The sequence below is a fragment of the Isoptericola sp. NPDC055063 genome (assembly GCF_053608125.1).
Genome location: NZ_JBSGUW010000009.1, coordinates 104,640 through 160,141 on the forward strand (window position 1 = coordinate 104,640; position 55,502 = coordinate 160,141).

The window sequence follows — 55,502 nt, forward strand, 5'->3', positions numbered from 1 at the left end:
CTAACGACTTTCTTGGCCCCCTCCGCCCCTCTTCCTTTTGTGGGTGGGCGTTTGTGCTCGTCTCTTGCCCGACGGGGACCCCACACCCCCGCTCACAGCGTCAGGCGGCGGTCGTCGAGGCGGCGTCCTCCCCGAGCTCCTCGTCGCACTTGCGCGTCACGACGAGCACCGGGCAGGCGGAGTGGTGCAGCACCGCCTGGCTGGTCGAGCCGAGCAGCAGGCCGCGGAAGCCTCCACGGCCCCGCGAGCCGACCACGACGAGGTCGGCGCCGGTCGAGAACTCGGTGAGGAGCTCCGCTCCCGTGCCGTCGAGCACGTGCCGCTTGATCGTGACGCCGGGGTTGGCGTCCTGCGCCCGGTCGACCGTGACGTCGAGGCCGGCCTTGACGTCGGCGAGGACCGTCTCGTGGTCGATCTGCGACGGAAGCCAGGCGAGGATGCCTGCGCCGCCACCGAGCGGCACCCCGGCCACCGCCACCAGCTCGGCGTCCCACGCCTTCGCCTGCGCGACCGCGTGCTTGAGGGCCACCTCGGCGGAGGGCGACCCGTCGACCCCGACCACGATGCGCCGCACCTCGTGGACGACGTCACCGTCGCGCCGCTCGGCGGCTTCGGCACCGTCGTCGCCGCCGCGGTACGGCACGACGACCGTCGGGCAGTGCGCGTGCGCGGGCAGCGCCGACGAGACGGTACCGAGCAGCCGCTCCGTGAACCCGCCCTTGCCCCGCGTGCCCACGACGGCGAGCGCGTGCTCCCGGGACATCTCGACGAGCACGCCCGCCGCGTCGCCGGTCGCGACGGTGCCCTGCACGGGCACCCCGGCGGCAGCCACCCGCGCCTCGGCCTCGGCGAGGACCGCCTTGGCGCCCTCCTGGATCGCGGTGTCGTCCAGCGCCGCGTACCCGCCGTCGAGCGACGCAGCCGTGAACGACGGCAACGAGTAGGAACAGACGACGTGCAGCCCCCACCCCACGCGCCGCGCGTACGCGGCGGCCCAGTCGAGGGCGTGCAGGCTTGCTGCAGACCCGTCAACACCTACCAGGACGACCTCAGGCCGTGTCATCTTGCGCCTCCTGTCCGCTGGCGAGGAGCCCGCCCTCGTCATCGAGGGCGCCTGGTTCAAGCGTAGCGAAAGGTTGGCGCAAGGCACAGCAAAGCGCCCCGGTACCGAGGTACCGGGGCGCTCTTGCGGCGCGGGTCAGGCCTGGACGCGCAGGAACGTCGGGCTGGACTGCCAGATGTCCCGGATGCGGGTGTCCCAGCCGTCGGGGCGGGAGGCGTCGATCTGCTGGCCGTTGCCGATGTAGATCGAGATGTGACCCGGGGACCAGATGAGGTCGCCCGGCTGCGCCTCGGAGGCCGAGACCACGGAGACGTTCGAGGCGTAGCGGATCGCGCTCGACTGGTGCGGGAGGCTGACGCCGACCTGCGCGTACACGTAGGTGACGAGGCCCGAGCAGTCGAAGCCGGCCGGGGTGGAGCCACCCACGACGTACGGCGTGCCGATGTAGCGGTGCGCGATGGAGACGACCTGGGCGCCGATCGACGAGCCCGACACCGTGGTGGAGGCCGCCGGGGCCTCCGTGCGCTCCACGGAGCGGGAGACGGTCTCGGTGCGCGTCTCGACGACGGGCTCCGGCTCCGGCTCCGGCTCAGGGGCCGGGGTGATCTTGGCACCGGAGACGACCTTCTTGCTCAGCGTCTCGACGTCGACCTTCGCCTTGGCCTGGACGGTGACGACCGGAGCCGCCTCCAGGGCCTCGCGGGCCTGGTCGCTCAGAGCGCCCAGGTCGACGGTGCTGAGCTTCTTCGACGCGTCGTGGTCGACCGGGGCCGCCTGCGCGGCACCCGCGCTGGCGAAGGTCGAGACGATCAGTCCGCCGGCAGCGGCGACGACGGCGGCGCGGCGGCCGGTCGCGGTCTGGACCAGCCCGCCGAGCGGACGGCGCGCGGCGCGATGCCGGGCGCGCGTGGTACGTGCGTTCACGTGTTCCCTCTCCTGTCGCCTACGAAGTCAGCTGTCGGGTTCGGGTGGGAGAAATCACCCGGCCGCGCGGACCGAAGTCCGTGTGGCTTCACCCCAAGGACACCGTGGTTCTGGTGCCCGGAAGTGGGTCCCCCGCCCCTGCCAGGAGGTTGCGGTTCTCGACCGGCGGCAGGGCTCGGCGTTCCGGTCGAGAATCGGCGGGTCACCGCCGAATGGATGACACCGTAGCGGACCGGCGCGGCAATGTCACGTTTCGATCACAGGTCCTGTGGACAGCCCGTCGCGAGGCGCGTCGGCCCAGGTCGAACCGGTTCCCGGGGCATGACGAAGCCCCGCCACGCGGAGGCGTGGCGGGGCGTCGTCAGGACGCATCGGACGGACTCAGCCGACGCGGATGAACGTGGGGCTCGACTGCCAGATCGCGCGGTACTTCACGACGTCGCCCGGCTTCGGGGCGTCGATCTGCATGCCGTTGCCGGCGTAGATCGCGACGTGGCCCGGCGTCCAGATGAGGTCGCCCGGCTTCGCGGCCGAGGCGGAGACGACGGTGCCGGCGTAGCGCTGCGCCGACGAGGTGCGCGGGAGGTTGATGCCGACCTGCGCGTAGACGTACTGGGTCAGACCCGAGCAGTCGAAGCCCGACGGGCTGCTGCCGCCGGAGACGTACGGGACGCCCACGTAGCGCATCGCGATGGACACGATGGCCGAGCCGTTGGCCGAGGCCGGGACAGCGGTCTCGACGGCGGTGCGGTCCTCCGAGCGCGAGGCCGAGTCCGTGGACCGGGAGTCCGTGCCGGCGGAGTCGGCGGTCGTCGTGCTCGAGACCTGCTCGACGACGGGCTCCGGCTCGGGGGCCGGGGTGATCTTGGCGCCCGCCGCGATCTTGGCGGTGAGCTTCTCGACGTCGACCTTCGCCTTGGCGTCGACGGTGACGACCGGGGCGGCCTCGAGGGCCTCGCGCGCCTGGTCGGTCAGCGCGCCGAGGTCGACGGTGCTGAGCTTCTGGGCGGCGTCGGTGTCGACCGGGGCGGCCTGCGCGGCACCCGCGCTGGCGAAGGTCGAGACCAGGAGGCCACCGGCGGCGGCGACGACGGCCGCGCGGCGACCGGCGGCACCCGTCGGGGCGATGGCGATCGGGCGACGGGCGGCGCGATGCCGGCCCTGGCTCGTGCGTGCGGTCACGTGTCTACCTCTCCTGTCGCCTGCGAGGTCAGCTGTCGGGTTCGGGTGGGAGAAACACCCGGCCTTCCGGGCCCGAGTCCAGGCCCTTTCGGCTTCACCCCGAGGACGTCGTCACCGACGCCCGAAGTGGGTCCCCCGCTCCTGCCGTGCGGATGTCCGTGGAGCTCGGCCGGTGGCAGGGTTCGGCGTCCGGTCGAGCGCCCACCGGCTGTGCACCGGCGAGCGCCCCCGACCGTACCGGAAGACCCGGGGCGATGTCACGCTGCGGTCACGATCTGGCGCGCCGGCGCTGCCGGGGCGTCCCCGCGCTGGTCAGCGGCTCGCGACGAAGAGGTGCCGCGCCAGCTCCTCGGGCAGGTCAAGCACGACGCCCGACCCCTCGACCTCGACCGTGACGTCGTCGCCGGCGGCCCGCGCCGTGATCTGCGCCCCCGGGACGAGCCCGGACTCGGCCAGGCGGGCCAGCAGCTCGATGTCCACCTGGAGGGGCTCGGCGATGCGCTGCAGCACCAGGTCCTTGCCCTCGCCGTCGACCTCGCCCGCGACGCGCGCCGCGGCCAGCACCGCCGGCAGCGACTGCACGCCCTCGAGGAAGGGCACGTCCTTGTACTGCTCGCCCAGCTCCGACAGCCCGGGGATCGGGTTGCCGTACGGGTCGGCGTGCGGGTGGTCGAGCAGGGTCACGAGGCGCTTCTCGACGAGGTCGCTCATCACGTGCTCCCAGCGGCACGCCTCGGTGTGCACGTGCTCCCAGTCGAGCTTGATGACGTCCGTGAGGAGCCGCTCGGCGAGGCGGTGCTTGCGCATCACGCGGGTCGCCTTGGCCTGCCCGGCCTCGGTGAGCTCCAGGTGCCGGTCCCCCGTGACGACGACGAGCCCGTCACGCTCCATGCGCGCCACCGTCTGCGACACCGTGGGGCCGGAGTGCCCCAGGCGCTCCGCGATCCGGGCGCGGAGCGGCGGGATGCCCTCCTCACCGAGCTCGTAGATCGTCTTGAGGTACATCTCCGTGGTGTCGATCAGGTCGGTCACGTCCACTCCCGTCTTTCGGCGCGGCCTAGTCTATTCGCACGCGTGGGCGCAGGCGGGGTCGCGCGGCGCCGTCGTGCGTGCTCCCCGCGCCATCCTGCCCTGCGCCACCGACGACCCGCTCCCCCGCCCGGAACCGGAGACACCATGCCCGCCGCGCCGACCGTGCCTGCCCAGCCGACCCTCGTCATCCCGCCGTCGCTCCTGCCGGGCGACGGACGGTTCGGCTCCGGCCCGTCCAAGGTCCGCTCCGCGCAGGTCGCCGCGCTCGCCGCCGCGGGCGACCCCGCGGCGCCCGTCCTCGGCACCTCGCACCGCCAGCCGCCGGTCAAGGACCTGGTGCGCCGCGTGCGCGCCGGGCTGGCCGACCTGTTCGCCCTCCCCGACGGCTACGAGGTGGCCCTCGGCAACGGCGGGTCCTCCGCCTTCTGGGACGTCGCGACGGCGTGCCTGGTCGAGCGGCGCGCGCAGCACGCCGTGTTCGGCGAGTTCGGCGGCAAGTTCGCGGCCGCGACCACCCGCGCCCCGTTCCTCGCCGACCCGGACGTCGTCCGGGCCGAGCCCGGCACGGTCGCCCGGCTGCGGCGCGAGGACGGCGTCGACGTCTACGCGACCCCCCACAACGAGACCTCCACCGGCGCGATGGCGCCCGTGCGCCAGGTGCAGGACGCGCGGGCCGACGGCGCGCTGCTGCTCGTGGACGCGACGTCGGGCGCGGGCGCGCTGCCCGTCGACCTCGCCGACACCGACGTCTACTACTTCGGCCCGCAGAAGGTGTTCGCCGCGGACGGCGGCCTGTGGCTGGCCGCGCTCTCGCCCGCCGCCGTCGAGCGGGCCGAGCGGGTCGAGGCGACCGCCGGGACGGCCACCGGCCGGTGGGTGCCGGAGTTCCTCTCCCTGACGACGGCGCTCGCGAACTCGCGGCTCGACCAGACCCTCAACACGCCCGCCGTCGCGACCCTCGTGCTCCTGGCCGAGCAGGTCGAGTGGCTCGTGGAGCAGGGCGGGCTCGCCTGGTCGAGCGCGCGGTGCGCGGAGTCGGCGGGCGTGCTCTACGACTGGGCCACGGCCCGCGACTGGGCGACGCCGTTCGTCGCCGACCCGGCGGAGCGTTCCACCGTCGTCGCGACGATCGACCTCGACGACGCGATCGACGCGACGGCCGTCGTGCGCACCCTGCGCGAGAACGGCGTCGTCGACGTCTTCCCGTACCGCAAGCTCGGCCGCAACCAGCTCCGCGTGGGCGTCTTCCCCGCCGTCGAGCCCGACGACGTGCGCGCCCTCACCGCCTGCGTCGACCACGTCGTGGAGCACCTCGGCTGACGGCGGCGGCCGGCCCGGCCTCGCGGGAGCCGGCAGACCTGCAGATCAGGAGCCATTTTTCACCCGCTAGGTCACGGGCTGATAACGTGCCGCCTCGTCCTGTTCGGGCGAGGATGCCGGGAGGCCCCCCATGCCGGAGATGCACCATTTCACCTACGGGTTGATCACGCCCGTGCTCGCGTACGTCGCGTCCTGCCTCGGTGCGGCCACCGGCCTGTCGGCCACCTCCCGCGCCCGCGCGGCCACCGACACCAAGACCCGCGCGGTCTGGCTGCTCGTGGGCGCCCTCGCCATCGGCGGCACGGGCGTCTGGGTGATGCACTTCATCGCCATGCTCGGCTTCACGGTGACGGACATGCCGATCAACTACGACATCCCGCAGACGGTGCTCAGCGCCCTGGTCGCGGTGGTGGTCGTCGCGATCGGGCTCTTCATCGTGGGGTTCGCCGGCGACCGGCCGGTCTGGCTCGTCTCCGGCGGCATCGTCGCGGGGCTCGGCGTCGCGACGATGCACTACATGGGCATCGCTGCCATGCGGATGTCCGGCGGCATGGAGTTCTCGATGCCGGTGGTCGGGCTGTCCGTGCTCATCGCGATCGTCGCGGCGACGGCGGCCCTGTGGCTCAGCGTCAACGTGCGTGGCAGGGGCGCGACGCTGGGCGCGGCCCTCATCATGGGCGTGGCCGTCAGCGGCATGCACTACACCGGCATGGCCGCCCTGACCATCACCGGCACCCCGGGCGTCCCCACCAGCGGCACGACCGCCATCGACCTGCTCGGCCCGCTCATCCTCGGGATCGCGGCACTCACGGTGGCGCTGGTCTTCGTGGTCCTCATGTGGCCCACCGAGGACGAGATGCGCGACCAGCAGGAGTTCGAGGCCCGGATGCGGCGGCGGGCGGGCACGTCCGGGCACGCCACCCGGCACGCCGCGCGGCGCGAGCCGACGCCGCGCCACTGACGGTCGGCCACCGAGGCCGGCCGACGACTGCTCAGGCCGAGGTCGGCACCCGCTCGGCGTCGGCCCGGCTGAGCTCGCGGCGCACGCCGTCGCGGGTCGTTGCGCCCTGCAACGCTTCGCGGTCGAGGTAGACGACCTCGAGGTGCGGACGGCTCAGCACGCGGTAGCGGACCCGCAGGTGCCAGCGGCGCACGGCCCACACCGTCGCCGCGGCGGCGACGAGGAAGGTCGCGATCGACCCGACGAGGATCGACCAGCGGGGCCCCCAGGCCTCGCCGATCCAGCCGACGATCGGCGACCCGATCGGCGTCGCACCCTGGAAGATCATCACGTAGAGCGCGATGACGCGGCCGCGCATCGCGGGGTCGGTGGAGACCTGCAGCGCGCTGTTCGCGGCCGTCATCATCGTGAGCGACGACAGCCCCACGGGGATGCACGCCACCACGAACGACGCGTAGGTGGGCATGAGGCCGAGCACCGCCGTCGAGATCGCGAAGGCGAACGCGGACCCGATGACGAGGCGCACGCGCGGGCGGTCGCGACGCGCGGCCAGGAGGGCGCCGGCGAGGGAGCCGATCGCCAGGACCGAGCCGAGGATGCCGTACTCCCCCGCGCCGCGCCCGAACTCGACGCGCGCCATGAGCGCCGAGGTGAGCTGGAAGTTCAGGCCGAAGGTCGACACCACGAACATCACGACCATGATCACGACGATGTCGGAGCGCCGGCGCACGTACTGCACGCCCTCGCGGATCTGCCCCTTGGCCCGCCGCGGGGCGGGCTGCGGCCGCAGCTCGCGCACGCGCATGAGCGCCAGGGCCGCGATCGTCGCGCCGAAGGTGACGCCGTTGATGACGAACACCCAGCCGGCGCCGACGGCCGCGATGAGCAGGCCCGCGACGCCCGGGCCGATGAGCCGCGCGGCGTTGAACGACGCGCTGTTCAGCCCGACCGCGTTGGGCAGCTTGTCGGCGGGCACCATGTCGGCGACGAAGGTCTGGCGGGCGGGGTTGTCCAGCGCGGACACGACGCCGAGCAGCAGGGCGAACACGTAGACGTGCCACAGCTCGGCCCGGCCGGAGAGCACGAGCGCGCCGAGCCCGAGCGCGAGCACGCCCATGCCGCCCTGCGTGGCCATGAGGAGGCGGCGGCGCGGCAGCCGGTCGGCCAGCACGCCCGCCCACGGGGAGAGCAGGAGGAACGGGAGGAACTGGAGCGCCGTGGTGAGGCCGACGGCGATGCCGGAGTCGTCGCTGAGGTCGGTGAGGACGATCCAGTCCTGCGCGATGCGCTGCATCCACGTGCCGACGTTGGCGACGAGGGCGGCCGAGAACCAGATGCGGTAGTTCGTGTACTTGAGGGAGGAGAAGGTGGCGCTCATCGATCGAGCTCCCCGGTCGGTTCGTCGCTCGCGGGGGCCACGGATCTCCTTCTCCTCGGGTGGGTCGTCTCCCTGAGCAACAGGGTATCGAATCGTTCTATTCCTTGCCCTGCGGTGACCCGTGCCACGTCGTCGCCGGGGTCGAGTACGGTATGCGCCGTGCGCACCGAGATGTCCCTCGCGGAGACCCTGAACGAGCTCGGCCTCCTCGGAGGTCGAACCCTGCCCCGCTTCGTCACGTCCGTGGGCGGGGCCGGCGACCAGCTGGAGGTCGTCGCCGACGCCCGCGCGGTGAAGAACCTGCCCGGGCCTCTCAAGCTCGCCACCCGCCTGGTCCCCGCGGTGCGCTCGCGCCTGCGGGTCGAGAGCTTCGACGGCGGCGTCGCGGTGCTCACGGTGGACGCGAGCGCGGGCGGCCTCCCCGCGCACAAGCTCCTGGGGCTGGCGGCGAACCGCATCGAGTCCGTCCTCGCGGCCAAGGGCCTGCCCGCCGGCTCCGTGCAGCTGCGCAGCGACGCGCGGATCGCCCTCGACGTGCAGCGGCTGCTCGCCGCGCGCTACCCCGGCACCGTGGTGCAGGGCATGACGTTCGCCGACGGCCGCGTCGCCGTCGACACCGCCGCCTGACTCTCGTCCCTCGTTGTGGGTGCTCAGCCGCGGGCGGCGATCTCGGCGGCGAGGCCGGAGGCGTCGAGGTAGTCGTCCCACCGGTAGGCGACGACCTTCGCGACACGGGGCCGCGCCAGCGCGACCTGCCGGTCGAGGGTCGCGAGGTCGGTCGACGCCCGGTCGCCCACCCGCCCCGTCGGCCGGAATGCCTCGACGTTCGCCCACAGGGTGACGCCGCGCACCGCCGCCGCCTCCGCGTAGAGCGTCGCGGTCGAGCCGGCGTACGCCTCCTCGTAGGTGGTGTCGCCGACGATGCCGCGCAGGTCCGCCCGCACCGGCTCGTCCCGCTCGGCGGGGGTGAAGACGCCCACCCGGCCGGTGCCCCCGCCGTCCTGCGGCGCGAGGACCATCGTGACGCCCGCGCGGGTGTCCGCGATCCGCTGCAGCGCCGGGCGGACGGCGGCGACCGGCACGGCGCCGCGTCGCAGGTCCGCGTACGGGCTGACCACCACCCGCTGCTTGTCCCGCGGGAGCCGGAAGCCGACGATGCGGTGCTGCATCTCGTACACCCGCAGGTTGGGGGCCCACGTCGCGGCGTCGGTGAAGACGGCCGTCTCCAGGGTCTGGTAGGCGCCGGCGAAGCCCGGGCTGCGGCCGAACTTCCTGTTCCAGTCCGCCAGGACGCGGGACGTGAACCCGCCGAGGGTCTGCGTGTACGAGTCGTCGGCGACGTAGGGCACGTCCGGGTCCGGCGCGGGCTTCGGCATCCCCAGGTAGACGGACATCCCGAACAGCGCGGCGTCCGCGACCAGGAGCGCGTCCGGGTCCGCCCCGGAATCGTCGAAGGCCACCACGAGGTCGTAGGTGCGGCTCGGCGAGTCGCAGTCGCTGTACCCGCCTTCTACCGGCAGCAGCCACCAGGTGAAGACGCCGGCCGCCGTCGTCGAGCGCCCGTCGCGGCCGGGGCAGAACAGCGCGGCGTCGCCGAACGTCGTCCGGCCGCCGTAGGTGTAGACGTGCCGCACGGAGCCGCCGCCCGTGCGCGAGACCGCGTGCCGGTAGCCGTCCGCGCCGTCCACCGTGAACCCGTCGAACGGGGCGTCGGCCCCCGGGCGCAGGTCCGCCGGAGCGGCCGGCGTGAGCTGGGCGCCGAACGTGACGAGCGTGTCCGCGCCGATCGCGTGCGCCCCCTGCACGGTGGCGCGCGTCGCGCAGCGGGACGGGGAGGTGAAGGCGAAGTAGCCCGTGACGGCGGAGGCCGCGCGCACCGTGCGGTCGGGGCGGTCCAGCCGCTCGCCACCGGGGCACGTGGGCGCAGGGCTCGACGTCGGGTCCGGTGACCCGGGCGGCGTCGCGCCGGACGCCAGGGGCGATGCCTCGGCCGACGACGCCGACGACGGGTCGGGCCCCGACGACGGCGGCGCCGGCCGGGAGCACGCGAGGAGCGTGAGCGCCATCGTCGCGGCCAGCAGCGTCGCGGCCGCCCGCCGCGCCGGGGAGGTCGTCCGTGCCGGGGACGTCATCCGCGGCCCCGCCGCTACTTGACGGTGGCGGGGAGCACCTCGAGGTCGTCGGCGTGCTTGTCGACGTACTTCGCGGCCTTGTCCTTCGCGATCGACGCCATCAGCGGGTCGAACCGGTCGCGGTCGAGCACGACGATCGACTGCCCGTCGTCGCTGCGGCCCGTGCCCGAGTAGGGCGCCGTCATGAAGGTGACGTCGTTGGTGCTGAGCCCGCGCGCGCTCATGTAGAGGTTGCGCATCCGGTCGATCGTGAAGCCGTCGTCCGCCGCCACCGACTTGCTCACCGTGGTGAAGAAGGACGTCATCATGCTGACGTCGTTCCGGTTGTTGTTCACCTTCGCGAGGATGGCGCGCATCCAGTTCTGCTGGCGCTGCACGCGGCCGAAGTCGCCGTTGACGAGGCCGTGGCGCTGCCGGGTGTACGCCAGCGCCTCCTCGCCGGACATCATGTGCAGGCCCTTGGAGAAGAAGACCTGCTTGCCGTCGCCGATGTCCTCCGGCACGCGGATGCGCACGCCGTCGAGGGCGTCGGTCATGGCGGTGAACGAGTCGAAGTCCGTCACGACGAAGTGGTCGATCTTCACGCCCGTGAGGTCCTGCACGGTCTGGATCATCAACGACGGGCCGCCGTAGGAGAACGCCGCGTTGATCTTCGCCTGGCCGTGCCCGGGGATGTCCACCCACGAGTCGCGCGGGATGGAGACGACCTGCGCGCTCTCGCGGTCGGCCGGCAGGTGCACCAGCATGATCGCGTCGGTGCGCTGCGCGCCGGCCTTCCACTGCGACGGGTCGCCGGCGGAGATGCGGCTGTCCGAGCCGAGCACCAGCAGGTTCACGGCCTTGTCGTTCGCCTTGTCGGCCGGCTCCGGGGTGTTCTCGATCCCGGCGAACGGGTCGCCCAGGCGCTCGATGTTGTTATCGAGCTGGTGCTGGAACCACCAGGCGGCGCCGAACCCGCCGGCCGCGAGGACGAGGACGAGGACCCCGACGACGGCGAGGGCGCGGCGCGTGCTGCGACCCTCGGGGCGCGCGTGGCGACGGGGGGACGGGTCACCCACGGCTGCGGGCTTCGGGTCGGCGGTCACTCGGCTCACAGGGCGGGATCCTACGGGCACGGCCGCGGAGGACCTGTGTTCCGTTCGTGACGGTTCCCGCCGTACCATTCGGCCGGTGCGCCCCCGGGCAAGGGACGCACGGTCGGCGACACGGGGAGGCACGGACGATGCGCGGCAGCAGGAGGTCGCCGGCGCGCCGTCCGCGGATGCTGCTCGTCACGCACCACTACCCGCCCGAGCACGGCGCCCCGCAGCGCCGCTGGGACACCCTCACGCCGCGCCTCATGGCGGCGGGCGTGGACGTCGCCGTCCTCACCCCGCCACCGCACTACCCCACCGGGCAGCTCCAGGACCCGCAGGGCGCGCACCGGCCCGGCACGGTCTCGCGCGGTCCGCACGGCGAGCGCGTCGTGCGCACCCGGTTCCGGCCGCACGGCCCCGACCTGCTGTCGCGCACCCGCGACCAGGCCGTCGCCGCCGCGAGCGCCGTGACGCTCGGCCTCAAGCACTTCCGGCAGGCGGGCGAGCGGCCCGACGTCGTGGTCGGCACGGTGCCCGGCATCCCGTCGATGTTCGCGGCGTGGGTGCTGGCCCGGGTGCTCCGCGCACGCCTCGTCATCGAGATGCGCGACGCCTGGCCCGACCTCATCGAGCCGAGCGGGGTGCTCGACACCCGCCGCTCGGTGACGTCGCGGCTGCTCGCGGGCACGCGCGCCCTCGTGCACCGGGCGGTGACGCGCCTGCAGGCGCGCGCCGACGCCGTCGTCACCACCACGGAGACGTTCGCCCAGGTGCTCCTCGAGCGCGGGGTGCGGCGCGTGGCCGTCGTGCGCAACGGCACGTCGTTCCAGCCGCTCACGTCGGACGACGCCCCCGAGGACGACGGCACGGCCGTCCCCCCGACGCGGCCACTGCGCGCCGTGTACGCCGGGACGGTGGGCCGCGCCCAGGACCTGCAGTCCGTGGTGCGGGCGGCCGCGCTCGTGGCCCGGCGTGGGCTGCCGCTGGACGTCCGGATCGTCGGCGCGGGGGCCCGCGTGCCGTTCCTGGTGGACCTCGCGGCCGAGCTCGACGCCCCCGTGACGTTCGTCGGCCACGTCCCCCCGGGCGAGGTACGCCGCTACTACGCGTGGGCGGACACCGTCGTCGTGTCCCTGCGCGACTGGAAGCCCCTGGAGTGGACCGTGCCGTCCAAGCTGTACGAGGTGATGGCCTCCGGCGCGCACGCCACCGCGTGCGTCGCCGGCGAGGCCGCGGCGCTGGTGCAGCGCTCCGGCGCGGGCTCGGTCGTGCCGCCCGGCGACGTCGACGCGCTCACCGAGCTGTGGTCCGGCTGGGCCGCCGCCGGGGAGGTGCCCGGCGTCGACCCCCGCGCCGCGCGCTGGGTGGCCGAGAACGCCGACGACGACGTCCTCGCCGACCGGTACCTCGACCTCCTGCGCGAGCTCACCCACGCCCCGGACGCCCGATGACGCGGCTGCGGGAGCTGGCCCGCAACGCGCGCCTGGCCGCATCGTTCGTGGCGGGCGCGCTGACGACCGACCCGGCATGGCTGGCGCTGCAGGCCGCGCGCCGCACGCCGCCGAGGGTGAGCGCCGTCGTGGTGCCGCGGGTGGAGCGGCTGCTGGGCGACGGGACCTCGAGCGAGGCCGGCCGGCTGCGCGCGGCGTGGCAGGCCGGCGACGTCGCCGACCTGCGCGCCGCCACACCCACGACCCGGGCCGGGCGGCGGGTGCGCGCGTCGCTGCTCGGTCAGGTCGGGCTGCTCGAGACGCCCGTCCCCCCCGGGAGGTCCCACGATGTGGACGGTTCGCGGGGTCCGGCGGGTGAAAAGGCCGCGGACTCCCGGGCGGGTGAGCTTCCCGTCCCCGTCCACCACCACCTCACCAACTCGCTGCCGCACACGCAGAGCGGCTACACCCTGCGCACGCACGCGATCCTCACGGCGCAGCGCGCCGCCGGGCACCGGGTCACCGCGACCACGCGCGCCGGCTACCCCCTGACGATCGGCGTGCTGACCGCGCGCGGGACCGACGTCGTCGACGGCGTCCCCTACGGCCGCCTCGTGCCGCGCCGGATGCCCGCGGACCACGGCCGGCGGGCGCGCGACGGCGTCGACCTCCTCGTGCGCGCGCTCGAGGAGGCGCGGCCCGCCGTCGTGCACGCCACCACCCCCTGGACCACCGGCGACGCCGTGCGCGCCGCCGCCGCCCGGGTCGGCCTGCCCTGGGTGTACGAGGTGCGCGGCCTGCCCGAGGAGACCTGGGCCGCCTCGCACCCCACTCCCGAGGCCCGCGAGCGGGCGGCCGCGTCCGAGCGGTTCGCGCTGCTGCGCGCCAAGGAGACGGGGCTGGCGCTCGCCGCCGACCACGTCGTCACCCTCAGCGGCACGATGCGCGACGAGCTCGTGTCCCGCGGCGTGCCCGGCGGGCGCATCACGGTGGTGCCGAACGCCGTCGACGCGGCGCTGCTCGGCCCCGCGCCGTCGCCCGCCGAGGCGCGCGCCGCGCTCGCGCTGCGCACCGCGCCGCTCGTCGTCGGGACGGTGAGCAGCGTCGTCGGGTACGAGGGCCTGGACACCGTACTGCGCACCGTCGCGCTGCTGCGCGAGCGCGGCCTGGACGTGTCCGCGCTGATCGTGGGCGACGGCGTCGACCGGCCGCGGCTGCTGCGCCTCGCCGACGAGCTCGGGCTGGGCGAGCACGCACTCCTGCCCGGGCGCGTGCCCCGCGACGTCGCCCGCACGTACCTCGCCGCCCTCGACGCCGTGCTCGTGCCCCGCCGGCCCGACCGCGTCACCCGGCTGGTCACCCCGCTCAAGCCCGTCGAGGCGATGGCCCTCGGCCGCCCCGTCGTCGCCAGCGACCTGCCCGCCCTCGCCGAGGTGCTCTCCCCGCTCGACCCCGCCGGGCCGGGCGCCTCCCCCGCCGGCGCCCTCGTCGACCCCGACGACGCCGAGGCGTGGGCCGACGCCGTCGGCCGCGTGCTCACCGACGACGCGCACCGCGCCGCCCTCGTCGACGCCGGCCGCCGCGTGGCCGCCGAGCGCACGTGGGAGCGGCTCGTGGGTCGGTACGCCGACGTGTACGCGGCCGTCGCCCGGGCCTGAGCGGGCCGGCGGCAGGTCGGCAAGAGGTCAGCGCCGCCCGAGGGCGCGGTACTGCCAGCCCGCGTCCGTCCACGCCGTCCGGCTCAGGGCGTTGCGCCCGTCCAGCACGGTCCGCTGCGCGACGAGCGTGCCCACCCGTTCCGGGTCGAGGTCGCGGTACTGCTTCCACTCCGTGAGCAGCAGGACGGCGTCCGCGCCGGCGAGCGCCGCCTCGAGGTCCCGCTCGTAGCGCAGGTGCGGCTGCTTGGCGCGGGCGTTGTCGATGGCCTGCGGGTCGTGCACCGTGACGACGGCACCCAGCTCCGCCAGGCGGGCCGCGACGTCGAGGGCGGGCGAGTCGCGCACGTCGTCGCTGTCGGGCTTGAACGCGGCGCCCAGCACGGTGACCTCGGCGCTCTCGACCATCCCGCCGAGCACCTCGACCGCCAGGTCCACCATCCGCGCGCGGCGGCGCGTGTTGATCGCGTCGACCTCGCCGAGGAATGCGACCGCGTCGCCCGCGCCCAGCTCGTCCGCCCGGGCCCGGAAGGCGCGGATGTCCTTCGGCAGGCAGCCGCCGCCGAAGCCGAGCCCGGCGTTGAGGAAGCGGCGGCCGATGCGCGCGTCGTACCCGATCGCGTCCGCGAGGCGCGCGACGTCGCCGCCCGCCACCTCGCACAGCTCCGCCATCGCGTTGATGAACGAGATCTTCGTGGCGAGGAAGGAGTTCGCCGCGACCTTGACGAGCTCCGCCGTCGGGTAGTCGGTGACGATGCGCGGCACGTCGTCGGCCAGCAGGGGCGCGTACACGGCGTCGAGGACGGCCGTGGCCCGCTCCCCCGCCGCGCCCTCGACGACGCCGTAGACGAGGCGGTCCGGACGCAACGTGTCCTGCACGGCGAACCCCTCGCGCAGGAACTCGGGGTTCCACGCGAGCAGCGCGTCGGGTCGCGCGGCCGCGACCTGGTCCGCCAGGCGCTGTGCGGTGCCCACCGGGACAGTGGACTTCCCCACGATCACGGCGCCCGGCGCGAGGTGCTCGACCAGCGCCGAGAACGCGGCGTCGACGGCGGCGAGGTCGGCCGCCTGACCGTCCGTCCGCTGCGGCGTCCCGACGCACACGAAGTGCACCCGCGCCCCCGCCGCCGCGGCCATGTCCGTGGACACCGTGAGCCGGCCCGTGCCCGTGACCTCGGTCAACAGCTCGTCCAGCCCCGGCTCGAAGAACGGCGCCTTGCCGGCGGCGAGCGCGTCCACCCGGTCGACATCGACGTCCACGCCCACGACGTCGTGCCCCAGCTTCGCCATGCTCGCGGCGTGCACCGCTCCCAGGTACCCGAGCCCGATGACCGAGATCTGCACGTTCGTCGCCCTTCGTCGAGGCGTCCCAGGGACGGCGGCGCGCAGGAGCACGCCGCGGCTCACTCTAAGATGCGGGGGCGATGACGTACGAGGCTGAAGTTCGACAGGGCGCGACGCGCCCCGTCGACCTGTACGCGGAACTCTTCGGCAAGCAGGCGTCCACCCTCGAGGTCGTGTCCACCGGGCGGCTGTCCCAGGTGGGCGCGCGGCCCCCGATCCGCACCTACCTCGCGCAGCTGTGGAAGCGGCGGCACTTCCTGTGGGCCGAAGCGCGCGCCAAGGTCACCAGCGGCACGCGCGAGACGCTGCTCGGTCAGGCGTGGCTGGTGCTCAAGCCGATGCTCGACGGGTTGGCGTACTACCTGATCTTTGGCAAGGTCCTTGGGGCGGACACGGGGATCCCCAACTTTCTGGGCTATCTCGTGATCGGCGTCTTCCTGTTCCAGTTCACGACGCAGTGCGTGACTGGCGGAGCGAAGGCGATCCCCAGTGGACGGAATCTGATCCGCGCCTTCAGCTTCCCCCGTGCCTCGCTCCCGATCTCCGTGGTGCTGCGAGGAGTCCTCAACCTCCTCCCGACGCTCGCCGCTATGTTCGTGCTGCTACTCGTTCTCCCGACGCAGGAGGTCTGGAGCCCGGCCGCGTTCCTGTTTCCCGCCGTTGTGGCGCTACAGGTGGTCTTCGTGACCGGCCTGTCGCTCCTGCTGGCCCGAGCAGCGGCCGTGCTGCCCGATTTGAACCAGCTCATCGGCGTCGCCATGCGCTTCTGGCTCTACGGGTCGGCGGTCTTCTTCTCGATCGACCGGTTCTCGAACTACCCGTGGATCGTGGGCGTGATGGAGGCCAACCCCATGTACATGGTGCTCCACTCCGCGCGCGACACGCTGCTCTACGGCGTCGTGCCGAGCCTGTCGACATGGCTCGGGCTGGGCGCCTGGGCCGTCGGGACGCTCGTCGTCGGCTTCGTCGTCTTCTGGCGGGCGGAGGAGTCGTATGGTCGCGTCTGACCTCGTCGACCCCTTCGCCCAGGCGACGGTGGCCGTGCAGGACGTCAGCGTGCGTTACCGCGTGCCGTCCACGGACGCCGCCGAGCGCCGTCGCCGGACGAACCCGATCGTCAAGGCCGCGCGCACCGTGCTCGGCAACGACCCCAAGGTGCTGGTGCGCGCCCTGTCCGGGATCTCCTTCGTCGCCCGGTCCGGGGAGCAGATCGGCCTCGTGGGCCAGAACGGCTCCGGCAAGAGCACCCTGCTGCGCATCATCGCCGGGCTCGAGAACCCCGCCAAGGGCCGCGTGCTCGCCGAGAGCACGCCGGTCCTCATCGGCGTCAACGCGGCCCTCGTGCCGGACCTGTCCGGCGAGGAGAACATCCGCCTCGGCTGCCTCGCGATGGGGCTCACCCCCGCGCAGGCAGACGCTGCCGTCCCGGAGGTCAAGGAGCTCGCCGGCCTCGGCAAGTCCATCTACCTGCCGATGAAGACGTACTCGTCCGGCATGGGTGCCCGCCTGCGATTCGCCATCGCGACGGCGTCCAACCCGCACATCCTCCTCATCGACGAGGCCCTCGCCACCGGCGACGCTGCCTTCAAGGAGCGCAGCGAGGCCCGCATGCAGGGCCTGCGCAAGAGCGCCGGCACCGTGTTCCTCGTGTCCCACGCCGCGCAGACCATCGAGGAGAGCTGCACACGGGCCATCTGGCTCAACCACGGTCGACTCGTCCTCGACGGCCCCGCCGAGGACGTCGCCCTGCGCTACCGCAAGTGGGCCTGGGCCGTGGCGAAGGACAAGCCGGGCGAGGCCAAGCAGATCATCGAGACCGCCTTTGCCGAGCGGGAACAGACCACCGTCCGTGTGGACGAGGTGAGGTCGTCCCGTCTGTACACTGCCCGTCACGTGAGGCCGCCGAAGACGTCGCGGCGTCGCAACCAAGGAGACAAGACGAAGTGACAACCTCGCGCCCGCGCATCATGACGGTGTACGGCACCCGACCCGAGGCCATTAAGGTCGCGCCGGTCATCAAGGCCATCGAGGCGAGCGAAGTGCTCGACTCGATCACCGTGGTTACCGGACAGCACCGAGAGATGCTCGACCAGGTCAACGAGATCTTCGAGATCACGCCCGATCACGACCTCGACATCTTCGAGCACGGGGCGTCGCTGTCGACCATCGTCGCTCGGGTGCTCGAGAGGCTCGATCCCGTGCTGGTCGCGGAGCAGCCCGCTGCGGTTATCGTCCAGGGGGACACCTCCACTTCGACGGCTGCCGCCCTCGCCGCGTTCCACCGCGGCATCCCGGTGGTACATGTCGAAGCCGGTCTCCGGTCGGGCGACATCCTGTCTCCGTTCCCAGAGGAGGCGAACCGCAAGATCACCTCGCAAATCGCGGCGCTGCATCTCGCCCCGACCTCGACCAGCAAGGCCAACCTGCAGCGGGAGTCCGTCGCCGACGACGACATCGTCGTCACGGGCAACACCGTGATCGACGCCCTGCTCATGACGGTCGAGAAGAAGACTCCGTTCAGTGACCCGGCGCTGGAAGACCTTGCAGACTCTGGCAGCCGCATCCTCCTGGTCACCACCCACCGCCGCGAGAACTGGGGCGGCGCGATGGAGGGCGTCGGCAGAGCCCTGGCCCGCATTGCGGTGGCCTTCCCCGACGTCCAGATCGTCCTGCCCGCGCACCGCAACCCGATCGTCCGCGAAGCGGTGTTGCCGCATCTCAAGTGCCTCGACAACGTCACCGTGACCGAGCCGCTGGCCTACGGGGAGTTCACCCGCATGCTCGCGCTCGCAAGCGTGGTGCTGACCGACTCCGGGGGTGTCCAGGAGGAGGCGCCGAGCCTCGGCAAGCCCGTGCTGGTCATGCGCGAGAACACGGAGCGCCCGGAGGCGGTCGACGCTGGCACCGTGAGGCTCATCGGGACGGACGAGGAGCGCATCGCCAGCGAAGTCACCACGCTCTTGACGGATCGTGACGCGTACGAGGCGATGGCGCAAGCGGCGAACCCGTACGGCGACGGCCACGCCACCGGCCGAATCCTGGCAGCCATCGCACACCGTCTCAGAGGCGGGCCGGCCCCGGACGAGTTCGACTGGGTGGAGTCCCGATCATGAGCCCGACGCGAGTCCTCCTCTATGGGTCGTGCGTCTCCCGGGATACCTTCGAACACCTCGCGCAGGACGAATTTACCCTGACGGGGTACATCGCCCGGCAGTCGATCATCAGCGCGTACTACCCACCGCTGGCATACGAGCTCGACCTGTCGGCGATCTCATCGCCGTTCCAAGTCCGGGTCACCCAAGAGGCGCTTCGTGGAAGCCTTAGGGCGACGACGTACCACGAGGCCGGGAGTATTGATCTCGTTCTGTGGGACCTGACGGACGAACGAACCGGTGGCTTCGTCCTCCCTGACGGGACCTTCGTAACTCGCAGCGTCGAACTGGACGCTGCAAGCATCACCGAATCCGTCTCCGCCGACGCCGACCGTTATCTCCCGTTCGGCTCCGACGAACACTTCCAGCTCTTCACCAGTGCAGCCGGGGCGTGGTGGGATGAGTTGTCGTCCCTGGGGTTGGCCTCGCGGGTGCTCGTCCTCGCGCCCGAGTGGGCACCCCATACGACGTCTGGCATTGTGACGCCCCCGAGCTATGGCCTGACGGCCGAGAGCGCAAACTTCCACTTCCAGCGGTACTTCGAGTTCGTGGAGCAGCTCGGCGCACCGGTCGTCCGCATCACGAGGACGACGGCCGATCCAGAACATCAATGGGGAAGCGCTCCGTTCCACTTTGCGAAGCCTGTTTACGACCTGCTTAGTGAGATCATCGGCGAATTCGTCGACGAAATCGTCCACCGGAAGCCCGCCACGCCGGCCATAGGGACTGCTGCACACGGAGTCGGGACTGATCGTCCGCCGCAGCCAGTGCAGGAGCGCGTAGCCGACCCTCGCGCGATGGTGGTCCAGGAGGGCGACGCGCACGCCCCGGCGATCATTTGTTGCGTCCCCCGAGGAATCGGCGCCGCATCGATCAAGGAGATGCTGCCGCAGAGCCTCCAGACCCGCGCGAGGCTCGTCGTTGTCGAGGCCCCTGCCGACGAGGCTGGACACATCGAGCACACCAGCGCGTACGTGCGGACAATTCACGGAACAGTCGGCCAGACGGACCACCCCATCCTCATCGGCGTCGGCTGGGGGGCACCCCTCGCGATGGCAGCGGCGGCTCATATCCATCCGGTCGCCACAGTCCTCTCCGACCCGCGGGGGCTGACAGAAGACGCGCGCCCTGCAGTGCCCACGATCGTCATAGCAACGAAGGACGGACCCTGGTTCGAATCGGACGAGGATCCCTCGCGTGCGCTGGCCGCCATGGCCGCAGCCTCCAAGACAGGCGTCCTTCACCTTGTGTCGACATCCGCTGCACACGCCACGACGGTGCGAGACGAACTCGACCAGATCTCGACCAGCCTCGCTGACGACAAGGAGCCTCTGTCCCGATGAGAGTTCTCATGCCAGTCAGCTTCAACGCCGAACACGGGGGGTTGCACGACCATGTCGAGGAGATCGCTGTCTCCGCGCGTGACCGCGATGTCCAGGTCGTCGTGGCCTGTCGTCCGGGGCCCTTCGCCTCCCGGCTCATCGCCCAGGACATCCCCGTCATCCATGTCGACCTGACCGATGTCGAGGCGGCATGCAATGCGGCACGAGAGGCCGGCCCTTGGGACCTAGTGCACTCGCACCCGTTCGCTGCGCGAGAGTTCGCCGTCGAGTTCACACGCCGTGAAGAAGTCCCCCTGATCGTCACGATGCATGGCTGGTACCTCGACGACATCGCTGAGTGGCACGAATCGGCGGACGCGATCATCGGCGTCACGGGGGCCATCGCCGATCGGCTCAAGTCGGTCCCCGGCGTCGCAAAGGAACGCATACACGTCATCGAGAACCGGATCGGAGCGGCGAAGGTCGGGAGGCAAGCGCCGGGAGGTGCGTCGGGCCCCCTTGTGCTTTCCGTCGTCAGCCGCCTCGACAACGACTTCGGTCAGACACAGGCCGTCATCGAGGAATTCATCCAGCGATCCACAGAGGTCGCAACGGACCGCCCGTGGCACATTCGGATCGCCGGCGATGGGTCAGCTCGAAACCGCGTGGCCGCGGAGCTTGGTGCCCTGGCCCTCGCGCCGGGGGCTCCGGACATCAGCTTTCTCGGCTGGGTGGATGCCCTCGGCCTGCGCAGACTCTACGAGGACTCGTTCGCCACGATCAGCCCTGGCCGGGCAGCGATCGACGCCATCGCCTCCGGCATTCCGACCGTCCTCACGCGCCAGATCGGCACCTACGCGCTATCGCCGATCGGTGACACCGCCACCCTTATCTACGGGACCGAGAACTCCCATGTTTCCGGGGGTTCATTCTTTGATTTCTGCCGCGAACTCGCCGAAGAACCTCAGCGGAGACGAGATTTTCTCGCCTACAGCAGCCGTACCGTAGGAATGAGGCTCAATCCTCAGATGCTGGAATTCCTACTCCTTTCCGTATATGAGAGCGTGATAGGTTTCGGGCGTCGCCCCCAGGCCACGGCGACGCTCCCGGAATCGGCGCCCGAGTTCCAGGTCACGCCGGGCCCTACGAATGTTCTAGTTCAATATACTGGGGATCCCGACGGTCGCGAGTTCGCGTTCTACGTTCTCCATGAGTCGACGCGCATTCGCACAGAATGGTACTCGCCTCAATCCACGATCGAGATTCGCCCCGACGAACTCGCGCAGGTCACGGCCGTACAATGCTTCGTGAAGCACCCCAGTGGGGCCATCGGCCAGACGCATGTGAAGATCTAGGAGCTCACGTGCACGCACACGCAGCGGCCGATCACGCTCAGTGGAAGGCTCCCGTCCAACGGTGGCGGAGCCTTCGCCACTTCCTCACCCCCGATTCGCACGAGGCATCGTTGCACTCCGTGTCCTTTCCCGACGGCGTCGTGGATATGTCGTTCTACGGTCGCCCCCTCGGGGCCGAACACCCGGGAATCGTGCCCATCATCCTGAGCGGCGCGACCAAGGATCGCAACGGGAAGCCAGGGCCGTACTTCTCCGGGCAGGGCATCAGCACCGAGATTGGCAAGCCATCGATCGGCATCGCCGATCCCACCATCACCGACCACGACGACCTCAAGCTGGCGTGGTACACCGGATGCCACGAGTTTCACGCACTCGACGCCATCAGCGCGCTCTTGCGAGGCATCGCTGATCGCTACGATCTCCACCTCCTCCTCGTCGGCGGCAGCGGCGGCGGATATGCAGCACTGCGGTTGGTGGAGGATCTTCGTGACCGCGCCACAGCCTTCGTGTGGAATCCGCAGACGGACATACTCATGTACGAAGCTTCAGCCGTCGCGTCCTATGTGCGCTCAGCCTTCCCTGAACTGGAACTCGGCCCTGACCTCGCCGCTGGCCCGGAAGAGCGCGAAGCGACCCGAAGCATGCTGCGGCGCTCAGGCGTCGACACCATTGTCGGGTCGGTAAGTTCCGCCGGATCGCGAACGCTAGTCCTCCAGAACGTCGATGACTGGCAGCACACCGAGTCTCATGTTCGGCCCTACGCCTCGCGCCGAGGGATGGCTGACGAAGGCGCACACCTCCAAGATGCGCGCGGACAGGTAGCGTTCGGCAATTGGGGGGTGGGCCATATCGCACCACCCAGAGATGTGCTCGTCCTCGCGACGAAGTCGCTCCTGGCCGGGCACACGGTTGACGAGACCTACGCGCAACTCCTCACAGCGTTTCCGGCGATCTTCGACCTTCACCCCATCGACATGGGGTCGGTGAAAAGTCATCACTTCGCCTTGAGTCTGGGCGGCGGAGAACTCCGCGTTTCGTACAACGGGCCGGTCGACGGCTTCGAGTTCGCTTACTACTTCAACGGACCGCATGGCCGCCTCGACCAACGCTGGTACACCGATCAGCCGGACGTCGTCGTGCCGCCTGCCGTAGCAGACCGCACGACCTCGATCTCGTGCTTCGTCCGGAACACTGTTCAGGCTAAGGTCCGCTTCGAGATTCCCGTCCCGGTCCCCGTGGGCTGATCAGGGGCCCACCTCCCGCAAGAGGTATCGGCGCAGCGCGGCATCGTAATGTCGACCGTAGTGAAACGGAGAGATTCCCCACTGGTGCTCGGTGGCGGCCCGTGTCTCGGTCTCGCTATAGCTCCACACAGGCCACCCCGAGCTCGCTTGGGCCTGGCCCACAAGTCGGTCCTGGTAAAGGTTCGATCGTGCGATGTACTCGAGATTCGCCGACGGGAGAGGGGTTCCGTCCTCCAGGACCGTCGCCCATCTGGGCGCATTGATCCTCACGTCTGCCGACCTCGAGGACGCTTCCACGATCTCGACGAACCTCTGGAAGCCCGCAGTCCATCTTTCGAAATGCTCCGCCGATCCAGACTGCACGATTCTATCTTCGGACGACGCCGTGTACCCCGTGAGGAGTTCGTTCGACCGAGTCGCCACACCGCCCGAGCCGTCCACGATGAGATCGAATCTCTCGTCGATCAGGTCAACTACAAGGAGGTCCCACGCTACATCCGTCAACCCGGTGGATAGAACCTTGGTGAGATCCGCCTCGACCATTCGCCGCCTGAAGGGCGACGACTCTCGGGCGGGGTCATATCGTGCGTTCGACCGCTCCGCGAACGCCGAGGCCAATGACGTCCGGGCGAAATAGCCCGCCAGATCGACCCCGTCGTCGGCCCCGAACGTCGCGAAGACGTCTCGGGTCACGCAGCTCCCGACGACCAGCACACGAAGGGTCATCGCATGCTCCGCATCGCCAGCAGACGCGACGCGTCCTCATGGAGGCCATCAACGAACCGGCGGATACCGTAGCGGACCGACACATAGTCCCGCGCCGGTGCGACGAGGGCGTAATACGAGTCCTCGTCCTGGGTCTTCACGATCTGAGCGACCATCGACTCGACGTCCGGGTGCACGACATATTCGGGGTAGATGAACTCTGCGCCCGGCCAAGCCAGAACTAGACCACAGGATCCCGCGGCGAACCCTTCGGCGGGGGCAAGATGAAAGCTCTCGTCGTCACTGACCGAAAGCACCCATCCGGCCTTTCCGATCTCGGAACGCATGTCCGACCAACCGCGGTACGTCACCGAATCCGCGAGTTGGTTCACCTCGATGAACTGATCGCATCGCCTGAAGTAGTCGCGCTGCTCTCCGTCGCGCCAGATCCAGTCCACCTCGTGCGCCGACTTGCCGAAGACATCGAGCGTGTACCGCTCGTCGACCTCTTTGAGTCGTGCCAGGATCTCCAGCGCGCGAAGAAGTCCCTTACGGTCAGGGACTGCACCAACGATCGCCAGCCTGTTCCATTTCTCCTCCCACGGGTACTGGGCGTACGCGTCGACGTCAACCCAGTTCGGGAGCAGTCTCGCCTTGGAGCGAGGGATAGAAAACACGCGCAAGAAATCTTCGAGAGTCTTGACGGACACCGAGATGAAGCGATCGACACGATCCATTGCAGGGTCAAAACCGAAATCGCGTTCCAGTTCGAACCGATGACCCCGCACGATCAGAGGCTGATCTTGCCGGACATGCCGGGCGTACCAGACCACGTTACCCAGGAGCCAGTCGCAGAATACAATGTCTGCCCATGCGACGAGTCGTTTGGAGCGCGCAAGCTCGTGCCTTTCATGGCCGGTCCACTCGTCGATCGCCACGTCGAAGTGGTCGGAAAGGGCCGGCAGTGCACCCTTGATGAACTTGAGGTCATAACCGGCGATGAGCAGGCGAGGCTTGATCGCACGGAGGAACTTGTCGTAGGTCCCATCTCGGCACACCTCGTAGAGCTCGCGCAGCCTCGCCTTGAAGCCCTCGTGGCGGATCAATGCGTCGTGAGTGAGGAGGAACGACTGCAGGTCGCAGAACGTCTTCTGGGAGATCTCTCCGCGACGCCGACTGTAGAGGCCCAGCAGCGCTTCCCGCACCCCGATCGTGCCGCGGGCGGCGAGGTAGTCGATGCCCAGCGCGCTCAGAATCCTCTGCACCTCGGACCAGACTGTGAGGTGGTCGCGCAAGGCACTGTCGGTATACGTCTGGGTAGACGAACGGTCTCCCGCCACTCGCCGGTTATAGACGAACGTTGGGACATCGACATAACGAACCACGTCGGCGACGCTCAGCACCTGCGCGAGATAGATGGTGTCCTCACCCATCCGCACGTCCTCGCGCCACCGCACGTCGTTCGACCGGAGGATCGAGGTACGCACGAGCGAGGGGCAGGTCGTGCTCTGCCCTCCGATGATCCGTGCTGCGAGGTCGTCCCTGCTCGTCAGGTCCTGGGCATCTGCAAGCCTGTTGGCGGGGATCCGTGCGCCGAGGTCGTCCTCCACCTCCAGCCAGCCTCGCACGAGGTCGGCGCTCTCGCGTAGTGCCACCTCTAGGAGGGCCTCCACCCCGTCGGGCAGCATTTCGTCGTCGGCGTCGTGGAAGTAGACGAACTCCCCGCGAGCGGCATCGACTCCCATGTTCCTCGGGCGCGACGGCGACCCGCTGTTGGTCGACGAGGTGAGCAGGCGCCAGTCCGGTCGGCGGCCCACCCACCTGGCGACCACCTCACGAGTCCTGTCGGTCGAGCAGTCGTCGATGATGAGGACCTCGACATCAGACCGATGCGCTGCGAGCCGCGCGACTGACTCCAGCGAACGCTCGATCTTCGACTCGGCGTTGTAGGCAGGGATAACAACCGTGAGTACCGGTCGTGAATCGCTCATGTGTTCCCTCAAACCCGGTAGACGTTCTCGTGGACCTTGCCGTGGACGATCCCCTCGATAGGCAACGCGCCCTCACTGAAGACGAGTGGTACGTCCGTGCCGGCGGTCCCATATCGAAAGCCCCGGTCGCCGACGATCGCGGTTCCGCGGCGCGCGTACTGGGCGTGCAGAAGCCCGGCATCCAGGTCTTCGGGGCTCGGCATGGTGTCGCCGAGCAGGAGCGACGGTCGCGCACTCGCGCACCCCGCAGTCGCCAACGCGTCGACGGCGAAGGACGCCCCGACGACGCTCGTTGCGTCGGAGGCGAAGTCCCGGTAGAAATCCTGCACGTGACTGGCCGGCAGCGAGGGGTCGGTGACGAGGGTCAGGCGCCCCCGCCGTTCCGCGAGCTGGTCTGCCTGCCGCGCGGCATCAGCCGCCTCGTCCCGTGAAGCGACGACGGCGAGAACGTCGACACGCCCGTCGGGCTTGTCGTATGAGATTCCCGCGGTATCGAGGACGGCTTCAAGGCGGCGCGCATAAGTGTGTTCCGACAGGACCTTTGTCAGGGCTGACTCCCGCATCGCGCCCCTGTCCGCGGCCGACAACTCTTGGAGACGCCCCGGATCGCGGTCCAAGAACACCACGTCGTCCCCAAAGAACCGCTCGACACCTCGCGAGTAGTTGCTGACGACGATGGTCCCGGACATTGCGAGCTCGAAGACCCGCCGCGCGAACATCGTAGGCGAACGAGTCTCGGTGTTGAAGTTGAGGCCGAGCTCGTACTCCTTGTACGCCCGAGCGAGCGCTGCGTGGGGGATCGCCGGACGGGTGAACGACTGATACCTCTTCGGGAACACGTGGTTGGGGTCGGAGTCCCCGTAGAAGCGGTCGTGGATCACCACCTCAGTGCCGGAACCAATCAGGGAGTCGAGGATCGAGGACATCGCAGCGCTTCGTCCAACATGATTGGCGTACCAACTGCCCGCAAAGATCGCACCGGGACGCCTCTCCGCGGGCGCGTTCGCCGGGTTGTAAAGCAGAGGCTGCGCCGCGAACGGCAGAGCGTGAACGCTTGCAGCACCCCACTCGTTTCGATAACGATCAACACAAGCCTCGTCCGTCGTGAAGATGTGGTCGAACATGAGCGCCGTCTTCACAAAGTCGTGGCGCCGGTCGTCGTAGTGGCTCGGGTCCTCCTTGTTCCAGAAGACCGTCGGGATGCCGCGGCTCCGGCAGTGCTCGAGGATCTCAATGAGGGTCTTGCGGTTCTCCTGGGACCAGGCATCGCTCGCGTAGACCTGCCCGCGCCACTCCCGTTCCGGGGTCGCTCCCGTCCACGCAGACTCGCAGAAGAAGATCTCCGGCGCGTGCTGCTCGAACTGCTCCTGCCAGCGTTCGGGATGGATCGACACGACGTCGCACTCGAACTTGAACGAGTTATAGGTGAAGGGGTCTGCCACCATCGCCATGCGCACGTGGCGTGCAGTGCGCGGGCGCTTCGCACGCGCGTCGATCTCCCGAACGCGCATCCTGTTGAGGATCTTGTACTCGGCGTTTCGAGAGTCGCGACCAATCTCCAGGCGAACCGTCGACGTGCCTTCTGGTACGTCGAGCGTGAGCAGGTTCTTGACGCCCGGCGAGTAACGGAGCGGGAGAGGGTCGGTGTCCGGCACGACACGGCCGCCGTTCGATGCACGGAACTGTGCCGTCAGTCGAGCGGCGTGAGCATCCACGGACTGGGAAGGGGACCGCAGATCGACCTCGACGGCGAGCCGACCGGACTGGCGTACAGGAACGGCAAGGTGGATGGGCGGGCCCGAGAGCGAGACCAGCGCGGCTGCGTCCGCGGCCTCCTCCGCACGCACGTACCACGAGTGGCCCACGGCGGGCGGTCCCTGGCGTCGCACGGATTGAAGCCGGCTTGGGGTCTTGCTCGGGGTCTCGCTCGACCCCTCGCTCTGATGAGCGATCTGTCCTCCGGTACTCGCATCGGACGGCACGGAGCGGTCGCGAACCTGTGCCGCCCGCGCGGCGGTCGCGGCCTCGGAGGCCGATCGACCGGCGTCGGTGGCAGCAGCCGTCGCCTGGCGCGCGGCCTTCTCGACCAGCTGCAGCCTCGCCTTCAGCTGATCGTTCTGATGGACCGCCCTGCGGGACTCGGCGTGGATCGCGAGCAGGTAGCGGCGCTGTGAACGTGCGTGGACGGACACGAGCGCTCCGACGATCGTTCCGACGACTCCGATCACGAGCGCCGCGAAGCCGGAGTCCAGAACGACGAAGACGACTAGAGCAATGGCCCACGCACCCAGGACAGTTCCCGCCCCCGACGGTGAAACCGCGTTCGCGAGGACGCGCGCTCTGGTGCGCAGAGCACCCCTGACGGACATCAGCTCACCGACACGCGGCTGACCGCGCCACGAGTGTCGATCAGTCGCGCGAAGGCCGACGCCACCGCTCCGTTGTCCACGAATTGATCGTGGTCGACGAGCAGGACAGCGACATCCGCGTGCTCCACCGCCACGTCAAGGTCGACGAGATCGACGTTGGCGCGCTCGGACAAGCCGGCGGGGAGAGCCGAAACGTGCGGCTCGACGACGAGAATCCTGCTGGTCGGAAGTGCCGCGAGGGATTCGACGATGCGCCGTGCGGGAGATTCCCTCATGTCGTCGATGTTGGCCTTGAACGCGAGGCCGAGGGCGGCGATGGTGGGCGACTCGATCCCCTCGACGGCGGCGACCACCTGGTCGATAACCCACTGCGGCTTGCTGTCGTTCACCTCGCGCGCGGTGCGGATGAGGCGCGCCTGCTCCGGGTCGGCGTCAACGATGAACCAGGGGTCCACGGCGATGCAGTGCCCGCCCACACCGGGGCCCGGCTGCAGGATGTTCACGCGCGGGTGGTGGTTCGCGAGGCGGATGAGCTCCCAGACGTCGACGCCCAGCTTGTCCGCGATGAGGGAGAGCTCGTTGGCGAAGGCGATGTTGACGTCGCGGTAGGAGTTCTCGACCAGCTTGGCCATCTCGGCGGTCACGGCGTCGGTGAGGAGGATCTCGCCCTGGCAGAAGACGGCGTACAACTCCTTCGCCATCTCCGCCGCCTCGGACGTGAGACCTCCGACGATGCGGTCGTTGGTGACCAGCTCGATCATCACGCGGCCGGGCAGCACCCGCTCCGGGCAATGGGCCACGTGGATCTGCGGGCGCCCGTCGGCCCCGTCCAGGGAGAGGTCCGGGCGAGCCTCCAGCGCCCACTCAGCCATCTTGCGCGTCGCCCCAGGCGGCGAGGTGGACTCGAGAATGAGGAGCTCGCCGCCCTGGAGCTGCGGGGCCACGGCCTTCACCGCTGCCTCGATGTAGGACAGGTCCGGCTCGTGGTCGCCCTGGAAGGGCGTGGGCACCGCGATGATGAAGGCGTCCGCCGGCTCGGGGGTGTCCGTCGCGCGCAGGGTGCCGTGCTGGACCGCGCCCGCCACGTAGGTGGCGAGATCCGGCTCGACGAAGGGCACGTCACCGCGGTTGATGGCCTCGACGTTGGACGGCTTCACGTCCACGCCGACCACCTTGACGCCCTTCGACGCGAAGATGGCGGCGGTGGGCAGGCCGATGTAGCCCAGCCCGATCACTCCGACGGTGTTGATCTCCATCATGTGTCCCTGTTCAGACGAGGACGTGCCGGTCGGCACGCCCGTAGAAGGCGACCGAGCCGCTGGCGAGCAACTCGGCGTCGGTGACGGTCCACGTGTGCCGGCCCTCGCCGGAACGCACCTGGACGAAGTTGAAGCGGTCTGCGGAATAGACACGCGCGCCACGGTCCACGACCCGGCGGAGGAACTCGGTGTCCTCGCCCCTCGCGGTCTCCCCGAAACGGGCCACGGTGGCGACGGCGCGACGCACGACGATAGTCGGTCCCATGACGAAGTCCGTGAACCGGTGCTCCCGCTCCGCGAACCGCAGCACGGTGGCGTCGTGGCCCTCGAGGTACATGTAGTGGGCCTGCTTGCCCACCACCTCGGCGCCGCTGTAGTCCAGCGCGTACAGCTGGTCGGAGAGGTACTCCGGGCCGTACAGGTCGTCGTCGTCCATCTTGGCCACGACGTCGCCGTCGGCCGCGTCGACGAGCCGGTTGAGGCAGCCGCCCAGCGGCACGTCGGAGCCCGCGTGCAGCAGCACGAGGTCCTCGACGCCGGCCTCCTTCGCACGCACGCGCAGGTCCGCCTCGTCGACCTCGAACCCGTGCGTGAGCAGCGCGAGCTGCAGGTCGACGCCGCGCTGCGCGCCGACGGTGCGGAGCACGTCGTCAAGCCGGTGCGGCCGGTTCGTGGACACGAGCGCCGTGACGGACGGGCGCGGCACCGCGGCCGCGTCGGCGAGCCCGACGTCGTGCAGCACGCGCTGCGCCCGCGCGCCGTAGGTGTGCTCGCGCCAGATGCGCCGCTGCCCGCGGTGGACGGCGCGATCGCGCAGCTCGGCCGAGCGCACCAGGGCGCGCACCGTGTCCGCGGCCTCGGCCCGCGTCGTCACCGCGAAGACCTCGTCGGCGGGGAAGAACTCGCCCGTCGCGGCGCTGGGCGCCGTGACCACGGGGGTGCCGCACGCCGTGATCTCGAATATCCGGCGGGCGCACATGCTCGGCGAGTCCACCACCGAGTTCACGTTGAGGAACGCCTTGTAGTCGCGGTAGGCGGTGAGCATCTGGGCGTAGTCGAGCGACCCGACGACGCGCGAGCCGAACGGCTCCGGGAACTCGTACTGGTCCCCCTGCCCGCGGAAGCGCGAGAAGATCTCCAGCCCGGTGGCCATGCGCGGCGACACGTCGAGCGCGCCGCCCAGCAGCATCTCCGCCTGCTCGCGACGCTCCGGGTACTTGTGCGCGAACCACGTGCCGGCGAACGCGACGTCGCGCCCCGGGCCGTCCCCGTGCGTGCGCACGGGGTTGTGGATCGCGGGCTGCGCGCCGAACTCCAGCACGCCCACGCGGTCGTGGCCCAGCCGCTCGCGGTAGGCGTCGAGGCGCCCGACGTCGGTCGTGTAGACGCGGTCGAACAGCGCCGCCGTCTCCACGAAGTCGTCGAAGTGGACCGGGTCCTCCTTGTTCCAGAAGACCGTGGGGATACCGCGCTCACGGGCGCTGTCGAGCATCTCGACGAGCGCGGGGCGGGGGGCCGACGTACCGGTGAGGTGGTACTGCCACGCCCCGCCGTTGCCGCGCCACGCCGACTCGACGAACACCAGGTCCAGGCCGTCGAGCTGCGCGCGCCACGACGATGGCTTGAGGAGCACCTGCTGCCACTCGTACCCGAAGGCAAGCCGCGAGAAATCGTCCAGCACCACGCCGACCCGCAGATCGCGGGCAGGCTCCCTGCGCGGCATCGCCCACGCGTCGAAGGTGAGCCCGTCCGCGGTCCGACGTCCGGCGCCACGCACCTGGTCCCCGACCGCGCGGCGCTTGCGCAGGAAGCGCCGCAGCTGCGCCGGGCCTCCGTGCCGCAGGTGCCACACGGCCTTCCGAGCGGTCGCCAAAGACACGCGTCGGTCGGCACGAGCGGGCATGCAGTCAGTCCTCGTTCGGTGAGCCGCGTCGTCACCCGGAGGGACGTTGCGGCGGCCGACGGAGCTGTCCTCGCCGAGCCGGGGCAACCATACCGGGCGACCGCCCCGCTCCTACAAGAAGCGTCCAGGAAACGGGCGCAGACACGCCGATTTCACCCGCGATGCCACGGATGTCCGACGTGCGGCGTCAGCCGTCGGCGCGCGACAGCCCCGCCTTGATCTGCGTCGTCGAGATCTCCGGCGTCCGCGCGAGGTACACCACCTCGCACTGCTCCTTGAGGAAGTCGAACTTCCCCTCCCAGTCGTCACCGATGACGAACGTGTCCACGTGGTACTTCTCCACGTCCGTCGTCTTCTGCTCCCAGCTGTCCTCCGGGATCACGAGGTCCACGTACCGGATCGCCTCCAGCATCCGACGACGCTCCTCGTACGAGAAGTACGACTTCTTCCCCTTGCCCGCGTTGAACTCGTCCGACGACAACGCCACGATCAGATAGTCGCCCTGCGCCTTCGCACGACGCAGCAGCTCGATGTGCCCGTAGTGCAGCAGGTCGTACGTGCCGTAGGTGATGACTCGCTTCATGAACTCATCCTTGGTCGAGGTCGTACTGGACGTCATGGCCTGCGACGCAGCCTAGACCGCGCGCGGACCCGGCAGGTGACGCGCCGCGACCCCGGCCGGTCGTGGGACCGGCCGGGGCCGCGGGAGTCGCCCGGGCTCAGAGGCTCAGGGGGACTCGCTCTCAGAGGCCGAGGGCGTTCTGGAGGGGCTCCAGCGTGAAGTAGACGACGAACATCGCGCCGGCGACCCACATCAGCGGGTGGATCTGGCGCACCTTGCCGAGCGCGAGCTTGATGATGACGAAGGCGATGAAGCCGGCGCCGATGCCGTCCGCGATGGAGTACGTGAACGGCATGAGGATGATCGTGAGGAACGCCGGGATGGCGATCTCGACGTTGCGCCACGAGATGCCCGCCACCTGCGCCATCATCAGGTAGCCCACGAAGACCAGGGCAGGCGCCGCGGCCTCGTAGGGCACCAGGGCGACGACGGGCGACAGGAACGTCGCGAGCAGGAACAGGACGCCGGTGACGACCGCGGCGAATCCGGTGCGGGCGCCGGCGCCGACGCCCGTCGTCGACTCCACGTACGCCGTGTTGGACGACGTGCTGCCGACGCCGCCCAGGACGGCGGCGAGCGAGTCGGCCACGAGGATGGCGCGGGTGCGCGGCGGGTTGCCGGCCTCGTCGAGCAGCTTGCCCTCCGCGCCGACGGCGACCATGGTCCCCATCGTGTCGAAGAAGTCCGCGATGAGCAGCGAGAAGACGATGAGGACCACGGACACGGCCGCGATGTTCTGGAACGACCCGAGCAGGGAGAACTGACCGATCAGGCCGAGGTCCGGCGTCGTGACGACACCGCTGAAGGTCGGGGCGTTGAGGTTGAAGCCGTTGGGGTTGCCGCCGCCCTTGGTGCCGATGTGCAGCGTGTTCTCCAGCACCACCGCGAGCGCGGTGGCCGTGATGATCGCGACCAGCATGGCGCCGCGCACCTTGCGCACGAACAGCACGATGGTGAGCACGAGGCCGACGACGAACACGAGCATCGGCCAGGTGCCGAGGTTGCCGAGCGCGACGACGGTGCCCTCGCCGGGCACCACGAAGCCGGCGTTCACGAGGCCGACCAGCGCGATGAACATGCCGATGCCGACGCTGATCGCCGTCTTGAGCTCCACGGGCACGGCGTTGAACACGGCCTCCCGGAACCCGGTGAGCACGAGGACGAGGATGATGATGCCCTCGATCACCACGAGACCCATGGCGTCGGCCCAGGTGACCTTGTCGATGCTGGCGATCGAGTAGGCGACGACGGCGTTGAGCCCGAGGCCCGCGGCCAGGCCCAGCGGGTAGTTCGCGAAGACGCCCATGACGAGGGTCGCGACGCCCGCGACGAGGGCCGTCGCGGCGGCCACCATGCCGAGCGTCTCGGGCGTGGCCTCGGCGCCGCCGCCGAGCACCTGCCCGGTGCCGTCCTGCACGGTGCCGATGATCAGCGGGTTGAGCACGATGATGTAGCTCATCGCGAAGAAGGTCACCAGACCGCCGCGGATCTCCGCGCCGATGGTGGAGCCTCGCTCGGTGATCTTGAAGAAGCGGTCGATCGCGCTCAGCTCGCCCTGGGGCGGCGCGGTGGTCTGGTTCGCCATGAGCAGAATCGTGCCAGATCTTGTGAAGGCCTCCTGCACGGAAACCGGTCCGTGACACGGAATTCACGGCGCGGCGACGTCCCGGGGCGACGGCCCTCAGTACGCCCCGCGCCCGCTGACCACGGCTTTCGCGGTCCGGGCGAGGATGAGGAGGTCGCCGAACACGGTCCAGTTCTCGGCGTAGAACACATCGAGCCGCACGCCCTCCTCCCAGGTGAGGTCGGACCGGCCGCCCACCTGCCACAGCCCGGTGAGGCCGGGCTTGACCCGGAGCCGGCGCCGCACCCGCGACTCGTACTGCGACACCTCGGCGGGCAGGGGCGGGCGCGGGCCGACGAGGGACATCTGCCCGGCGAGGACGTTGAACAGCTGCGGCAGCTCGTCGAGGGACAGACGGCGCAGGACCTTGCCGACGGCGGTGACGCGCGGGTCGTCGTGCAGCTTGAACAGGACGCCGGAGCCGTCGTTCTGCTCCGCCAGCGCGGCGAGCTCGGCGTCGGCCCCCACGCGCATGGACCGGAACTTCAGCATCCGGAACGTACGCTCGTCGCGGCCGACGCGGTCCTGCGAGTAGAGGACAGGCCCCGGGCTCGTCAACCGGACGGCGAGCGCCACCACGACCATGAGCGGCAGCAGCAGCGCCGTGATGAGGACGGCCCCCGTCCAGTCGACGACGGACTTGAGCACGTATCGCGGCCCGGTGAACCGCGGCGCGTCCACGTGCAGCAGCGACACGGACTGCTCGGGGGTGATGGTGATGCGCGGCCCGGCGACGTCGGCGAGCTCCGCGGTGAGCATGAGGTCCACGCCGACCGGCTCGAGCTCCCACCCGAGCCGGCGCACGACGTCGGCGGTGATGGCGTCCGAGCCACTCACGGCCACGCAGTCCGCGCCCACCTGCGCCGCCATCGCGCCGGCGGTGCGCAGGTCGCCGAGCACCGGCACCCCGAGGATGTCCTCGCCGGGGCGCACGTCGTCGGTCGTCGGGACGCAGACCCCCACGACGCGGTAGCCCGACTGCCGGTCGTTGAGCTCGTGCACGAGCCGCTCCACCTGGTCCTTCAGCCCGATGGCGAGGACCTGGGTGACGCAGCCGCCCTTCCGCCGCTGCCGGTGCAGCCACCCACGGCACACCCAGCGGCCCACGAGCAGGGCGAGGACACCGGTCGGCACCGCGACGAGGAGGAACGTGGACACGCCCGGCCGGGCCACCACCAGGCCGAGCAGTGCGAGCGGCGCGACGAGCCGCCAGGACGCGTCGAACACCCGCTGGTACTCGGCGGGCCCGGACGCGAACACCCGCACGTCGTAGGCGCGGGCGAGCCACAGGCTGGCGAGCCACGCGGCGACCAGCACGGCGACCGACAGCACCTGGTCGCCGAGCACCGTCGGGGTCACGCTGTCGCGCACCACGGCACCCCGCGCGACGGCGGCGACGAGCGCCGTGCCGACGACGACCACGACGTCGCTCCGTACCAGACGGCGACGGTACGAGGCCTGCCAGGACCCGGCGCGGAAGGAGTCGCGCACCTCCTTGACGCGGGCAGCGCGGGCGGCGGCGGTGCGCGACCGGAGGGGCTGGCCGGTGTCCGGGATCGTGATCACGACGGCCTCCTTCCTCCGGGCCGGCCGCCGCATCCTCGCGCGGCGGCGTCACCAAGGTAGGAGCGTCGGAGGGCTCACCGTGACCCCCCGGCGACCCTTTCACCCCGCCTTTCACCCGAGCGCGTTTTCACCCCCTGACCTGCACTTTCACCCACTCTTCAGCCGTCGGTCCGCGTCATGGTCCGGGTGCCCGGGGACATCGCCGCCCGGGGCCACGGACGCGCCATAGACTGGGGCCGTGCCCTCGCTCGTCCGTCTGCTGACCCATCCCGAGGAGCGCCGTCCCGGCCCCCCGCCCCTGCGCGTGGACCTGCGGCGCGTGATGCTCGGCGGCATCGGCCTGTGGGCGGTCGCGCTCGTCGCGACGTTCGTGATGTTCATGCTCGACCGCGGCACGCTCGAGGCGGTCGTGACCTGCGTGGCCGGCATCCTGCTCGGCGGCGCCGGCCTGCTCTGGGAGCGCCGGCACCGCGACGAGTACCGCGGCGAGGGCTGAGACGCCCGTCAGCCCCAGGCGGTCGTGACCCACAGCTCGGCGGCGCGCTCCGGTGCGGCGAGCACGGTGGCCAGCAGGGCGGCGCGGTCGGGCCGCCCCAGCAGGTCGGCGAGCGCGGCGGCCAGGCCGGCACGGTCGGTGGCGTGCGCGCGACCCTCGGCGTCGACCCACCACGGCACGGGCCCGCCGGCGACGGACAGGCGCCCGTGCTCGAACCACGCGCGCGGCAGGCGGGGGTCCAGCGCCGCGACACGCTCGTCGAGCGCGCGCTCGACCCCCGGACCGTCGGGAGACGGCAGGCCGTCCTCCCCCACGACGGGCAGGTCGAGCAGGTCCGCGACGGCGGCCACCTCGGCCTCGGGCACCGGCAGCACCGCGCCGAGCACGGCCCAGCGGGCGGTCCCGGCAACCTCGACGTCGTCGGCCAGGCGCACGACGACGTCGCTCGCGTCGAGCGCGGGCAGCCGGTCCGGGAGCGGGTCGAGGGCGCTGGCGCGCGCGCCGGGCGCGAGCCGCACCGCGAGGCCCGCGAGCCCCCGCCACACCCCCAGCGCGACCGGCAGGGGCACGGACGTGCCGGGCTCGGGCAGCCGGTCCAGCGCGGCCGGCCAGTCGAGCGGGTCCAGGCGGTCGAGGCCGTCGACGACGCCGAGCGCGCGGCGCGCCTCCGGGTCGAGGGCGGCCACGGCGGGCGGCGGGGGCGGCAGCAGCGGGACGCCGTCGTGCGCCGCGAAGGGCGCGCCGAGCCGGTCGCGCAGCCACCACGCCGTGTATGACGGGGCGCCCGCGACCGGGGTCACGAGGGCCCGGCGGGCGTCGGGGTCGGCCACCAGCGCGGCCAGCACCCCGGCCCAGGGGTCGCCGTCGGCCTGGTCGTCGTCCTCGTCGCTCGGCACGTCGACCGCGTCGAGGTCGGCCACGGCGTCCACGTCGCCGACGTCGACGCCCGGCCCCACGCGGTCGGCGAGGTAGCGCAGGTAGTCCTCCCAGCCGGAGAGCCAGCCGGCCGGGTCGTCGGGCCCGTGCTCCGGCTCGGGGTCCGCCGGGTCGGGCGTGAGGACGTCCGCGACCCGGTAGACACCGACGCCGGCACGCACGCCGACGGCGGTCAGCAGCGGAGGCGTGTAGTACGCGAGCGCGGCGCGCGTGACCGGCGCCAGGCCGGGCATCCCCGCGGCCCACGAGCCCGGGAGCACGGCCTCGCGCGCAGGGCGCATGCCGTCCTCCGTCGGCACGGGCAGCTCGCCGAGCCAGAAGGGGAACGCGTCGCCGCCGCCCGCGAGCGCGAGCCGGGCCAGCGCCAGCACGTTCTGCACCACCTCGCGCGGGCTCACGTCCACGGGGCCCACCAGGGTCGGCCCGCCGACGCCCGGCGCCTGGGGCACGTCCGCCGCGCCGTCGAGCAGCGCCTCCGAGGCCGCGAGCGCGAGGGCCCGCACGCCCGGGTCGTCCAGCAGCGCGCGCGGGCTCGTGGACGTGGCGCCCGCGCGGACCAGCAGCGGGTGCGCGGCGTCGGGGTGCACCACCCGCACGCCGAGGGTGCGCGCGACGGCGGCGAGCGCGGGGTCGTCGTCGTCCTCCGGCAGCACGACCGTGCCGCGCACCCCGGACGCCGTGCGGCCGTCGGCGAGCGGCACCCGCGCGCCGGCGAGCGCTTCGAGCAGCCCCGGGTCGGAGGCGTACAGCTCCAGGGCCGCGCACACCGCGTGCCACCGCGCGGGCGGGAGGCCGCCGGGCAGGTCCGCGACGACGTCGGCGAGCGTGGTGGGCGTCGCACCGAGGCGGCGCGCCACGCCCTGCTGCGCCGTGGTCAGGGCGACGAGGCCGGGCACGACGCCGGCCAGCACGGCCACGAGCCCCGGGTCGTCGCCCGCCGCGCCGACGAGCACCGTGGCGTCGGCCGGCGCGACCGCCCCGGCTGCCATCGCGTCGTCGGACGGCTCCTCCGTGCCGCGCGGAGCGGGCAGCAGGGGCGCGGACCGCAGGGCGTCCAGCGCGGCGTCGCGCACGGCGGCGTCGAGGTCGCCGGCCGGCATCCCGCCGGGCACGAGCTCCAGCACGTCGGCGCCGCGCTCGGTCGCGAGCCCGGCCAGCAGGTCCGCGTACGCGCGACCGGCCTCGGTCGCGACCCGGTCGGTGAGGGCGCCCGGCAGCACGCGACGGCGCCCCGGGTCCACGGGGAACGACGCCACGAGCAGCGCGGGGAACGTCAGCGGCACGTCGGTGGGCGTCGGCGCGTGCAGGACGCCGCCCTCGGCCGCGCCGCCCCGGACCGTGCCGCCGTCGCGGCGCACGGCCCACGCGACCGACCAGCGGGACCGGCGCTGTTCCCGCGGCAGGTCCGCGACGGCGTCCTCGTCGACCGCGCCGGAGCGCCGCAGCACCACCCACCGGTCCTCGAGGTCGGCGAGCACCCGCGACGCCGTCCCCCCGTCGTCGCTGTGAGCGGACGTTTGGCCCCGTTCCGAGTCCGCAACGGGGCCAATCACCCGCTCACAACGATCGATCGTCACCGAGGCGAGCGCGGGCAGGGCCAGCAGCAGCGCGTCGTCGAGGGCGTCGAGCTGCGCGCGCACCGCGTCCACGGCCGCGGCGTCGCGCAGCACCAGCTCCACAAGGGTGTCGTAGGCCTCGTCGTCGTCCGCCGCGTCCTCGCCCAGCGCGGGCGCGGGGAACGGCAGCCGCAGCACGGGCAGGTCGTCGCCGCGCCCGGCGACGGCGTCGCGCAGGGCCGTGCCCGCGGGCGCGACGTCGGCGAGCAGGTCGCGCGTCGCCGCCAGCGAGAACCGCACGCCGCCGCCCCGCGAGCGCACGGTGACCTCGTCGGCCACGGCGCGCACCGCGGCGAAGCCGACGCCGAACCGGCCGACCTGGGCAGCGGGAGCACCCCCGTCCGGCCCGTCGTCGGCGCCGGGCGCGGTCTTGGCCGACGCGCGCAGCGACGCGAGCGACGCGACGCCGTCCGCCGTCAGCGGGGCGCCGGTGTTGGCGGCGACCAGGGTCGCGACGCCGCGTGGGTCGCCCGCGGGCAGGTCGGTCAGGCGCAGCCGGAGCCGCCCGGGCACCCCGGCGCGCGCGGCGGCGTCCTGGGCGTTCTGCGCGAGCTCCACCACCACGCGGTCGCGGTAGTAGCCGCGGGCGTGGTCCTCCTCCGCGTTCGCGTCCTCCCGGAAGCGCGTGCCCGACCCGAGCCACGCCTCCGTGACCGCGTGCCGCAGCGCGACGGTCCCGAAGACGTCGCCCGTCACTCGGCGTCGGTGCGCTCGGGAGCGGCGTCCGCCTCCGCGGCGTCGGTCGTGCCGTCGCGGGCGGCGTCGATGGCGGTGGCGGTGGCGGACGCCGGAGCGTCCGTCCGCGGAGCCCGGCGCTCGACCGTCACGGCCTCCACCCGGAGCTCGTCGATGAGCGGCGCGTCGGCCGGCCAGTCGCTCGGGGGGCGCGGGGCGTCGGTCTCCGAGTGCGCGCCGCAGCCGTGGTCGAGCGAGACGACCTTGCCGTCGTCGGGCGACCACGCGTTGGCGCAGACGCCGAAGAGCTGCCCGAGCGGCCCCTGCAGCGGCACGAGGAAGCCGCAGCTCATGCACTCGGCGGGCGACGCGACCGCGCCCGGCGCCGTCGGCCCGCGCGACCCGCGGTACCAGCGCTCCGCGGCCTCGTCGCGGCCCTGCGGGGACAGCACCCGCTCGCGCGCGAGGGCGAGCTCGTCGATCGCGACGGAGTCGAGCTCCTCGTCGCCGGTGGCCTTCCACCCGGGCTCCAGGCGCGGGTCGTCCGCCTTGAACGGCAGCGTGTCGCCGGGGCCGATGTCGCCCGGGCGCAGGCGCTCCGCCCACGGCAGCCAGGCCGGGGCGAGCAGCGCGTCGTCGCCGGGCAGCAGCTCGACCTCGCACACGGTGGCCACGCGGCCGCGCGGCACGCGCGCCAGCGTCACCGTCCAGTGCCAGCCGCGGTAGCCGGGCATCGTGGCCGCGAACCGGTGGGACATGAGGCGCTCACCCTCGGCGACGGTGCCCAGGTGCTCCCCGACGTCCGACGGCGACGACGCACCCTCCTGCGCGGCCTCGCGGGCCAGGTCGACCGCGCCCAGCAGGACGGCGTCCTTGCGCGCGCGGGAGCTGACCCGCGTCGTGCGTGCGGGGGCGTCTGCGGCAACGGTCACCATGTCGTGGTCCTCTTCGTGCTCGTCATGTCCTCGTCTCGGGCCCTCGACCGGGCGGGCGCGCCGGTCAGGAGTCGAGGTCGTCCGCGACGGCCCGCAGCAGCGTCGCGACGCGCTTGCCGGCCGTGGCGTCCGGATACTTGCCCCGCTTGAGCTGGTCGCCGACGCGGTCGAGCACCTTGATGAGGTCCTCGGTGATGGCGGCCATCTCCGACGGCGCCTTGCGCCGGGCCTTCGCCACCGACGGGGCCGGGTCCAGCAGCGTCACCGAGAGTGCCGAGGGTCCGCGGCGGCCGTCGGCCACACCGAACTCGACCCGCGCGCCCGGCTTGACCCCGTCGACGTCCGAGGGCAGGGCGGAGGCGTGCAGGAAGATCTCCCCGCCGTCCTCGCTGGCGATGAAGCCGAAACCACGCTCCGCGTCGTACCACTTGACCTTGCCGGTGGGCACCTGGACCTCTTCGTGCTCGTCGTCGACTGCGGTACCGCGCCGGTGCGCGGAACCTGACCCGGCCGCCCGGGCGCACGCCCGGCTCCGGCCAGACGCTCAGGCTACCGGCCGGTGCCGCCCGACGTCGCATCGGTCCGCCGTGCCCGACGCTCCCGTCGCGCGGTGGGGACGGTCAGGAGATCCCGAGGTCGGCGGCGAGCCGCCGGGCGACGGCGTCGTACCACTGCCCGGGGTCCTCGACGGAGCCGACGAGGTGCCCGAAGAGCTCGAACGACACCGTGCCGAACAGCGTGGTCCAGGCCATGAGCGTGCGCGTCACCAGCTCGGTGGGCGCGTCGGCGACGATCCCCCGCTCCGCGACGAACTGCCGCGCCGGGTCCACGAGGTCGCGGACGTCGGGGGCGCCGTCCGGCGCGGGCCGCGGGGTCGCTCCCGCGTCGTGGGCGCGCGCCACGACCGTGACGAGGACGCGCACCACCCGCGTCGCCGGGTCGACGGTGTCGCGCGGGGCCGCGTACCCGGGCACGGGCGTGCCGTAGAGGAGCCCGAGCTCGGCGGGGTGCTCCACGGCCCAGTCGCGCAGGGCGTGGCACGCGGCGAGCCAGCGGGCGGCGACGTCGTCCTGGTCGGTGACCGCGGCGTCCGCCTCCTCGACGGCGGCGCCGAGCTCGTCGTAGCACTCCACGATCAGGGCGGTGAGCAGCGCGTCGCGGCTCGGCACGTACCGGTACACCGCCGAGGAGACCATCCCGACGTCGCGGGCGACGGCGCGCAGGGAGAGGGCGGCCGGGCCGTCGGTCGCGAGGCGTGCGCGGGCCGCGTCGAGGATCTCGCGGGTGAGGGTCTCGCGGGCGAGGGCGCGGGCGGTGCGGGGGGCGTCGGCCATGCGGCCCACCCTGGCATGCGAGAGCATCGCCCACAAACGAGAGCAGTGCTCTTGCTAGCCGGCGTCGCGCATGCCACGATCGGCACGACAGAGAGCACCGCTCTCGGAATGGAGCACCCGTCATGACCGACCGTCACCTGATCGTCGGCGCCGGACCCGTCGGCCGGCACGCCGCCGCGCTGCTCGCCGCGCGCGGCTCCGACGTCACCGTCGTCACCCGCACCGGCCGCGACACCGGGATCGCCGGCGTCGCGCACGCCGCCCTCGACGCGACCGACGCCGACGCCCTGGCCCGCGCGGCCGACGGCGCCGACGTCCTCTACAACTGCGCCAACCCCGGCGACTACACGCAGTGGGAGCGCGCCTGGCCCCCGCTCGCCGCCTCGTTCCTCGCCGCGGCCGAGCGGTCCGGCGCGGTCTACGCGATCACGGGCAACCTCTACCCCTACGGCCCGGTCGACGGCCCGATGACGGAGGACCTCCCCGACGCCGCCACCGACCACAAGGGCAGGCTGCGCGCGCAGCTGTGGTCCGACGCCCGACGGTCGTTCGAGGGCGGCCGGCTGCGCGGCGTCGTCGAGGTCCGCGCGTCGGACTACGTCGGCCCCGGGGTGGGCGGCAACGGGCACGTCTCGCGCGTGCTGCCCGCGGCGCTGCGCGGGCGGCGCGTCACGATGATGGGCCGCACCGACCTGCCGCACACGTTCACCGACGTGGGCGACGTCGCACGCACCCTGGTCGCCGCCGCCGAGGACCCCGGCGCGCACGGCCGCACCTGGCACGTGCCGAGCAACCCGCCGCGCACGCAGGCGCAGGCCCTGGCCGACGTCCTCGCCGCCGCCGGTCGCCCACCGGTGCGGGTCCGCTCGCTGCGCGGCCCCGCCCTGGCCGCCGTCGCGGCCGTCTCCCCCTTCATGCGCGAGGTCCGCGAGCTGATCTACCAGTGGGAGCGCCCGTACCAGCTCGACGACTCCGCCGCCCGCGCCCGCTGGGGCCTCGAGCCCACCCCGTGGGAGGAGGTCTGCCGCCGCACCGCCCGCGGCTGACCCCGCCCTGCTGCCGAACAGGCAGTTGACACCGTGATGGGCGCTCCCACGGCCCCATCACGGTGTCAACTGCCTGTTCGGCGAGGAGGGGGCGACGCGTAGCATCGATCAGATGGCCACCACGTCGCCCGGGAGCACGACGGAGGCCGACGTCGCGGGCGGCGCCGGCGCCACGGCCGCGCCCCGCACCTTCGCCGAGGCGGTCCGCGCGCGGGACGACGACGAGCTCCTCGCGCTGCTGCGCGCCCGCCCGGACCTGGCCACGCCGTCGCCGTCCACGCTGCGCTCCCTCGCCGCCCGTGCGTCGAGCCGCACGGCCCTCGAGCGCGCGCTCGCCCACGCCGACGCGCGGACGCTGCAGACGCTCGAGGCCGTCGTCGCGCTCGCCCCCGTCGGGGCGGTGACTCCCGGCGACGTGCGACGTGCGGTCGGTGCGGACGGCGACGCGACGGCGGACGGCGCGGACGCGGGGTCCGCCGTCGAGCGCGTGCTCGACGACGCGCTGACCGCCGCGCTGCTGTGGGACGCGGGCGAGCCCGGCCATCCCGACCTGCGCCCGGCGCCCGGGCTGGACGACGTGCTCGGCCCGCACCCCGCCGGCCTCGGCCCCGTCCGCCCGGAGACTCGTCCGGCGCCGGACGACGGCGCCCTACCCGACCTGCCCCGCGGCGGCCGCGAGGTGCTCGACGCGCTCGCGTGGGGCCCGCCGATCGGCCTCGTCCCCGCGCCGGGCACGACGGCGCGGACGGCGGTCGACGCGCTCGTGGACGCGCGCCTGCTGCTGCGCACGGACGCCCGGCACGTGACGCTGCCGCGCGACGTCGGGCTGGCGCTGCGCGGCGGGCGCACGCACCGCTCCCCCGAGCTGGCGCCGCCGCGCCCCGACGGCCCGGCCGTGCCGCAGGAGGCCGCCGACGCGGAGGCCGCGAACGCCGCGCTCGAGCTGGTGCGCCGCGTGGACCTCCTCGTCGCCGCGTGGGACGACACGGCGCCCCCGGTGCTGCGCAGCGGCGGCCTCGGCGTGCGCGACCTGCGCCGCACCGCGCAGGCCCTCGGCACCGACGAGGCGTCCGCGGCGTTCGTCGTCGAGCTCGCCGCGGCCGCGGGGGTCGTGGCCGACGACGGCGACGCCCCGCCCTCGTACCGTCCGACGACCGTCGCCGACGCGTGGGAGGGGATGGACGACGCCGAGCGGTGGGCCCTCCTGGCGACGGCCTGGGCGACGTCGCGCCGCACACCGTGGCTGGTCGGCTCGCGCGACGAGAAGGGGAGCCTTCGGGCGCCGCTGCACCCGGACCTGCACCGCGGCTGGGTGCCGCGGCTGCGGCGGCAGGTGCTCGACGTGCTCGCCGCGCAGCCCGGGACGGCCCTGGGCCCGGACGCCGTGATGGCGGTGCTGCGCTGGCACGCCCCGCGCACCGTGCCGCCCGAGCAGGCCGTGGCGGGGCTGCTCGCCGAGGCGACGCTGCTCGGCGCGACCGGCGCGGGCGCGCTCTCCGGGCCGGGCGCGGCACTCCGGGCGCACCTGTCCTCCCCCGCCCGCCCGTCCGACGCACGACCGACCCCGGTGCACCTCGCCCCCGCCGACCTGGTGGCGGCGATGCGCGACGCCCTGCCCGCCGAGGTGGACGAGGTGCTGCTGCAGGGCGACCTCACCGGCATCGTGCCCGGGCGGCCGTCGCAGGCGCTCGCCGTGCTGCTGGGGCGGTCGGCCGACGTGGAGTCGCGGGGCGCGGCGACCACGGTGCGCTTCTCGCCCTCCTCGGTCACGCGGGCCCTCGACCACGGCACCACGGCCGACGAGCTGCTCGGCGCGCTCGCCGAGCGGTCGCGGGTGCCCGTCCCGCAGCCGCTGGAGTACCTGGTGCGCGACACGGCGCGCCGGCACGAGTCGCTGCGGGTCGGCTCGGCCGGGTCGTACGTGCGCGCCGCGGACCCCGCGGTGCTCGCCGGGCTCGCGGCGGACCCGCGGCTCGCCCACCTCGGCCTGGTGCGCCTGGCGCCCACGGTGCTCGCCGCCGCCGTCCCCGCCGTCGAGCTGCACGACGCGCTGCGCGCCCGCGGGCTGCTGTCAGCGGTCGAGGGGCCCGACGGCCGCGTGCTCAGCACCCGCCTGCGCCGGCTGCCCCGCCTCGACCGGGCCGCCCGGGACGCGCGCCGCGGGCCGGTCGCCGAGCCGGAGGCGACGACCGACGACGCCCGAGCGAGCCTGGTCGCGCGCCTGCGTGCCGCCGACTCGGGCGACGAGACGGCCGTCGACCGCCTGGCCGGGCGCCGGGCGGACCCGGTCGTGCCGCCGCCCGTCACGTCCTCCCCGGCGGCGACGCCGCGCGCCCCGAACGGCCGGCCCCGCACGACCGAGCCCGGCGACGCGCTCGCCACCCTGCACGACGCGCTGCGCGACGGCCACCTCGTGTGGATCGAGATGGTCGGCGCGTCGGGCGGCCTCGAGCGGCGGGCGCTCAAGCCGCTGCGGCTCGACGGCGGACGGCTGCGCGCGCTGGACCCGGCGCGCGAGGCGGAGCTCACCGTCGCCGTGCACCGCATCGCCGCCGTCGAGCCGGTGGACGGCTGACCAGCCCCGGACCGCTCCGCACCGTGAGCCGGAACAACCGCGCCCGCCCGCGGCGTTGACACCCTGGATCGCCACCCACCCGATCGCCACCCGGAAGGAACCGCATGCCAGACGGCCCGCTGATCGTGCAGAGCGACAAGTCCATCCTGCTGGAGGTGGACCACCCCCGCGCCGACGACGCCCGCCGCGCCATCGCGCCGTTCGCGGAGCTGGAGCGTGCGCCGGAGCACGTGCACACCTACCGCCTCACGAGCCTGGGGCTGTGGAACGCGCGCGCCGCCGGGCACGACGCGGAGCAGGTCGTGAACACGCTCATCGAGTACTCGCGGTACCCGGTGCCGCACGCGCTGCTGATCGACGTCGCCGAGACGATGGGCCGCTACGGCCGCCTCACGCTCGCGACCCACCCCACGCACGGCCTCGTGCTGGAGGCCAGCGACCGCGCCGTGCTCGCCGAGGTGCTGAAGTCCAAGCGCACCGCCGGCCTGGTCGGCGAGCGCGTCGACGACCAGACCGTCGTCGTGCACCCGTCCGAACGTGGCCACCTCAAGCAGGTCCTGGTGAAGCTGGGCTGGCCCGCGGAGGACCTCGCCGGCTACGTCGACGGCGAGAAGCACGAGATCGCCCTCGCCTCCCCCACCCACCCGCGCACGCCCACGGAGCAGCCCAAGGAGTGGGAGATGCGCCCGTACCAGGCGCAGGCCGTGGACGGGTTCTGGCACGGCGGCTCGGGCGTCGTCGTGCTGCCCTGCGGCGCCGGCAAGACGATCGTCGGCGCGGGCGCGATGGCGAAGAGCGGGACCACCACGCTCATCCTCGTGACCAACACCGTCAGCGCACGCCAGTGGCGCGACGAGCTGGTGCGCCGCACCACCCTCACCGAGGACGAGATCGGCGAGTACTCGGGCTCCCGCAAGGAGATCAAGCCCGTCACCATCGCCACCTACCAGGTGCTCACCACCAAGCGGAAGGGCGTGTACAGCCACCTCGAGCTGCTCGACGCCCGCGACTGGGGCCTCATCCTCTACGACGAGGTGCACCTGCTGCCCGCGCCGATCTTCCGCATGACGGCGGACCTGCAGGCGCGCCGTCGCCTCGGCCTCACCGCCACCCTGGTGCGCGAGGACGGCCGCGAGGACGAGGTGTTCAGCCTCATCGGCCCCAAGCGCTACGACGCCCCGTGGAAGGACATCGAGGCGCAGGGCTACATCGCCCCCGCCGACTGCGTCGAGGTGCGGCTCACCCTGCCCGAGCACGAGCGGATGGTGTACGCGACGGCCGAGCCGGAGGACAAGTACCGGCTCGCCGCGTGCGCACCCGGCAAGAACCGCGTGGTGGAGCGGATCGTGGCGCAGCACCCGGACGACCAGGTGCTCGTCATCGGCCAGTACCTCGACCAGCTGGAGGAGCTCAGCGCGCACCTCGACGCGCCGCTCATCACGGGCGCGACGACGGTCCGCGAGCGCCAGCGCCTGTTCGAGGCGTTCCGCTCCGGCGAGATCGGCCGGCTCGTGGTCTCCAAGGTCGCGAACTTCTCCATCGACCTGCCGGAGGCGTCCGTCGCGATCCAGGTGTCCGGGTCGTTCGGCTCCCGCCAGGAGGAGGCGCAGCGGCTGGGGCGCGTCATGCGTCCCAAGGCCGACGGCCGGACGGCGCACTTCTACGCCGTCGTCGCCCGCGACACGGTCGACCAGGACTTCGCCGCCCACCGGCAGCGGTTCCTCGCCGAGCAGGGGTACGCGTACCGCATCGTCGACGCGGAGGACCTCGAGGCTCCCGACGCCGCGAGGTAGTCCGGCCCGTCGACGGCGTGCGGGCATGCGGCCGCCGTCGCACGGTGGCCGCATGACCCGTTTCGGCTACACCTTGATGACCGAGCAGGCCGGCCCGAAGAGCCTCGTCGAGTACGCGACGGGGGGCGAGCGGGCCGGCTTCGACTTCGAGGTCATGAGCGACCACTACTTCCCGTGGCTTCCCGCGCAGGGCCACTCCCCCTACGCGTGGAGCGTGCTCGGGGCGGTGGCCCACGCGACCGACCGCGTCGGGCTGATGACGTACGTGACCTGCCCGACCCTGCGGTACCACCCCGCCGTGGTGGCGCAGAAAGCCGCCACCGTGGGGCTGCTCTCGGACGGCCGGTTCACCCTGGGGCTCGGCGCCGGTGAGAACCTCAACGAGCACGTCGTCGGGGCGGGATGGCCCGCGGTGGACGAGCGGCACGAGCTCCTGGCGGAGGCGGTCGAGATCGTCTCCGCGCTGTTCACGGGCGACCTGATCAGCTACCGCGGCGACCACTTCCAGGTCGACTCGGCGCGGCTGTGGGACCTGCCCGACGAGCCGGTCGAGATCGGGGTGGCGGTCTCCGGCCCGCAGTCCGTCGAGCATCTCGCGCCCTTGGCAGACCACCTCGTGGCGACCGAGCCGAAGGCCGACCTGGTCGAGCGGTGGGACGCCGTCCGCGCGGACGGGGCGCTCCCCCCGTCGCGGAAGATCGGCCAGATGCCGGTCTCGTGGGACCCGGACAAGGACGCCGCCGTCGCCCGCGCGCACGAGCAGTTCCGCTGGTTCGGCCTCGGCTGGCCGGTGAACGCGAACCTCCCCACGACCGAGGCGTTCGAGCGGGCCACGGCCTTCGTCCGCCCGGAGGACGTGGCGGAGGCCATCCCCTGCGGGCCCGACCTGGACGCGGTGGTCGAGGCGGCCTCCGCCTACTGGGAGGCGGGCTTCACCGACCTCGCCCTGGTGCAGATCGGCGACGAGCGCCAGGCGCAGTTCCTCGAGGAGGCCGCCGGGCCGCTCCTCGAGGCACTGCGCGCCGCGGCGCCCTCGGACACCTCGGACTAGCGGCGGCCCCGTAGCCCGTCGTAGGCCCGCTCCAGGCCGGACAGCGCGGCCTCCCAGGCGTCATGGCTGCTCGTCGCCGGGTCGAGCGCCTCGGCGTCCGCGACCGCGCGCTGCAGCCGGGCGTACGACGCGGCCGTCACGTCGTCCGGGTCGACCGCCTCGGCCCGGGACAGCAGCGCGTCCACCTGCTTGACGACCTTCCACCGCAGCTGGTCGCCCGACGCGGTGAGCACGCGCAGGGCCTCCGCGACCTCGCCGGCCGTGGCGTCGGCGTCCGCGTCGGCGGCCTTCGCCGCGGCGAGGGCCCGCGCGAACACGGCCCAGTCGGCGGCGAGGTAGAGGTCGGCGTCGGCGGTGAGGTCGCCGTACCGGGCGACCGCCGCGTGCAGGGCGGTCTTGTCGACGGCGTACCCGAGCTCGAACCAGTCGAGGTTGCCCACGTAGGGCTGGCTCGCGGTGGGCGCGCTGTGCAGGGCGACATAGATGGCGTGGCTGCCCGTGAGCTCCTCGGGGAGCGGGACGGTCGTCGTCGCGTAGGTGCCCCAGCCCGACCCCGTGGGTGCGAGCGGGACTGTGACGAGCGGGTCGCCGGACATCGAGTCCGCGTAGAGGTCGAGGCTGCCCCCGGACACCTTGGTCGACGGCGCGTCGTAGCGGATGCTGACCGAGGCGGCGCGGTGCGTGCCGAGGTCCACGGCCGGGTATCGGACCCACGCGCCGTCCTTCGTCCCGGCGAGCTGCCCGCCCACCGAGCCGGCCTCCGTCTTGAGGTCGGCGCCCACGAAGTCGGTGCCGGCCACGAGCCCGGAGTCCGCCGCCCCCAGCGAGCCGTAGCCGCTGCGGACCGACTCGAACTGGACCTTGGTCGACGTCGCGACCGCGTCGGCCTCCGCCGCGAACTGGAACCAGTCGACGTTCGCGACCCAGCTCTGGCCCGGGGCGAGCGCGCCGGTGAAGACGAAGTAGACGTCCTCGGCGCCGTCGAGCCGCGCGGCCTCCTCCTGCGTGAACGTGTGCGTCAGCGCGGTGTAGTTGGACCACCCGTTCGTCGTGGGCAGCGCGACCGTCGTGACGAGCGGGCCCGTCGGCGAGCCGGTGCGCAGCTCCACGGCGGAGCCGGCCGACGCCGTCCCCGGGTTGTGGGAGTAGTCGATCGTCACGGAGTCGAGCGGGGCGCCGGAGAGGTCGAGGCCCCGGAACGCCAGCCACGAGCCGGGCGCGATGCCGCCGACGACCGTGCCGCTGCCGCCGCCCTCCGTCTTCAGCGTGCCGCCGGACCACTGGTCGTCGTCCTCCGCCTGCAGCACCCGGTAGCCGTCGCCGGCGATCTCGAGCCCGTCCACGGCGGCCCGGAGCACGGCGAGCGCCGAGGCCAGCGCGTACTCCGTCGCGTCGTCGTCGCCCAGCACCGACTCCGCGTCCGTGAGGGCCGAACCGAGGGCGTCGAACGACGCCGCGGAGTAGCGGTCGGCGGTCACGAGGCGCGCGTCGTCGACGAGAGCCCGCAGGTCCGCGCGGGTGGACGTCGCGGGCGAGATCGCGAACGGGTCGAGGGCCGTCGTGCCGGCGCCGGTGACCTGGGCGGCCGTGGCCCCCCGGAGGGCGTCGTCGGTCAGGCGCACCGTGAAGTGCGTGCTCGTGGCGCTCCGCAACCTGCCCTTGAACGTGACCTCCGCCGTCGTGTCGCCGGTCCGCGCGACCTGCGCGGTCACGCCGTCGTCGAGGCCGGGGAACGTGATGGCGCCCTGGAGCGCGGGGCGGTTCTTGCCGGCGAACGTCGCACCGCCTGCGAGCGTCAGGTCGACCGTGCTCTTGACGGCGCCCTTCGCGTCGGCGGTGAGCGTCGTGGTGCTCGGCGTCAGCGTGTACCCGTCGAAGCGGACCCGGAGCGTGAGCTCCCGGTCGGCCGCGGACGGCGCGGTGCCGGCGAACGCGTCGGCCGCGAGGGTGACCTCGAGGTCGTCGGTCGAGTCGTCGACGAGGTGCCGCGCGGCCCGGCCCTCGAGGGTGAGGTCGAGCGTGGCGTCCCCGGTCTTCGTCGCGCGCAGCCGCAGCCCCTTCGGCACCCCCGCAGCCCGGACCTGCGCCGTGACGTCGGCGCCGACCGCGCCGGCGAGCGTCGTGCCGCTCACCCGGACGGACACCGCCCCGTCGACGGAGCCGTCGTTCGCGTCCGACTCCTCGAACACGCGCGACGACGTCGAGACGGCGTCGTCCGGACGGTACAGGGAGCTGGGGACGTGGTCGACCACGGAGTCCTCGGCGACGCCGTCGGCGCCCCACGACGAGGGCGTCGCGCCCATGGTGAAGTGCAGGACGCCGCCCGCGTTCATCTCCGCCGCGGTGAGCCACGTGCGGTGCAGCGGCACCCCGTTCAGCGTCGCGTCCTGGATGTAGTGGTTCGCCGTGCTGACGCCAGGGGCCTCGATGACGAGGTCCTTGCCCCCCGGGTAGTGCACCGTCGTCCGGTCGAAGATCGGCGACGTGATCTGGAACGTGTCGCCGCCCGCCATCACCGGGTACAGGCCGAGCGCGCTGGACACGAAGTAGCCGGACATCGTCCCGGCGTCGTTGTCCATGGTCTCCAGCATGCCGTCGGGCGTGTTCTGGTAGACCCGCTTCTTCGACGCCGTGGTCGACGAGCCGTCGGCCGTGTAGCGGGTGCACACCGGCTCGGTGACCGTGCGGTAGGTGAGGTCCTGCGTCTGCGCCGGGTCGCCGACGTAGTTGAACAGGAACGGCGCGTGCACCGAGATCTCGTTGGCGTACAGGTGCAGGTTGCGGGAGCAGTCGTCGGTGTACGTGCCGAAGAAGTAGTTCACGGCCTTCGCGGCCTGCTGCTTGCCGCCCATCAGCTCGACCATGCCGCCGAGGTCCTGCGCGTCGTACCAGGCGTACTGCCACAGCGTGCCCTGGTAGAGGCCCGCGGCCTGCCACTTCTCGGGGTCCGTGGCGGTGAAGCCCGCGGCGTCGCTGTTCGACGAGCGCGGCATCAGCAGCCCGACCTGGTCCACGCCGGCGGCGGCGCCGGTCGCGGCCTTCGCGCGCGCGTCGTCGGTCAGGGCGTCGGCGTCGTACGCCTTCGCCCACCGCGCGGCCTCGGTGCGGTAACGGTCGGCGTCGGACGTCCTGCCGATCGCGTCGGCGATCACGGACAGGCCGTACGCGTCGTAGGAGTAGCCGAGCAGGCCGCCCGCGCGCGAGTCGAGGTTGGTCAGGCTGGCCGGGCCGCCGACCTGGGCGACGAGCGCGGGGTACGCCTGCGCGAGCCCCTGGAGCTGCGCGCCCTTGGAGATGGCGTCGGCGACGACGACCGGCGCACGCTCCCACCGGACCGTCGGCACCGACTGCAGCAGGCTGCCCACGCTCTTGCCGCTGGTCCCGACCTCGGCGTACAGGTCGACGAGCGACTGGACGACGTCCCGGTAGACGTCGGGGTACACCGACGCCACCGCCGCGTACTTGTGGAAGTCGTCCCACAGCGACCAGGAGTCGTAGTGGGTGTAGCCCTCCGCGCGGTAGATCACACCGTCGGCGCCGCGGTACGTCCCGTCGGTCGACGTGGCGTTCATCGGGGTGTCGGCGAGGCGGTACAGGTGCGTGTAGAGCTGGGTCTCGAGGTCGCCGGTCGGGTCGTTCGTGGTGCTCGCGTCGACGTCGACCTTGCCCAGCCGGTCGTTCCACTCGGCCTTGGTCGCGCTGCGGACCTGGTCGAACGTCTTGCCACCGACCTCCACGGCCGCGTCGCGCTCCGCCTGCCTGGCGCTGACGGGCGAAAGGGTGACCCGCAGGCCCACGTGCTCGCCCGCCGCCGCGTCGAAGTTCAGGACCGCGCCGATGTCGGTGCCGTCCTGCGAGGTGCGCGTGCCGCTCAGCCCGCCGCTCCCCCAGGTCTGGACCGACGACGTCGGGACGGTCGTCTCCGCGTAGTAGTAGAGCTTGTACGCGGAGTTGTAGAAGTAGCCGGTGAACGAGCCGGAGAGCGTGGTGTTGCCCTCGGGGCTCGTGCCGACCTCCAGGTCGGTCGCCCGGCGCCCGTTGCCGGTGTGCTGGAGGTCGACGACGAGCGACGCGTGGCCTGCGGAGCCGAAGGCGTAGTCGTGCACGCCGGTCCGCGTCGCGGCGGTCACCTGCGCGTCGATGTCCTTTCCGGACTCGTCGAGCCCCACGCGGTAGTACCCCGCGGTCGCGGACTCGTCCTTGGCGCCGTCGGCCGTGCGGATCGCCTTGTCGTAGCTGCTCGTGGCGGGCCGTGAGGTGTAGGTCCGGTAGGTCGGCACCACCAGCACGTCGCCGGCGCCGCCCCCGCCGCCGACGCCGTCGAGCGCGACGTTCGTGAAGCCCCGGAGCGTGTCCGCCGTGTACTCGTAGCCGACGTGGTTGCCGGGCGTCGTCGTCGGGGTGACGGTGGCGAGGCCGTACGGGGCGATGGCACCCGGGCCGTCCTGACCGTGGTCGCCCTGCGTCCCGATGAACGGGTTGACGAACCGCGTGTAGTCGGTCCCCGTTTCTTCCTGCGCGACGCTCGCCGGCGCGGCGAGGGGCGCGACGACCGCCGACGCCAGCAGGGCGAGAGCCGTGGGGACGGCGATCCGACGGAGATGTGGGGCCGGGGAGGTGCGGCGGGGCGTGGGGGCCGAGCGGCCGCTCGACAGCGCTGTCATGGGACGGATGATACGGAGCGACGACCGGGCGGTCAACGGTCGGTCGCACCCCGGCCCGGACCGCGATTGCGTCGCCCGGGGCGGCGCGACACGATCGGGGCGTGAATCCCCCTGCTCCTGCCGCCCGGCACCGCGGTGCCGTGGCCGTCGGCGCGTGCGTGCTGGCCCTGGCGCTGGCGTCCGCCGCCACCGTCCTGCCCGCCGCCACCGCCTCCGCCGTCCCCCCGCTGACCGAGCTCCCCAGCGAGATCACCGACCAGGCAGGGGTGCTCGACACCGCCGACGAGACGCAGGTGCAGACCGCGCTCGACGCCCTCGCGGACGAGACGCCGTACCAGCTGTTCGTGGTCTACGTGGACTCGTTCGACGGCGCCGACGGCCCGACCTGGGCGAACGCCACGGCGAACAACGGCGGGCTGGGCGCGAACGACCTGCTCCTCGCCGTCGCGACCGAGGACGACGCGTACGGGCTGTCGGTGGACAACAACGCCGCCATCACCGACGCGCAGCTCGACGCCGTCGAGGAGACGGTCGAGGACCACCTGCGCGACGGCGACTGGGCCGGCGCCGCGATCGCCGCGGCGGACACCGTGCGCACGGGCGGCACGACGGCGACCGGCGGGGGCGCGCCCTGGGGAGCGATCTTCGGCGTCGGCCTCCTGGTGATCGTCGTCGTGGGCGGCTGGCTCTGGTTCCGCTCCCGTCGCACAGCCGCGGCGCCGGCGGGACCGGCCGCCCCGGCGGACGCGCTCGCCGCGCTGCCCACGGAGGAGCTGGAACGTCGGGTCGGGACCGCCCTCGTCGGGATCGACGACGCCGTGCGCACCTCGGAGCAGGAGCTCGGGTTCGCGCAGGCCGAGTTCGGGCTCGAGGCCACCAAGGAGTTCGCGGCCGCGCTCGAAGCGGCCAAGGACGACGTCGCGCAGGCCTTCCACCTGCGCCAGGAGCTGGACGACGACGTGCCCGAGGACGAGCCGCGGCGACGCGAGCTGCTGGCCGGCGTCCTACGGCTGTGCGAGCGGGCCGGCACGTCGCTCGACGCGCAGACCGACGCCTTCGACGAGCTGCGCGCGCTCCAGCAGCGCGCCCCCGAGCTCCTGGACGAGACCGAGCAGCGCGCCGGCGAGATCGAGGCCCGGGTCGCCGTGGCCCGAGAGACCCTCGCCGGGCTCGCGGCCACCTACCCGTCGACGGCGCTCGCGTCGGTGAGCGGCAACCCGGAGCAGGCGACGGCGCTGGTCGCGCACGCCCGCGAGGCCGTGACCACCGGGCGCGCCGCGCTCACCGGCCGCACCCGGTCCGCGGCCGTCGCGCACCTGCGTGCCGCGCAGAACGCCCTCGGGCAGGCCGCCACGCTGCTGGACGCCGTCGACTCGGCGGGGGCGCGGCTCGCGTCCGCGGGCGCCGACCTCGACAAGGGCCTCGCCTCGATCGGGCAGGACGTGGCCGACGCGGCCCGCCTCGTCCCCACCGGCAGCACGGCCCCCGAGGGGACGGACCGGGCCGCCGTCGCCGCCGCGCTCACGGAGGCCGAGGCGGCCATGGCGCAGGCGCGCGACGCACGCACCGGCGGCGACCCGCTGTCCGCGCTGCACCGCCTCACCGCGGCCGAGGCGGCGCTGGACGCCGCGCTGGCGCCCGCCCGGGAGAAGGCGGAGTCGGACGCGCGCGCCCGCGCCCTCCTGCGGGACACGCTGGGCCGCGTCGACTCGCAGGTCCGCGCCACCCAGGACTACGTCGCCACGCGCCGGGGCGCCGTCGGGCCGGAGGCGCGCACCCGCCTCGCGGAGGCGGCCCGCCTCGTCGCCGAGGCGCAGGGCCTGCAGACCCAGGACCCGGCCGCCGCCCTCGAGCGCGCGCAGCTCGCCGAGCGGTACGCGGGCCAGGCGGCGCGGCTCGCCGAGCAGGACACGCGGTCCTGGGACATGAACCAGGGCGGGCGCTCCGGCGGCTCGAACGTGGGCGGGATGGTGCTCGGCGGCATCCTGCTCGACCAGGTGCTGCGCGGCTCCGGCGGCGGCATCGGAGGCGGCGTCGGCGGCCGTCGGCGCAGGGGCTACGGCGGCGGGTTCGGCGGGGGCTTCGGCGGCGGCGGGTTCGGCGGCGGCAGCGGTCGCGGGGCCGGCGGGCGCGGCGGACGATCGCGCGGGGGCCGCTTCTGACGACGGACCGACACGGAACTCGGCCGGGGCGACGGGCGTTCTGGCAGGCAGCGACCTCGAACATCACCGCAGCAGGGCGACGGAAGGAAGCACGACCATGACGCAGAAGCAGAGCATCCTCGGGCGTATCAGCCAGCTCGCTAAGGCCAACATCAACGCGCTGCTGGACCGGGCCGAGGACCCGCAGAAGATGCTCGACCAGCTGGTGCGCGACTACACGAACAACATCGCCGAGGCCGAGCAGGCGATCGCGCAGACCATCGGCAACCTGCGCCTCGCCGAGCAGGACTACAACGAGGACGTCCAGGCGGCGAGCGAGTGGGGCACCAAGGCCCTGGCCGCGTCGCGCAAGGCCGACGAGTACCGCGCCGCCGGCAACACGGCCGACGCGGACAAGTTCGACAACCTCGCCAAGGTGGCGCTGCGCAAGCAGCTCGACGCCGAGACCGACGTCCGGACCGCGCAGCCGATGATCGAGCAGCAGCGCGTCACCGTCGACAAGCTCAAGACCGGCCTCGCGGCGATGAAGGACAAGCTCGGCGAGCTGAAGTCCAGGCGCGACCAGCTCGTGGCCCGCCAGAAGGCGGCGCAGGCGCAGCAGACCGTGCAGGGCGCGATCAGCTCGATCAACGTGCTCGACCCGACCAGCGAGCTGGCCCGCTACGAGGAGACCGTGCGCCGCGAGGAGGCCATGGCGATGGGCCAGGCCGAGGTCGCGGCGTCGTCCCTGGACGCGCAGTTCGCCGAGCTGGAGGCCTCCGGCCAGGACATCGAGCTCGAGGCCCGGCTCGCCGCCCTCAAGGCCGGCGGCTCCGCGGCGCCGCAGATCTCCCCGGCCGACCCCGCCTGACGGAGCCCGCCTGACCGCCCGGGTGAGGGCGGGCGGATACGCTGGTCCGCATGTCCCCCGCCTTCACCGCCCCGGGCCCCGCGCCCGCTCCTGTCGAGCCCGCCGGGCGCCGCACCTACCTCCTGGTGGACGGCGAGAACATCGACGCCACCCTGGGCATGAACGTGCTGGGTCGGCGCCCCAACCCGGAGGAGCGGCCCCGCTGGGACCGCATCTCCGCGTTCGCGCAGAAGCTGTGGGAGCAGGACGTCGTCCCGCTGTTCTTCCTCAACGCGAGCAGCGGGCAGATGCCGATGGCCTTCGTGCAGGCGCTCCTGGCGATGGGCTACAAGCCGATCCCCCTGGCGTCGTCCGGTACGGAGAAGGTCGTCGACGTCGGTATCCAGCGCACCCTGGAGGCCCTGGCGGACCGGGACGGCGACGTCCTCCTCGCCAGCCACGACGGCGACTTCCTGCCCCAGATCGACGCGCTGCTCGGCGGCGAGCGCCGCGTCGGCCTCCTGGCGTTCCGCGAGTTCGTCAACGGGCAATTCACGCAGCTCACCGAGCGCGGCCTGCAGATGTTCGACCTCGAGGGCGACGCCGACGCGTTCACCACCTCGCTGCCGCGCGTGCGGATCATCCCGCTCGACGAGTTCGACCCGCTGCGCTACATCTGACCGCTGTGAGCGGGGGGTGTGGGGGGTTTTGTTGCCCGAACAAACGGGAAAAAAAACCCCCCCGAACACCAGGGGTAAGGAGCCTTTTTTAGGAGGGGGTG

Annotated in this window: 40 protein-coding genes and 2 riboswitches; of the genes, 19 read left to right on the forward strand and 21 right to left on the reverse strand. The window is 72.6% G+C overall.

Features of this window, described 5'->3' with window-relative positions:
• Positions 1-100: 100 nt before the first annotated feature.
• From ACWF41_RS12600 to ACWF41_RS12615, 4 genes are all read right to left on the reverse strand, one after another.
• Positions 101-1,063, reverse strand: a complete 963-nt coding sequence (locus tag ACWF41_RS12600; RefSeq protein ID WP_380320805.1) for a universal stress protein — start codon at positions 1,061-1,063, stop codon at positions 101-103.
• Between the two features lie 135 nt (positions 1,064-1,198).
• Positions 1,199-1,987, reverse strand: coding sequence for a C40 family peptidase (locus ACWF41_RS12605; RefSeq protein WP_380320808.1), 789 nt, complete (start codon positions 1,985-1,987; stop codon positions 1,199-1,201).
• Positions 1,988-2,151: riboswitch (cyclic di-AMP (ydaO/yuaA leader) on the reverse strand. It abuts the gene before it with no gap.
• A gap of 217 nt (positions 2,152-2,368) precedes the next feature.
• Positions 2,369-3,169 carry a C40 family peptidase gene (locus ACWF41_RS12610; RefSeq protein WP_380320811.1) on the reverse strand — a complete coding sequence of 267 codons (801 nt, stop codon included), beginning with the start codon at positions 3,167-3,169 and terminating at the stop codon, positions 2,369-2,371.
• A 3-nt stretch (positions 3,170-3,172) separates the two neighbouring features.
• Positions 3,173-3,350: riboswitch (cyclic di-AMP (ydaO/yuaA leader) on the reverse strand.
• A gap of 131 nt (positions 3,351-3,481) precedes the next feature.
• Complete coding sequence (locus tag ACWF41_RS12615; protein ID WP_380320813.1) at positions 3,482-4,201, reverse strand: metal-dependent transcriptional regulator; 720 nt, start codon at positions 4,199-4,201, stop codon at positions 3,482-3,484.
• A gap of 144 nt (positions 4,202-4,345) precedes the next feature.
• Here ACWF41_RS12615 and serC point away from each other — a divergent pair, with 144 nt between their 5' ends.
• Positions 4,346-5,521, forward strand: a complete 1,176-nt coding sequence (serC, locus tag ACWF41_RS12620) for a phosphoserine transaminase (protein ID WP_380320816.1) — start codon at positions 4,346-4,348, stop codon at positions 5,519-5,521.
• Positions 5,522-5,651: 130 nt separating this feature from the next.
• The gene (locus tag ACWF41_RS12625) at positions 5,652-6,482 is read left to right on the forward strand and encodes an MHYT domain-containing protein (RefSeq protein WP_380320819.1); all 831 of its coding nucleotides are present in this window, start codon (positions 5,652-5,654) and stop codon (positions 6,480-6,482) included.
• Positions 6,483-6,513: 31 nt separating this feature from the next.
• Here ACWF41_RS12625 and ACWF41_RS12630 read toward each other — a convergent pair whose 3' ends face one another.
• On the reverse strand, positions 6,514-7,860 hold the full coding sequence (locus tag ACWF41_RS12630; protein ID WP_380320822.1) for an MFS transporter: 1,347 nt from the start codon (positions 7,858-7,860) through the stop codon (positions 6,514-6,516).
• 159 nt (positions 7,861-8,019) lie between these two features.
• Between ACWF41_RS12630 and ACWF41_RS12635 the strand changes: the two genes are divergently transcribed.
• Entirely contained in the window at positions 8,020-8,487 is a 468-nt protein-coding gene (locus ACWF41_RS12635) for a hypothetical protein (protein ID WP_380320825.1), read from the forward strand.
• Positions 8,488-8,510: 23 nt separating this feature from the next.
• Here the strand turns inward: ACWF41_RS12635 and ACWF41_RS12640 are convergent, their stop codons facing one another.
• Complete coding sequence (locus ACWF41_RS12640; RefSeq protein WP_380320828.1) at positions 8,511-9,992, reverse strand: hypothetical protein; 1,482 nt, start codon at positions 9,990-9,992, stop codon at positions 8,511-8,513.
• 14 nt (positions 9,993-10,006) lie between these two features.
• Positions 10,007-11,086 carry an LCP family protein gene (locus ACWF41_RS12645; protein WP_380320831.1) on the reverse strand — a complete coding sequence of 360 codons (1,080 nt, stop codon included), beginning with the start codon at positions 11,084-11,086 and terminating at the stop codon, positions 10,007-10,009.
• A gap of 128 nt (positions 11,087-11,214) precedes the next feature.
• Between ACWF41_RS12645 and ACWF41_RS12650 the strand changes: the two genes are divergently transcribed.
• Positions 11,215-12,519: a glycosyltransferase family 4 protein gene (locus ACWF41_RS12650; RefSeq protein ID WP_380346940.1), complete on the forward strand. Its 1,305-nt coding sequence runs from the start codon at positions 11,215-11,217 to the stop codon at positions 12,517-12,519.
• Positions 12,516-14,156, forward strand: a complete 1,641-nt coding sequence (locus ACWF41_RS12655) for a glycosyltransferase family 4 protein (protein WP_380320836.1) — start codon at positions 12,516-12,518, stop codon at positions 14,154-14,156. The genes ACWF41_RS12650 and ACWF41_RS12655 overlap by 4 nt, the downstream gene beginning before the upstream one ends.
• 27 nt (positions 14,157-14,183) lie before the next feature.
• Here ACWF41_RS12655 and ACWF41_RS12660 read toward each other — a convergent pair whose 3' ends face one another.
• Positions 14,184-15,497: a UDP-glucose dehydrogenase family protein gene (locus ACWF41_RS12660; RefSeq protein ID WP_380320839.1), complete on the reverse strand. Its 1,314-nt coding sequence runs from the start codon at positions 15,495-15,497 to the stop codon at positions 14,184-14,186.
• Positions 15,498-15,577: 80 nt separating this feature from the next.
• Here ACWF41_RS12660 and ACWF41_RS12665 point away from each other — a divergent pair, with 80 nt between their 5' ends.
• The 6 genes from ACWF41_RS12665 to ACWF41_RS12690 all read left to right on the forward strand — a co-directional run bounded on the left by ACWF41_RS12665 (position 15,578) and on the right by ACWF41_RS12690 (position 22,570).
• Complete coding sequence (locus tag ACWF41_RS12665; protein ID WP_380320842.1) at positions 15,578-16,504, forward strand: ABC transporter permease; 927 nt, start codon at positions 15,578-15,580, stop codon at positions 16,502-16,504.
• Complete coding sequence (locus ACWF41_RS12670; protein ID WP_380320845.1) at positions 16,491-17,444, forward strand: ABC transporter ATP-binding protein; 954 nt, start codon at positions 16,491-16,493, stop codon at positions 17,442-17,444. The genes ACWF41_RS12665 and ACWF41_RS12670 overlap by 14 nt, the downstream gene beginning before the upstream one ends.
• A 20-nt stretch (positions 17,445-17,464) precedes the next feature.
• Complete coding sequence (gene wecB, locus ACWF41_RS12675) at positions 17,465-18,610, forward strand: non-hydrolyzing UDP-N-acetylglucosamine 2-epimerase (protein WP_380320857.1); 1,146 nt, start codon at positions 17,465-17,467, stop codon at positions 18,608-18,610.
• Positions 18,607-19,992: a DUF6270 domain-containing protein gene (locus ACWF41_RS12680; protein ID WP_380320848.1), complete on the forward strand. Its 1,386-nt coding sequence runs from the start codon at positions 18,607-18,609 to the stop codon at positions 19,990-19,992. The genes wecB and ACWF41_RS12680 overlap by 4 nt, the downstream gene beginning before the upstream one ends.
• 8 nt (positions 19,993-20,000) lie before the next feature.
• A complete protein-coding gene (locus ACWF41_RS12685) occupies positions 20,001-21,326 on the forward strand; it encodes a glycosyltransferase family 4 protein (RefSeq protein ID WP_380320851.1) in 1,326 nt (441 codons plus the stop codon).
• A 119-nt stretch (positions 21,327-21,445) separates the two neighbouring features.
• On the forward strand, positions 21,446-22,570 hold the full coding sequence (locus ACWF41_RS12690; protein ID WP_380320854.1) for a hypothetical protein: 1,125 nt from the start codon (positions 21,446-21,448) through the stop codon (positions 22,568-22,570).
• On the opposite strand, the gene ACWF41_RS12695 is transcribed toward ACWF41_RS12690, so the two are convergent.
• The 8 genes from ACWF41_RS12695 to ACWF41_RS12730 form a co-directional block, all read right to left on the reverse strand.
• On the reverse strand, positions 22,571-23,296 hold the full coding sequence (locus ACWF41_RS12695) for a DUF6270 domain-containing protein (protein WP_380346942.1): 726 nt from the start codon (positions 23,294-23,296) through the stop codon (positions 22,571-22,573).
• The gene (locus ACWF41_RS12700; protein ID WP_380321960.1) at positions 23,293-25,266 is read right to left on the reverse strand and encodes a glycosyltransferase; all 1,974 of its coding nucleotides are present in this window, start codon (positions 25,264-25,266) and stop codon (positions 23,293-23,295) included. The genes ACWF41_RS12695 and ACWF41_RS12700 overlap by 4 nt, the downstream gene beginning before the upstream one ends.
• Before the next feature lie 8 nt (positions 25,267-25,274).
• Positions 25,275-27,635, reverse strand: coding sequence for a CgeB family protein (locus ACWF41_RS12705; protein ID WP_380321963.1), 2,361 nt, complete (start codon positions 27,633-27,635; stop codon positions 25,275-25,277).
• Entirely contained in the window at positions 27,635-28,894 is a 1,260-nt protein-coding gene (gene wecC / locus ACWF41_RS12710) for a UDP-N-acetyl-D-mannosamine dehydrogenase (RefSeq protein WP_380321966.1), read from the reverse strand. Before wecC ends, ACWF41_RS12705 begins: the two co-directional genes overlap by 1 nt.
• Before the next feature lie 10 nt (positions 28,895-28,904).
• On the reverse strand, positions 28,905-30,773 hold the full coding sequence (locus ACWF41_RS12715) for a glycosyltransferase family protein (RefSeq protein ID WP_380321997.1): 1,869 nt from the start codon (positions 30,771-30,773) through the stop codon (positions 28,905-28,907).
• A gap of 211 nt (positions 30,774-30,984) precedes the next feature.
• Complete coding sequence (gene tagD / locus ACWF41_RS12720; protein ID WP_380321970.1) at positions 30,985-31,380, reverse strand: glycerol-3-phosphate cytidylyltransferase; 396 nt, start codon at positions 31,378-31,380, stop codon at positions 30,985-30,987.
• A 160-nt stretch (positions 31,381-31,540) separates the two neighbouring features.
• A complete protein-coding gene (locus tag ACWF41_RS12725; protein ID WP_380321973.1) occupies positions 31,541-33,004 on the reverse strand; it encodes an NCS2 family permease in 1,464 nt (487 codons plus the stop codon).
• Between the two features lie 96 nt (positions 33,005-33,100).
• Entirely contained in the window at positions 33,101-34,609 is a 1,509-nt protein-coding gene (locus tag ACWF41_RS12730; RefSeq protein WP_380321976.1) for a sugar transferase, read from the reverse strand.
• A gap of 238 nt (positions 34,610-34,847) precedes the next feature.
• On the opposite strand from ACWF41_RS12730, the gene ACWF41_RS12735 reads away from it, so the two are divergent.
• On the forward strand, positions 34,848-35,105 hold the full coding sequence (locus tag ACWF41_RS12735; protein WP_380321979.1) for a DUF2530 domain-containing protein: 258 nt from the start codon (positions 34,848-34,850) through the stop codon (positions 35,103-35,105).
• Between the two features lie 8 nt (positions 35,106-35,113).
• Here the strand turns inward: ACWF41_RS12735 and ACWF41_RS12740 are convergent, their stop codons facing one another.
• The 4 genes from ACWF41_RS12740 to ACWF41_RS12755 all read right to left on the reverse strand — a co-directional run bounded on the left by ACWF41_RS12740 (position 35,114) and on the right by ACWF41_RS12755 (position 40,601).
• Positions 35,114-38,353 (reverse strand): sacsin N-terminal ATP-binding-like domain-containing protein, encoded by a 3,240-nt coding sequence (locus ACWF41_RS12740; RefSeq protein ID WP_380321982.1) that lies wholly within the window; start codon positions 38,351-38,353, stop codon positions 35,114-35,116.
• Positions 38,350-39,267 carry a DUF3027 domain-containing protein gene (locus ACWF41_RS12745; protein ID WP_380321985.1) on the reverse strand — a complete coding sequence of 306 codons (918 nt, stop codon included), beginning with the start codon at positions 39,265-39,267 and terminating at the stop codon, positions 38,350-38,352. The genes ACWF41_RS12740 and ACWF41_RS12745 overlap by 4 nt, the downstream gene beginning before the upstream one ends.
• A gap of 64 nt (positions 39,268-39,331) precedes the next feature.
• Positions 39,332-39,715, reverse strand: a complete 384-nt coding sequence (locus tag ACWF41_RS12750) for a cold-shock protein (protein ID WP_380321988.1) — start codon at positions 39,713-39,715, stop codon at positions 39,332-39,334.
• Between the two features lie 172 nt (positions 39,716-39,887).
• Positions 39,888-40,601: a TetR/AcrR family transcriptional regulator gene (locus ACWF41_RS12755; RefSeq protein WP_380321991.1), complete on the reverse strand. Its 714-nt coding sequence runs from the start codon at positions 40,599-40,601 to the stop codon at positions 39,888-39,890.
• A gap of 122 nt (positions 40,602-40,723) precedes the next feature.
• On the opposite strand from ACWF41_RS12755, the gene ACWF41_RS12760 reads away from it, so the two are divergent.
• From ACWF41_RS12760 to ACWF41_RS12775, 4 genes are all read left to right on the forward strand, one after another.
• A complete protein-coding gene (locus ACWF41_RS12760; protein ID WP_380321994.1) occupies positions 40,724-41,647 on the forward strand; it encodes an NAD-dependent epimerase/dehydratase family protein in 924 nt (307 codons plus the stop codon).
• Positions 41,648-41,759: 112 nt separating this feature from the next.
• Positions 41,760-44,222 carry a helicase-associated domain-containing protein gene (locus ACWF41_RS12765; RefSeq protein WP_380323952.1) on the forward strand — a complete coding sequence of 821 codons (2,463 nt, stop codon included), beginning with the start codon at positions 41,760-41,762 and terminating at the stop codon, positions 44,220-44,222.
• 104 nt (positions 44,223-44,326) lie between these two features.
• Complete coding sequence (locus ACWF41_RS12770) at positions 44,327-46,015, forward strand: DNA repair helicase XPB (RefSeq protein WP_380323955.1); 1,689 nt, start codon at positions 44,327-44,329, stop codon at positions 46,013-46,015.
• Between the two features lie 52 nt (positions 46,016-46,067).
• Positions 46,068-47,066 (forward strand): TIGR03557 family F420-dependent LLM class oxidoreductase, encoded by a 999-nt coding sequence (locus ACWF41_RS12775; protein ID WP_380323958.1) that lies wholly within the window; start codon positions 46,068-46,070, stop codon positions 47,064-47,066.
• Here the strand turns inward: ACWF41_RS12775 and ACWF41_RS12780 are convergent.
• Positions 47,063-51,730, reverse strand: coding sequence for a GH92 family glycosyl hydrolase (locus tag ACWF41_RS12780; RefSeq protein WP_380323961.1), 4,668 nt, complete (start codon positions 51,728-51,730; stop codon positions 47,063-47,065). The two genes, ACWF41_RS12775 and ACWF41_RS12780, sit on opposite strands and share 4 nt — an antisense overlap.
• A gap of 101 nt (positions 51,731-51,831) precedes the next feature.
• Here ACWF41_RS12780 and ACWF41_RS12785 point away from each other — a divergent pair, with 101 nt between their 5' ends.
• The 3 genes from ACWF41_RS12785 (at position 51,832) to ACWF41_RS12795 (ending at position 55,401) form a co-directional block, all read left to right on the forward strand.
• Complete coding sequence (locus ACWF41_RS12785; protein WP_380323964.1) at positions 51,832-53,892, forward strand: TPM domain-containing protein; 2,061 nt, start codon at positions 51,832-51,834, stop codon at positions 53,890-53,892.
• Positions 53,893-53,989: 97 nt separating this feature from the next.
• Positions 53,990-54,742 carry a PspA/IM30 family protein gene (locus tag ACWF41_RS12790; protein WP_380323967.1) on the forward strand — a complete coding sequence of 251 codons (753 nt, stop codon included), beginning with the start codon at positions 53,990-53,992 and terminating at the stop codon, positions 54,740-54,742.
• 50 nt (positions 54,743-54,792) lie between these two features.
• Positions 54,793-55,401, forward strand: a complete 609-nt coding sequence (locus ACWF41_RS12795) for an NYN domain-containing protein (protein ID WP_380323970.1) — start codon at positions 54,793-54,795, stop codon at positions 55,399-55,401.
• The last annotated feature ends 101 nt before the right edge of the window (positions 55,402-55,502 follow it).

Coding starts and splice junctions, on each gene's coding strand:
- ACWF41_RS12600 (WP_380320805.1), bottom strand. CDS start 1,063: ATGACACGGCCTGAGGTCGTCCTGGTAGGTGTTGACGGGTCTGCAGCA.
- serC (WP_380320816.1), top strand. CDS start 4,346: ATGCCCGCCGCGCCGACCGTGCCTGCCCAGCCGACCCTCGTCATCCCG.
- ACWF41_RS12625 (WP_380320819.1), top strand. CDS start 5,652: ATGCCGGAGATGCACCATTTCACCTACGGGTTGATCACGCCCGTGCTC.
- ACWF41_RS12630 (WP_380320822.1), bottom strand. CDS start 7,860: ATGAGCGCCACCTTCTCCTCCCTCAAGTACACGAACTACCGCATCTGG.
- ACWF41_RS12640 (WP_380320828.1), bottom strand. CDS start 9,992: ATGACGTCCCCGGCACGGACGACCTCCCCGGCGCGGCGGGCGGCCGCG.
- ACWF41_RS12650 (WP_380346940.1), top strand. CDS start 11,215: ATGCGCGGCAGCAGGAGGTCGCCGGCGCGCCGTCCGCGGATGCTGCTC.
- ACWF41_RS12655 (WP_380320836.1), top strand. CDS start 12,516: ATGACGCGGCTGCGGGAGCTGGCCCGCAACGCGCGCCTGGCCGCATCG.
- ACWF41_RS12665 (WP_380320842.1), top strand. CDS start 15,578: ATGACGTACGAGGCTGAAGTTCGACAGGGCGCGACGCGCCCCGTCGAC.
- ACWF41_RS12670 (WP_380320845.1), top strand. CDS start 16,491: ATGGTCGCGTCTGACCTCGTCGACCCCTTCGCCCAGGCGACGGTGGCC.
- wecB (WP_380320857.1), top strand. CDS start 17,465: ATGACGGTGTACGGCACCCGACCCGAGGCCATTAAGGTCGCGCCGGTC.
- ACWF41_RS12680 (WP_380320848.1), top strand. CDS start 18,607: ATGAGCCCGACGCGAGTCCTCCTCTATGGGTCGTGCGTCTCCCGGGAT.
- ACWF41_RS12685 (WP_380320851.1), top strand. CDS start 20,001: ATGCCAGTCAGCTTCAACGCCGAACACGGGGGGTTGCACGACCATGTC.
- ACWF41_RS12695 (WP_380346942.1), bottom strand. CDS start 23,296: ATGACCCTTCGTGTGCTGGTCGTCGGGAGCTGCGTGACCCGAGACGTC.
- ACWF41_RS12700 (WP_380321960.1), bottom strand. CDS start 25,266: ATGAGCGATTCACGACCGGTACTCACGGTTGTTATCCCTGCCTACAAC.
- ACWF41_RS12705 (WP_380321963.1), bottom strand. CDS start 27,635: ATGTCCGTCAGGGGTGCTCTGCGCACCAGAGCGCGCGTCCTCGCGAAC.
- wecC (WP_380321966.1), bottom strand. CDS start 28,894: ATGATGGAGATCAACACCGTCGGAGTGATCGGGCTGGGCTACATCGGC.
- tagD (WP_380321970.1), bottom strand. CDS start 31,380: ATGAAGCGAGTCATCACCTACGGCACGTACGACCTGCTGCACTACGGG.
- ACWF41_RS12725 (WP_380321973.1), bottom strand. CDS start 33,004: ATGGCGAACCAGACCACCGCGCCGCCCCAGGGCGAGCTGAGCGCGATC.
- ACWF41_RS12745 (WP_380321985.1), bottom strand. CDS start 39,267: ATGGTGACCGTTGCCGCAGACGCCCCCGCACGCACGACGCGGGTCAGC.
- ACWF41_RS12755 (WP_380321991.1), bottom strand. CDS start 40,601: ATGGCCGACGCCCCCCGCACCGCCCGCGCCCTCGCCCGCGAGACCCTC.
- ACWF41_RS12760 (WP_380321994.1), top strand. CDS start 40,724: ATGACCGACCGTCACCTGATCGTCGGCGCCGGACCCGTCGGCCGGCAC.
- ACWF41_RS12765 (WP_380323952.1), top strand. CDS start 41,760: ATGGCCACCACGTCGCCCGGGAGCACGACGGAGGCCGACGTCGCGGGC.
- ACWF41_RS12770 (WP_380323955.1), top strand. CDS start 44,327: ATGCCAGACGGCCCGCTGATCGTGCAGAGCGACAAGTCCATCCTGCTG.
- ACWF41_RS12775 (WP_380323958.1), top strand. CDS start 46,068: ATGACCCGTTTCGGCTACACCTTGATGACCGAGCAGGCCGGCCCGAAG.
- ACWF41_RS12780 (WP_380323961.1), bottom strand. CDS start 51,730: ATGACAGCGCTGTCGAGCGGCCGCTCGGCCCCCACGCCCCGCCGCACC.
- ACWF41_RS12790 (WP_380323967.1), top strand. CDS start 53,990: ATGACGCAGAAGCAGAGCATCCTCGGGCGTATCAGCCAGCTCGCTAAG.
- ACWF41_RS12795 (WP_380323970.1), top strand. CDS start 54,793: ATGTCCCCCGCCTTCACCGCCCCGGGCCCCGCGCCCGCTCCTGTCGAG.